44 protein-coding genes (1 of these 44 running past the window's edge) are annotated in these 57,671 nt (G+C 65.8%); 18 read left to right on the plus strand and 26 right to left on the minus strand.

The window, feature by feature from the left end:
* From CAG46_RS21330 to CAG46_RS21360, 7 genes are all read right to left on the minus strand, one after another.
* Positions 1–261: toxin VasX (locus CAG46_RS21330; RefSeq protein ID WP_143493567.1), on the minus strand; the 261-nt coding region annotated here is incomplete at its 3' end.
* On the minus strand, positions 258–1,181 hold the full coding sequence (locus tag CAG46_RS21335; RefSeq protein WP_085618580.1) for a hypothetical protein: 924 nt from the start codon (positions 1,179–1,181) through the stop codon (positions 258–260). The genes CAG46_RS21335 and CAG46_RS21330, both read right to left, overlap by 4 nt.
* Positions 1,181–3,259: a type VI secretion system Vgr family protein gene (locus CAG46_RS21340; protein ID WP_085618578.1), complete on the minus strand. Its 2,079-nt coding sequence runs from the start codon at positions 3,257–3,259 to the stop codon at positions 1,181–1,183. The genes CAG46_RS21335 and CAG46_RS21340 overlap by 1 nt, the downstream gene beginning before the upstream one ends.
* 13 nt (positions 3,260–3,272) lie before the next feature.
* Positions 3,273–4,145 (minus strand): type IVB secretion system protein IcmH/DotU, encoded by an 873-nt coding sequence (gene icmH / locus CAG46_RS21345; RefSeq protein WP_085618576.1) that lies wholly within the window; start codon positions 4,143–4,145, stop codon positions 3,273–3,275.
* 232 nt (positions 4,146–4,377) lie between these two features.
* Complete coding sequence (locus tag CAG46_RS21350) at positions 4,378–5,349, minus strand: biotin-dependent carboxyltransferase family protein (protein WP_085618574.1); 972 nt, start codon at positions 5,347–5,349, stop codon at positions 4,378–4,380.
* Positions 5,346–6,233 carry an allophanate hydrolase subunit 1 gene (locus CAG46_RS21355; protein ID WP_084785213.1) on the minus strand — a complete coding sequence of 296 codons (888 nt, stop codon included), beginning with the start codon at positions 6,231–6,233 and terminating at the stop codon, positions 5,346–5,348. Before CAG46_RS21355 ends, CAG46_RS21350 begins: the two co-directional genes overlap by 4 nt.
* Before the next feature lie 90 nt (positions 6,234–6,323).
* Positions 6,324–7,082 (minus strand): 5-oxoprolinase subunit PxpA, encoded by a 759-nt coding sequence (locus tag CAG46_RS21360; RefSeq protein ID WP_085588015.1) that lies wholly within the window; start codon positions 7,080–7,082, stop codon positions 6,324–6,326.
* Positions 7,083–7,202: 120 nt separating this feature from the next.
* On the opposite strand from CAG46_RS21360, the gene CAG46_RS21365 reads away from it, so the two are divergent.
* A complete protein-coding gene (locus CAG46_RS21365; RefSeq protein ID WP_025339602.1) occupies positions 7,203–8,120 on the plus strand; it encodes a LysR family transcriptional regulator in 918 nt (305 codons plus the stop codon).
* A 60-nt stretch (positions 8,121–8,180) separates the two neighbouring features.
* Here the strand turns inward: CAG46_RS21365 and bcsC are convergent, their stop codons facing one another.
* From bcsC to CAG46_RS21410, 9 genes are read right to left on the minus strand one after another with little or no spacing between them, the layout of a single operon-like run.
* Positions 8,181–11,699, minus strand: coding sequence for a cellulose synthase complex outer membrane protein BcsC (gene bcsC / locus CAG46_RS21370; protein ID WP_085618572.1), 3,519 nt, complete (start codon positions 11,697–11,699; stop codon positions 8,181–8,183).
* Positions 11,687–12,802 (minus strand): cellulose synthase complex periplasmic endoglucanase BcsZ, encoded by a 1,116-nt coding sequence (bcsZ, locus tag CAG46_RS21375; RefSeq protein ID WP_085618570.1) that lies wholly within the window; start codon positions 12,800–12,802, stop codon positions 11,687–11,689. The genes bcsC and bcsZ overlap by 13 nt, the downstream gene beginning before the upstream one ends.
* Positions 12,802–15,081, minus strand: a complete 2,280-nt coding sequence (bcsB, locus tag CAG46_RS21380; RefSeq protein WP_371917561.1) for a cellulose biosynthesis cyclic di-GMP-binding regulatory protein BcsB — start codon at positions 15,079–15,081, stop codon at positions 12,802–12,804. Before bcsB ends, bcsZ begins: the two co-directional genes overlap by 1 nt.
* Entirely contained in the window at positions 15,081–17,690 is a 2,610-nt protein-coding gene (gene bcsA, locus CAG46_RS21385) for a UDP-forming cellulose synthase catalytic subunit (protein WP_085618566.1), read from the minus strand. Before bcsA ends, bcsB begins: the two co-directional genes overlap by 1 nt.
* Entirely contained in the window at positions 17,687–18,394 is a 708-nt protein-coding gene (gene bcsQ / locus CAG46_RS21390) for a cellulose biosynthesis protein BcsQ (protein WP_085618564.1), read from the minus strand. Before bcsQ ends, bcsA begins: the two co-directional genes overlap by 4 nt.
* Positions 18,391–18,609: a cellulose biosynthesis protein BcsR gene (gene bcsR / locus CAG46_RS21395; RefSeq protein ID WP_025339608.1), complete on the minus strand. Its 219-nt coding sequence runs from the start codon at positions 18,607–18,609 to the stop codon at positions 18,391–18,393. Before bcsR ends, bcsQ begins: the two co-directional genes overlap by 4 nt.
* Positions 18,606–20,225: a cellulose biosynthesis protein BcsG gene (bcsG, locus tag CAG46_RS21400; protein ID WP_085618562.1), complete on the minus strand. Its 1,620-nt coding sequence runs from the start codon at positions 20,223–20,225 to the stop codon at positions 18,606–18,608. Before bcsG ends, bcsR begins: the two co-directional genes overlap by 4 nt.
* Positions 20,218–20,403 (minus strand): cellulose biosynthesis protein BcsF, encoded by a 186-nt coding sequence (gene bcsF / locus CAG46_RS21405; RefSeq protein ID WP_039613316.1) that lies wholly within the window; start codon positions 20,401–20,403, stop codon positions 20,218–20,220. The genes bcsG and bcsF overlap by 8 nt, the downstream gene beginning before the upstream one ends.
* A complete protein-coding gene (locus CAG46_RS21410; RefSeq protein ID WP_085618559.1) occupies positions 20,400–21,890 on the minus strand; it encodes a BcsE family c-di-GMP-binding protein in 1,491 nt (496 codons plus the stop codon). Before CAG46_RS21410 ends, bcsF begins: the two co-directional genes overlap by 4 nt.
* 956 nt (positions 21,891–22,846) lie before the next feature.
* Here CAG46_RS21410 and CAG46_RS21425 point away from each other — a divergent pair.
* Complete coding sequence (locus tag CAG46_RS21425; RefSeq protein ID WP_085618553.1) at positions 22,847–24,700, plus strand: ABC transporter ATP-binding protein; 1,854 nt, start codon at positions 22,847–22,849, stop codon at positions 24,698–24,700.
* Between the two features lie 84 nt (positions 24,701–24,784).
* Here CAG46_RS21425 and CAG46_RS21430 read toward each other — a convergent pair whose 3' ends face one another.
* The gene (locus CAG46_RS21430) at positions 24,785–25,612 is read right to left on the minus strand and encodes an IclR family transcriptional regulator (protein ID WP_085618551.1); all 828 of its coding nucleotides are present in this window, start codon (positions 25,610–25,612) and stop codon (positions 24,785–24,787) included.
* Between the two features lie 249 nt (positions 25,613–25,861).
* Between CAG46_RS21430 and CAG46_RS21435 the strand changes: the two genes are divergently transcribed.
* From CAG46_RS21435 to CAG46_RS21465, 7 genes are read left to right on the plus strand one after another with little or no spacing between them, the layout of a single operon-like run.
* Positions 25,862–26,881: an ABC transporter ATP-binding protein gene (locus CAG46_RS21435; protein WP_085618549.1), complete on the plus strand. Its 1,020-nt coding sequence runs from the start codon at positions 25,862–25,864 to the stop codon at positions 26,879–26,881.
* The gene (locus CAG46_RS21440) at positions 26,878–27,747 is read left to right on the plus strand and encodes an ABC transporter permease (protein WP_013972117.1); all 870 of its coding nucleotides are present in this window, start codon (positions 26,878–26,880) and stop codon (positions 27,745–27,747) included. Before CAG46_RS21435 ends, CAG46_RS21440 begins: the two co-directional genes overlap by 4 nt.
* Before the next feature lie 4 nt (positions 27,748–27,751).
* Entirely contained in the window at positions 27,752–28,546 is a 795-nt protein-coding gene (locus CAG46_RS21445) for an ABC transporter permease (RefSeq protein WP_025339622.1), read from the plus strand.
* A gap of 14 nt (positions 28,547–28,560) precedes the next feature.
* Complete coding sequence (locus CAG46_RS21450) at positions 28,561–28,851, plus strand: (2Fe-2S)-binding protein (RefSeq protein ID WP_025339623.1); 291 nt, start codon at positions 28,561–28,563, stop codon at positions 28,849–28,851.
* Positions 28,848–30,206, plus strand: coding sequence for an NAD(P)/FAD-dependent oxidoreductase (locus CAG46_RS21455; RefSeq protein WP_085618546.1), 1,359 nt, complete (start codon positions 28,848–28,850; stop codon positions 30,204–30,206). Before CAG46_RS21450 ends, CAG46_RS21455 begins: the two co-directional genes overlap by 4 nt.
* A complete protein-coding gene (locus CAG46_RS21460) occupies positions 30,203–31,336 on the plus strand; it encodes an FAD-binding oxidoreductase (protein WP_075045584.1) in 1,134 nt (377 codons plus the stop codon). The genes CAG46_RS21455 and CAG46_RS21460 overlap by 4 nt, the downstream gene beginning before the upstream one ends.
* Positions 31,333–32,376, plus strand: coding sequence for an ABC transporter substrate-binding protein (locus tag CAG46_RS21465; RefSeq protein WP_085618544.1), 1,044 nt, complete (start codon positions 31,333–31,335; stop codon positions 32,374–32,376). The genes CAG46_RS21460 and CAG46_RS21465 overlap by 4 nt, the downstream gene beginning before the upstream one ends.
* A 229-nt stretch (positions 32,377–32,605) precedes the next feature.
* Here the strand turns inward: CAG46_RS21465 and CAG46_RS21470 are convergent, their stop codons facing one another.
* Positions 32,606–33,376, minus strand: coding sequence for an IclR family transcriptional regulator (locus tag CAG46_RS21470; RefSeq protein WP_025339626.1), 771 nt, complete (start codon positions 33,374–33,376; stop codon positions 32,606–32,608).
* Between the two features lie 154 nt (positions 33,377–33,530).
* On the opposite strand from CAG46_RS21470, the gene CAG46_RS21475 reads away from it, so the two are divergent.
* The 5 genes from CAG46_RS21475 to CAG46_RS21495 all read left to right on the plus strand — a co-directional run bounded on the left by CAG46_RS21475 (position 33,531) and on the right by CAG46_RS21495 (position 39,613).
* The gene (locus tag CAG46_RS21475) at positions 33,531–34,340 is read left to right on the plus strand and encodes a shikimate dehydrogenase (RefSeq protein WP_085618542.1); all 810 of its coding nucleotides are present in this window, start codon (positions 33,531–33,533) and stop codon (positions 34,338–34,340) included.
* A 4-nt stretch (positions 34,341–34,344) separates the two neighbouring features.
* Complete coding sequence (locus tag CAG46_RS21480) at positions 34,345–36,078, plus strand: FAD-dependent oxidoreductase (RefSeq protein WP_085618540.1); 1,734 nt, start codon at positions 34,345–34,347, stop codon at positions 36,076–36,078.
* Complete coding sequence (locus tag CAG46_RS21485) at positions 36,063–36,383, plus strand: NIPSNAP family protein (protein ID WP_025339629.1); 321 nt, start codon at positions 36,063–36,065, stop codon at positions 36,381–36,383. The genes CAG46_RS21480 and CAG46_RS21485 overlap by 16 nt, the downstream gene beginning before the upstream one ends.
* Positions 36,384–36,416: 33 nt before the next feature.
* Positions 36,417–38,096, plus strand: a complete 1,680-nt coding sequence (locus CAG46_RS21490) for an FAD-dependent oxidoreductase (protein ID WP_085618538.1) — start codon at positions 36,417–36,419, stop codon at positions 38,094–38,096.
* Positions 38,097–38,287: 191 nt separating this feature from the next.
* Complete coding sequence (locus CAG46_RS21495; RefSeq protein WP_085618536.1) at positions 38,288–39,613, plus strand: MFS transporter; 1,326 nt, start codon at positions 38,288–38,290, stop codon at positions 39,611–39,613.
* Between the two features lie 288 nt (positions 39,614–39,901).
* Here CAG46_RS21495 and CAG46_RS21505 read toward each other — a convergent pair whose 3' ends face one another.
* The 3 genes from CAG46_RS21505 to CAG46_RS21515 all read right to left on the minus strand — a co-directional run bounded on the left by CAG46_RS21505 (position 39,902) and on the right by CAG46_RS21515 (position 42,704).
* The gene (locus CAG46_RS21505; protein WP_085618532.1) at positions 39,902–40,717 is read right to left on the minus strand and encodes a sugar phosphate isomerase/epimerase; all 816 of its coding nucleotides are present in this window, start codon (positions 40,715–40,717) and stop codon (positions 39,902–39,904) included.
* A 17-nt stretch (positions 40,718–40,734) separates the two neighbouring features.
* Positions 40,735–41,787 (minus strand): Gfo/Idh/MocA family protein, encoded by a 1,053-nt coding sequence (locus CAG46_RS21510; RefSeq protein ID WP_085618530.1) that lies wholly within the window; start codon positions 41,785–41,787, stop codon positions 40,735–40,737.
* Between the two features lie 140 nt (positions 41,788–41,927).
* Positions 41,928–42,704, minus strand: a complete 777-nt coding sequence (locus CAG46_RS21515; protein WP_085618528.1) for an IclR family transcriptional regulator — start codon at positions 42,702–42,704, stop codon at positions 41,928–41,930.
* Positions 42,705–42,898: 194 nt separating this feature from the next.
* Between CAG46_RS21515 and CAG46_RS21520 the strand changes: the two genes are divergently transcribed.
* Positions 42,899–44,611 (plus strand): FAD-dependent oxidoreductase, encoded by a 1,713-nt coding sequence (locus tag CAG46_RS21520; RefSeq protein ID WP_085618526.1) that lies wholly within the window; start codon positions 42,899–42,901, stop codon positions 44,609–44,611.
* Between the two features lie 194 nt (positions 44,612–44,805).
* On the opposite strand, the gene CAG46_RS21525 is transcribed toward CAG46_RS21520, so the two are convergent.
* From CAG46_RS21525 to CAG46_RS21545, 5 genes are all read right to left on the minus strand, one after another.
* Positions 44,806–45,069, minus strand: a complete 264-nt coding sequence (locus CAG46_RS21525; protein WP_023660664.1) for a DUF3077 domain-containing protein — start codon at positions 45,067–45,069, stop codon at positions 44,806–44,808.
* 558 nt (positions 45,070–45,627) lie between these two features.
* Positions 45,628–48,513 carry an HD domain-containing phosphohydrolase gene (locus CAG46_RS21530; protein WP_085618524.1) on the minus strand — a complete coding sequence of 962 codons (2,886 nt, stop codon included), beginning with the start codon at positions 48,511–48,513 and terminating at the stop codon, positions 45,628–45,630.
* Between the two features lie 268 nt (positions 48,514–48,781).
* On the minus strand, positions 48,782–50,275 hold the full coding sequence (locus CAG46_RS21535; protein ID WP_085618522.1) for an aldehyde dehydrogenase: 1,494 nt from the start codon (positions 50,273–50,275) through the stop codon (positions 48,782–48,784).
* A 189-nt stretch (positions 50,276–50,464) separates the two neighbouring features.
* Positions 50,465–51,847, minus strand: coding sequence for an aspartate aminotransferase family protein (locus CAG46_RS21540; protein ID WP_025338659.1), 1,383 nt, complete (start codon positions 51,845–51,847; stop codon positions 50,465–50,467).
* Between the two features lie 42 nt (positions 51,848–51,889).
* On the minus strand, positions 51,890–52,732 hold the full coding sequence (locus CAG46_RS21545; RefSeq protein WP_075044859.1) for a helix-turn-helix transcriptional regulator: 843 nt from the start codon (positions 52,730–52,732) through the stop codon (positions 51,890–51,892).
* Between the two features lie 281 nt (positions 52,733–53,013).
* On the opposite strand from CAG46_RS21545, the gene CAG46_RS21550 reads away from it, so the two are divergent.
* The 3 genes from CAG46_RS21550 to CAG46_RS21565 form a co-directional block, all read left to right on the plus strand.
* The gene (locus tag CAG46_RS21550; protein WP_085618520.1) at positions 53,014–54,393 is read left to right on the plus strand and encodes an APC family permease; all 1,380 of its coding nucleotides are present in this window, start codon (positions 53,014–53,016) and stop codon (positions 54,391–54,393) included.
* Positions 54,394–54,656: 263 nt separating this feature from the next.
* Positions 54,657–56,237 (plus strand): aldehyde dehydrogenase (NADP(+)), encoded by a 1,581-nt coding sequence (locus CAG46_RS21560; protein ID WP_085618518.1) that lies wholly within the window; start codon positions 54,657–54,659, stop codon positions 56,235–56,237.
* A gap of 224 nt (positions 56,238–56,461) precedes the next feature.
* Positions 56,462–57,671, plus strand: the 5' portion of a protein-coding gene (locus CAG46_RS21565; RefSeq protein WP_085618516.1) for an 8-oxoguanine deaminase. Its footprint extends 164 nt past the window's final position; only the first 1,210 of its 1,374 coding nucleotides appear in the window; its start codon is at positions 56,462–56,464; its stop codon lies beyond the right edge, outside the window.

A 57,671-nucleotide genomic window follows, 5' to 3' on the forward strand; every position in this document is an offset into this window, starting at 1 on the left:
CTGCTCGCTGACGGCATAGGCATGCCAGACCTGCTGATCGAGCAGCACATACAGGAAGCCCCTGCGCAAGGTGCGCAAGCCGATCTTTGTCGAGATATGTCGGTTATCCGCTACGCTGGAGACACACTCGGGGCGGGTATCGGGCACCAGGGCGCGGCGCAGCGGCAGGATTGGCAGGCCCTGGCGCTCGCAGAACATGCACTGGTCATGCGGGAGCCCGGCTTCGGCGATCGCGAGGGCAATACGTTGGCTGATGGTCATAAGGGGCTCTCGGATTTCGGCAGGCATTCGATCAGTTGGCGCCATTGCGCCTCGGAGTAGCGGGCGAGCAATGCGGCAAGAGGCGCCTGACCTCTGGCCGCTGTGTCGATCATTTCGCCCACCGCAGGTACGGTGTGCAGCCTGGGGTGAATGCACAGGTGATGGAGAGCGAAGGCCACGATGTCCTCCATCTCGCTCAGGCCCAACCTGCGTGCATCATCGACATGGTTCGAAGCACGCACCGCAGCAAACGGTGGAATCTGACACTGATTGATGTGCTGCGAACCCGCTCGCAACACTCTCCAGGTAGCCAGCACACGTTCGATCAGCCCCACGTCATCCTGAATTCGCCGCGCAGGGGTCGGTAAAGGGTGTCGCTGCCCGCTCTGCCCTTTCAGGCTTGCCAACCTCCCACCGCTACTCAGGAACAACCAGTCACTGATCGGCCACCATGGGCCTTGTTCAAGCCGCTCGAACGTCGCCGCAAGCAACTCCAGACGGACGGGTTCGTAGACCGGGTAGCAGCCAAATTCCCGATTGGAATCGGGCAGCCGACACAAGGCCGTTAGATGGGACGCGACAGCGGCCGAAGGCGCCTCACTGAACAGCCAGCCACACAGGTAACGCCGTTGCTGAAACAACGCCCTCTGCGCTGCCCGGGCGGTCAGTTCCAGCAGACGGCGACTGGGAACCGTGCCGGGCGAAGCCAGGCAGACCAGTACGGGATGCAGTTGGGGGGCATGGGCCAGGTCGGCCCGGTGCACACGGGTCAATGCCTGCTCACCCAGGGCATTGCGCAGCGGGGCAAGCACGGCGTGGTCGCCATCGTGAGCAGTCGCAAGCGGATCTATCAGCACATGGCAGTACAAGTGCGCCCCATGATGGCTTTCGATGAGCCTGGCCAGGTTATCGGTGCGCATCAGACCTTCGCCTCGCACTTTTTGCTGGCGTCAGGCGTAAGCGAGAGTGGCTGGCTGTTTCCAGCCCCTGACGCAGCCGCGCTGGTTTGCCCCAGCAGGTCGAGTTTCAGCCCGTTGATGGTGATGCCCTGCCCATCCAGCACAATGCTGCCGCCCGCGGTTCTGAACTCGATGCGTTCACTGGCGCGCAGCTGATAGATCGTCGTATGTTGCTCCATGCCCTGCCCGACGGTGACCTTTTGCGCACCTTTGACGACAAGCTCGGCGTCCTTTCCGACAAAGGCCTGGTGATTGGCCCCTGTTGATTCGCTACGGTCGTTGCCTACTTTCTCGAACAGGTCATGCTTGATATCTACACGGCAGTTTTGCCCAATGAGCTGGGTATGGTCGCCCCCGGTTTCCTGGCGGAAGTCATGGCCGATATTCAAGTGCTCATCATTACCGACCTGCTCGACACGATTACGCCCCACACGCGTGGTCTCGTCATTGCCGACTACATTGTTCTGGTCCCGCTGGGCATGGATGAACACTTCTTCCTTGCCGAGTTCGTCCTCGAAGCGCAGCTCGTTGAAGCCATCGCCCTTGTGGGTCTGGCTCTTGATGGTCATGCGCGTCTTGTGTTCGGGCAGGTCGTACGGCGGCAGCTGGTCGCCGCAATAGGTACGCCCGGTGATCATCGGCTGGTCGGGGTCGGCGTTGACGTACTGGATGATCACGTCCTGGCCGATGCGCGGGATGGCCATCGAACCCCAGCTACCACCGGCCCAGCCTTGCGACACGCGCACCCAGCAGGAGCTGAACTCGTTGTTCTCGCTCTCCCGGTCCCAGGGGAAGCTCACCTTGACCCGGCCCCACTCGTCGCAATAGATCTCTTCCCCGGCTGGCCCGACGACCGTGGCCATGTGCGGGCCGTCGATGCGTGGCTTGGGCAGTGGCGCCGGACGCCATTCGATCCGGCCGGGCACAAGGACGGCTTCCTGCGAGTAGCGTGTCCCTTGTTCGGCCCCGGCAGCTTCTTCTTGCAGGCTGGTGAACTGGCTGCCCTCGTGATGTACACGCATCACACGCCAATGGGCGTTGAGGTCTTTGCGCGGATGTTCGATGAGGGTGAAGCTCAGCCCCGGTTGCAGTCGTACATCGTCACCCTCGACTTCGGCAATACGGGCGTCATGGCGCAGGGCCGTAAGTCGCGTGGCGGTGAAGGGCACTCCGACCGCATCACGCTTGTAGCGACCGGGGTAGTCGAAGCGCTCATAGTCCCGGGACTGATGGGTGATGCTACTGTCACCAGCGCGGTGTTCCTGCCGGTACTGCGGGTTGGTGAAGGTGTAGTCCCGCTGCACCTGGCGGGCGGTGCGCACCTGTTCGCTGTAACGCAGGCGGCGCAGGCAAGGCCTGGCCTGGTCGCCACCGCTGTTGGCGCGGTACAGCACCTGGTCGGGACCGATGTCGTCTTCGTCAAAGAAGTCATCATCCTCGTCGTCGGCCTTGAGCGCGCTTCGGCTGATCTGCCCCAACGCCAGCAGTCGGTCGGTGATGACCAGCTGGTGGTGTTTCGGCGTGTGTTCGAAGCGATAGACGAAACCCTCTTCACCCGCCAGGCGGGCGATGAAGTCGAGGTCCGTTTCACCGGCCTGTACGCAGAACTCGCGCACCTGATGCTCGCCCATGCTCTTGATTTCGAAACGGGCAATGCCCTGGCGCTTGAGCATCAATTCGAGAATCTGCGGCACGGTCTTCTGCTGGAACATGCGCCAGTTCGAACGCAAGCCGGCACGGGCCAGCACGGGCTCGACCAATGCGCGGTAACGGGTGCGATAGAACCCCGTCTCACCCTGGCTGAAACTGCTGACCAGGCCGTGCACATAGCGCAAGGGGCGCTCACCGCGCCAGATCGTGAACAGCACTGGTTTGTCGAGCAACTGGCCGAAGTCGACCTCGTCTTCAAAACTGATCAGTTCCAGTTTCAGCTGGAACGGTGAGCTGATCATTTCGTCGAGTTCGAACGAAACCACTTCGAAGTCAATCTGGCCAGCCAGCGGCTGGAAGGTGAAACGCAAGTCGGATTGGCTAGGCATGCGGATCCCCCTGCTACTGCTGCAAGATGCCGTTGAGCGATTCCAGCACCTCGGCGGTGATCAAGCTCAGGCGGTAGCTGTAGTAGCAGTAGGCGCAGACCATGGCGATGGCAGAGATCACCAACGGGCTCCACCAGGGCCATTCCCGGCGCAGCCTGCGGTGGGGGCGATGGACCACGTTGGTATAGGGGTCGCCCACGAATTCCGGCGTGGGGCCGCGCAGTTCACGAATGACCTTGTGCATCCGCGAAATCAGGGCGTTGATGATTTCATCGCACTTCGGGTCCAGGGCGTACTTGCCCTTCAGGCCCAGGCAAAAGCAGAAGTACAGGAACTCCAGCACATCCTGGAACTCCTTGGGCGACTGCATCAACCGCTCCAGCAACACGAAGATCTTCTCGCCACCCTGGGTTTCGTCATGAAAGATGCTGAGCAGCGGTTCGTGGCTCCAGCACGAATTGTTCCCCCAGGGGCGGCTCATCACGGCCTCGTCCAGGTAAAGGCACAAGGCATAGGAATAGACTTCGAGGTGCACGGCGGAATAACCGTGCTGCTGTATTTCCTCGCGGATGGCGCTGACCTGGGTCTGCAGGGCCTTGTGCACCTGTTCGATGTTGGGCAGGTCATCCAGCGTACGCAGGCGTATGACCAGGCCGAACAGCGGGTTGGCCGCGTCGAGCATCAGGTTGGCGAAGCCACCGCGTAGCCGGAAGTCCGGGTCGGCCGGATAACCCTGATGATCTGCGCGCCTGCCCTGGCCGGGTGGATAGGGTGAATCGGTGCCCCCCGGGACATCGAGCATGGCATGCAGGCTGCTTTCGGTTACGTCATGAGCAGCGTTGGCGGCCTGGGATTTTCCAGGACGAACAGCAGATGGGCCGGGCATGAAGAGGTCCTTGTCTTCCAGTAGGCTGAAGACATGAACACTATCGGGGAATCAATTCTTCGAGGAGCGTAGGGCTTCCCAAAACGCTGTAGGAATTTTCGCCTTTTGGCTTGTCTGGACGCTGCAATGCCGGAATTCCGGGGCCGCTCTGCGGCCCCTTTGCGACACAAGGCCGCTCCTGCAACGACTGCGCCAGCCCTTGTGTGGGCGGCGCAGCGCCGCAACCGATCAATCAGCCAAACAACCTGGCCAGGCAACCCAGCTTCTTCTTGTACGAGCGCCGAGCCTCCAGTGCGTCCTCCAGGCTGACTTCCAGGAACCGCGCCTGCTGGTTGGGCTGCATCTGCCCGATCAGGTCCAGGTCGGCGCTGATCACCGTGCCGATCATGGCGTAGCCGCCACCCGACACCGCATCACGGTGCAGGATGATCGGCTCCAGCCCTGCAGGTACCTGGATCGAACCGATCGGGTAGCAGCTGTCAACGATGTTCGATGGATCCGAGCCGGCCCCGAACGGCTGCTCCCGTGGCTGGAAGCTCAAGGCACTGCCGCCCTTGTAGCGGTAGCCGATACGGTCTGCCTCGGAGCCTACCGTCCAGGCTTCGGTGAAAAAGCTTTGCGCCGCAGCCTTGGTCAGGCGATGAAAATACAGCCCCGGCACCACCCGAAGCACCACCTCGCCACCCAAGGCCTGGCGCAAGGCCATTGGCAGGCTCGCACCGGCGCGGGTCTTGCCACTGGGTACGCCGACCGGCAACAGGTCACCCGCCATCAGCTTGCGCCCATGGAAACCACCCAATGCACCCAACGCATAGGTGGAGCGGCTGCCGAGCACCTCGGGTACAGCGATACCGCCGGCCACCGCCAGGTAGGCCCGGGCGCCTGCGGTAGGGAAGCCGAAACGCAACACCTGCCCGGCACGTACGGCAAACGCCGTGTCCGGGCGTTGCTCGCGGCCATCGAGCAAGGCCGGCATCTGCGCACCACAAACCGCCACCAGGGCATCCTGCTGGAACTCCAGCTCCGGCCCCACCAGCGCACACTCGAGGCCCGCGGCGCCGGCCGGGTTGCCCACCAGGTGGTTGGCCGCCCTCAGGGCGTACTGATCGAGGGCGCCGGACGGCGGGATGCCCAGGTGGTAGTAGCCTTCGCGGCCCAGGTCCTGCACCGAGGTAGCCAGCCCGGGTTTGAGTACCTTGATCATGCCAGCACCTCCTGCAGGGTCCGTGGATAGCCGACCGGGTCGGCGAGGAACGCGTCCAGGGAGAACTCCACCGGGCGAATGCGCAGGTCGAAGCGGCCTTCTTCGACATCCGCCACCGCCTGGTCGTAGGTGCGGCGGTCGATGGGTTTGAACTGCACGATGTCTCCCGGGCGGAAGAACACCATGTGCTCCTTCAGGTAGTTCAGTGTCTGCTGCGGGTCATAGATCGGCGCCGGGGTGACGCCGAACATCTGGTAGCCGCCTGCCCCGCGCACCGAATAGATGCAGCCGAAGCAGCCGCCATGGCCAAGGGTGAGTTTGGGGGTGTCCGTACGCGGGCGCAGGTACTTGGGCACCTGCAGTTGCCGCTCGCGCTCGACCATCTGGAACATGAACGGCAGGCCGGCAACGAACCCGACCATCGACACGAACCACGGCGCGCCGCTGTGCGCGGCAATGAACGCCTCGACATCGGCCAGGCCGTTGATCCGCGCGGCATACTCCAGGTCGGTGCTGCCCGGGTCCTGGTGGCGGTCACGAAAACGCATCAGCGTTTCATGGGTCCAAGGGTCGTTGTACAGCACTGGAATCTCGATGATCCGCGTCTGCAACGAGCGCTCGGCCACCGCCTGCGCTTCGGCGCCGCGCACCGCCTCCAGCAGTGCCTGCGGCGCGATACGGTCCGGGTCGAAGCGGATCTGGAACGAGGCGTTGGCCAGGCATACATCCAGCACGCCATCCAGGGCCAGCCGCTCCACCGCACGGGTGACGGCCATGCCCTTGAAAAAAGCCTCCAGCGACATGCTCTCGCTGACTTCGGCAAACAGGTGCTCGTCGGCGCCAAAGCTGTAGCGGATCGGGGTTGTAGCAAGCGGTTCGGCCATGACTGTTCCTTTTCTTGGAATCTTTATAGAAAGGCAGGCGAAAGCAAATTGCACGGGCTCCGGCGTATACCCGCCAGATGCCCCACGGATTCAGCGTGGCGCGCGCACCACGATACCGGCAGCGTCCAGCGCCTGGCGCGTGGCCTCGACCAGGTCGAGCGCACCCGGGGTGTCACTGTGCAAGCAGATGGAATCGAATTCGATGGCCAGGTCCTGCCCCTCGACCGTGCGCACCACGCCTTGCTGACAAGCCCGCAACACCCGTTCGGCGACCGCCCCGGGCTCATGGCCCCGCACGTTGCGGGTGAACACGATCGAGCCGCTCAGGTCGTACTCGCGGTCGGCGTAGAACTCGCGAATGACCGGCTGGCCAAGTTCCTGGGCAATGCGGCAGATCACCGAACCGGGCATGCAGTACAGCAGCAGCTCCGGCTCGATCACCCGCAGGTTTTCCACCAGCAGCCGCGCAGCTTCTTCGTCACGTGCCAGATGCATGTACAGCGCACCGTGCGGCTTGATGTGCTGCAGGCGCACGCCCTGGGCGCGGGCAATTTCACGCAGGGCGCCGAGCTGGTAGAGCATGTCGTCGACCAGTTCCTGGGCCGGGGCATTGATGTGTCTGCGGCCGAAGCCGACCAGGTCACGGAACCCAGGGTGCGCCCCCACTGCGACGCCCAGGGCCTTGGCCCGCTCGACGGTACGGCGCATGGTGCCGGGGTCACCGGCATGGAAGCCGGTGGCGATGTTGGCCGTGCTGATGTAGCCCATCAGCTCGTTGTCGACGCCGTCGCCAATGGTCCACGGGCCAAAGCCCTCACCCATGTCCGAGTTGAAATCCACCACCTGCATGACTGTCTCTCCTGGCGCTTGTGACTGCATGCAAGCCACGTTAGATTCTCCGCACCCCCTTGGGAAGATCTATAAACAGATAGGGTGTCTTCTGAAAATCAGATACCCCGGGAGCCTACCGTGTCACTGACCCTGCGCCAGGTCCGCTATTTCGTCGCCACCGCCGAGATCGGCCAGATTTCCCAGGCGGCAATCCACCTGAACATTTCCCAGTCTGCAGTCACCACGGCGATCAAGGAGCTGGAGGCGATGCTTGGCGTGCTGCTGTTCCAGCGCTCGGCCCAGGGCATGAGCCTGACCGAGGCCGGCCGGCACTTCCTGAACCGCGCCTACGTGATCCTGCGCAGCGTGGACGATGCGCTGAACAGCCCGCTGCCGGACGTGCGCGCCAGCGGCCTGCTGCGCCTGGCGGCAAGTTATACGGTGATCGGCTACTTCCTGCCGCATCACCTGCAGCGGCTGGAGCACTGGCACCCGGACGTGACCCTGGAGCTGTACGAGCAGGAGCGCAGCGCCATCGAACAAGGATTGCTGGAGGGGCGTTTCGACATGGCAGTGGTGCTCACCGCCAACCTCACCCACCCGGACATCGTCTCGGAAACCCTGTTCAACTCCGAACGCCGCCTGTGGCTGCCCGGCCATCATCCGCTGTGCGAGCGCTCGGCGGTAAGCCTGGCCGATGTGGCCTGCGAGCCGTTCATCCTGCTGACCGTGGATGAGGCCGAGCAAAGCGCCATGCGCTATTGGGAACAGGCCGGGCAGCGGCCGCAAGTGCGGGTGCGGACCAGTTCGGTGGAGGCCGTGCGCAGCATGGTCGCCAATGGCAGCGGTGTGGCGATCCTGTCGGACCTGGTGCACCGGCCCTGGTCGCTGGAGGGCAAGCGAATCGAGACGGTGACCATCAGCGACCCGGTGACACCGATGAGCGTCGGGTTGGCCTGGCACCGGGAACGGGCGTTCAGCCCGGCGATGCAGGCTGTGCGCAATTACTTCCATGATGCATTCCTGGCGCCGCAGCAGTTGTCGGCACGGCGCTGACCGTTCCCTGCAGGCCCGACTCTTCACGGGTAAATCCGCACACAGCGTCTGCATTCGGAGTCAACGCCACTCGCTATAGGGCTCCAGCGGTGTCACCGGCAGCGCCAGGTTGCCCCGCCACGGCTCGAACAGGTAGCGCAGGTAAAGCATGCCATGGCTAGGCGCATAGTCATCGCTGTGCTGCCAGTCGAAGCCGCCGCCCAACACCCAATGGTCGCTCAGGCGCCGCTCGAACAGCCCGCGCAGGCGGTAGCCCAGCCCGCTGCTGTCGCTGGCGTCGTTCATGGCGTCGATGTTGGAGCCAACGTCATACTGTGCCAGCACCTTGCGGTTGACGTGCGCGTCCGGGTACAGGCGGCTGCGACCGCTGTGGGCCTGGGACCAACTGACAGAGCCTTCCAGCAGCACCGACCAGTCGTAGTTACGCCAGGCATAACTGACCGGTACGCCAACCGATGTGTAGCGCTGCGGGCTGTAGTAGCCGCCCTGCCCCAGGCTGTAGCCGCCCAGGTCCTTGTCGTGACGCCAGTGCATCAGCGTAAGGCCCACGCGCACACGCTCATCGGCTTTTTCCACCACGCGGTGGTACCAGCCGGCCATGGCCCGGGTGCGCTGGTTGTCGGCGACGTTTTCGCCATACAGCCAGTGGTGCCCGAGGCTGGCCCAGACGCCATTGTCACCGCCCTGGTCCCAGCTCAGGCCGAGCGTGGCGCCATTGGCCGTGACCCCACCCCAGCGCAAGCCGGTCCGCGGGTCACGTGCCCCGGCAAACGATAACAGCGAGTTGCTCATCGGCCGCCGCGAAGCGGTCAGCGACCAGCCAAGCTGGCCAAGGTCACCGTTGACCGTGGCGCCACCCAACCAGTTGTTGATCGCGTAGCCCTGGGTAGTGCCCAGGTCGAAGGCCCAGCGGCTGCCCTGCCAGCCCAGCGCCAGCACGCTGCCGTCCGCCGTTTGCGAACCGCCCTCACACGCGGGGAGCGACCTCCCGTCAGCGGTGCTGCCAACAAACTGGCAACTGCCGAAATCCGGGGTATAGCGCCCCTGGTCGTTCTGCTCGAACGACCCCGCATCCATGCCGATGCGCTCCAGCCGCGCAAAGGCGGTGCCGTCCTGCCAAGGGGTATCGACATGCAGCAAGGTCGACTGGGTACTCAGTTCGGACGTGCCCGGCGTACCGTCGTCCTCGCGCCAACCGTAGTCGTGCATCAACGTCACATGGGTATTGCGCTGGCGATACAGCGCATCGACGTCGCTGCGCAGGCTGCGTGCCAGCCAGTCGTCGTCATCCTGCTCACGGCTGGCCAGCGTCAGTGCACGGTCATCCCGTGGCGACACGGCAGCACGCTCGAGCAACTGCGCATCGGCCATCGCTGCAGCGTAAAGGTCCAGCGCCCGTTGCGGGTCATCCTGCGCCACCAGGCGGGCAGCGTCGCGCCGCAACAAGGGGTCGGGGCGAGGCTGCTGCGCTGCGATCTGGTCGAGCATTGCGGCCGCCTGGTCGTGTTCGCCCAAGGCGACCCAGACAGCCGCCAGGCGCCGCTGGGCGTTGCTGTCATCGGCAGCCAGTTGCGGTACCTGCACAGCCAGCATGTGCCGGGCCTGTGCCAGGTTGCCTTCGGCCACCGCGCTTTCGATCACGCCAAGGCGTGCCTGGGGTTGCCCAGGCTGCACGGCAAGCACGCGCTGGTAATAACCGCGCGCCTTGCCAGGCTCACCATTGGCCGCCGCCCAGTCAGCCAGCAGCATCAGGTCGTCGGTGCTGCCTTCGCCACGCGCCAGGCTGGCCTCGAGCAGGCGGGTCGCTTCAGCCGTGCGGCCTTGCGCCTGCAGCTGCTGCGCCGAGGCCAGGGTCATGCGGCGGCGGATACGCTGCTCCAGTGCATGCATGTCCGCGCTCCAGGCCCCCTGCGGCACCGCGCCCAGGCTGTCCAGGGCCAGCGCATCGCGGTCGCTGGACTCCAGGAACAGGCCATGGGCATAGCGGGTAGATGGGTCGCCCGGCTGGCGCTGCACGATGCTGGCGAATGCCGCGTCGGCTTCGGCGGTGCGCCCCAGGTGGCGCAGGCTGCTGGCCAGCTGGTAGACCAGCCAGGGCTCATCGGGGGCCAAGGCCGTGGCCTGGCCCAGCGCCTGGCTGGCCGCCGCCCAGTCCTCACGCTGCATGGCCTGCTCACCTTGCTGGCGCAGGCGTGCGAGCTCCAGGCTGCGGCGCAGGCTGGCGAACTGCGCTTGCTGCCGAGGCGACAGGCTGTCGAGGTACGCCCGCGCCTTGTCGGGCGATTGCGCCTGGTACACACGCACCAGGCCGCGCACGGCACTTTCGTTATCCGCTGCCATGCGCCGAACCTGCAGGAATTGCCGCTCGGCTGCGGCTGTATCGCCCTCGGCCAGCGAGACATCCGCCAGGCCCAGCAAGGCGTATTCCTCCTTCGGGCGCTGCTGGCGTGCCTGCTGGTAGAAGGCACGGGCAGCGCGCAGGTCTTTCGCCCGCAGTGCCCGCTCGCCTTTGCTGAGCAGGGCCCAATACTGGCTGGACGACTCCAGGTCTTTCCACTGGCTGATCCAGTAGGTGTCCTGCTCCTTGGCGCTCGCCGCCCGGAACGCCGCATTGGCGTCTTCGTAGCGGCTCTGGCGCATCAGTGCATAGCCCAGTGCACCCTGCAGGCTGGCATCATCCGGATACTGGCGCAGCGCCCGGCGCAGTTGTGCTTCGGCTTCAGCGTTGCGGCCCTTGTCGAGCAATGCCAAGCCCCGTCGGCCAGCCTGCCAGGACGGGTCGGCCAGCAGTTTGCGCTGCTGTTGCAGGGTCTCGCTGGCCTGCGCCTGCAACGGTGAGGCCGGGTAACGCTGGAGAAACGCTTGCCAGGCCGCCGCGCTGGCGGCGCTCACCGCTTGCCCGGACAGGTAGTCGAACTCACGCTGGGCAGCGGCATCCCGTGCGCCAGAGTCGCGCGACAGCTGGTCGAGCAAGGCCAAGGCTTCGCGGTCGCGATTTTCGGCGAACAGCCAACCGGCCAAGGTCTGGCGCAGCCCGGCACTGCCCGGGTACTGCTGGTCCAGTTGCTGCAGCTGCCTGATCGCTTCTGGGCGCTGGCCTGGGAGGTTGCCGCGCACGCGCCAGTAGTCCAGGGCCAATTCCAGGCTTGGCGGTTCACCAGCGAACAACTGTTCATAGGCCGCCAGCGCCTCTTCATTGCGCCCGGTGACCGCCAGCAGGCGGGCCTGCTGCAATTGCCGCACGCGCTCCGGCTGCTGCAGCTCGAGCAGCCGCCTGGCCTGCCGTGCCTGCAAGCTGCCAGGCGCGATGGCACTGATCCGCGCACTCAACTGCTCGGCCTCGGTGCTGTTCTTTTCGCGCAATGCCAGGCTCAGGGCCGCCAGCAACACATCCGGGTTGCGCGGCTCGAGCAATTGCAGCCGCCCCAGTGCATCGCGCACCAGGTCGTCACGATGCAGCGCCTCGCCGCGACGCACCTGGTCCAGCAGCCATTGGCGCTGTTCGCCGGCATCCTTGGGTTGTGCCGTGGCCTGGCAGGTCACTGCCGCCAGCATCAGCACGCCGATCATTCGCTGCATGGCGCGCTCCAGGCCGGCAACAGGCGGCCGTGCGGGTCAAAACGGTAACGGCCTTGGTCCCAGCCCTGGCCAAACAGCGCCAGCACCTGGCTGTAATAGGCCTTGGCTTCGACTGGCTGCTCGCGCAGGCGCTGACGCTGGGCCGCCAGGCCCGCGACGTGCTCCGGCGATGCTGCCAGCAACGGCAGCAACGCCGCAGAGAAACCCGCCGGGCCATGGCCACTGGCAACACCGCTGTGCGCATCCACATGCTCTGGCGGCAACCCCTGGCGCGTGGTCAATGCCGCCATCGGGGCATAGTGGGCCACCAGTTCGGCACGCTGCGCCGCGTCCTTGGCCAGCATGCCGACCCACAGGTAGACGCGGATGGCGTCGTAGTCACCTTCACTGCCATGTTGCGGGTCCGCTGCCAGTTCACCGGCTGGCGTCCACAGCAGCCAGTCCGGGGCAAAGCCCTTTGGCGACGAAGCCAGCCACAAACGCCGCGTGTTGGCCGCCAGCTCGCCCCACAACGGGTCGACCAGGCTGAAGCGATCGAACAACTGCAGCGGCAAATAGCTGGGGTTCAAGCGGGCGCCGCGGGCATCCTCGAAGCCGTAGTCCCCCGGCAGCAGCATCACCCCCAGGCGCGGCAGCTTGCGCACGGTCTGCGCGGCGATACGCCACAGCAGGCGCTGCCCCAACTGCGTGTAGGCCGGCTCGTCCCACAGCCGCCCGGCTTCCAGCAGGCTGTAGGCAATCCACAGGTCGGCATCGCTGGCGTTGTTGGCATCCAGCACCTGCCACTGCGCCTGGCCGTTACGGCCCCACAGCCAGGCGGGCAGATGCCGGGCCAGGTCGCCCTCCGCCAGGTTGTTGCCGGTCCAGCGCAGCAACTGCGCGAAGGCTTGCCGGTCATTGCCCACCAGGGCGAAGAACAGCGCGTAGCTCTGCCCTTCCGAGGTGGTGATCAGGCGCTCGTCGCTCGGGTCGATGACCCGCCCGTCGACACTCACCAGTTCGGCCTTGAAGCGGTCCCAGGCCGGCCATTTGCAAGCCGGTGCGGCACTCGTGACGACGGGCAGGCCCAAGGCGACCAGCCCCACCAGCAACTGACGCATCATCACCCCGCCTCACCCAGGCGGCGCTTGCCTGCCCAGCGCAGTGCCCGCCACAACAGGAAGGCAAACAGCACCACGCAAATGGCCGCGATCGCCGCCAGCAGCACCGGGTGTTCGGACAGGTGGAACCACAGCAGCAGCCACCACGGCAGCGCGCCAACGAAGTAGTGCTCGCCGACGAACTGGCTGGTGACGCCGCTGCTGCGCACCAGCGTCACCGAACCGGCCACCGCATCGAGCTTGCCCACATCGCCGAGCACATCGCGCAGCAACGCTTGGTCGCTATCGCTGTTGGCCAGCAGGGCGACGACACTGCGCTGCTCATGGAAGGGCGACTTCAGCCCGGTGATGGCCGCAATCGGCGCCTGCGCGCTGACTGCCACTCGGCTGCTCGCGGCCACCGGCGCGGTATCGAAGCGCTGGCTGCCCGGCAGCCCTGTGTTACGGCCCTGCAGCAGCCAGTCCCGCTGGGCACTGAGCAGCAGGCCAAGGTTGGGCGCATCCCCCAGCGCCTCAGGCAGGCTGCCGAGCAGCAGCAAGTCGGCATCGGCCGCTGCGGCCTGCTTCCAGTCATCGACCAGCCGCAGGCCAAGCGCCGGGTAGCCGATCTGCCCGGCCAACCCGCCGACCGCATCGAGCAAGGTGCCCACCTGCATCGCCGTGGGCTTGGCCGGCATGACGACCAGCGTTTCGGAAAGGTCGGCCATGCGGCTGAACGGGAAGCCGCTGCGGGCGAATGCGCGCAGGTCGGGCATGGCGATGTAGTGGTGGTAACCGGACAGGTCGATGGTCGAGTTGTCGTCGATCGCCGCGCGCACATCCACCGGCAACGAGGTCTGGCAGCGGTCGCGCTGGGCGCTGCCCAGGGTGCTGGCAAAGCTGAAATCGAAGCGCAGGCGGTTGCGGTCGCCGATCTTCAACGCCGGTACCAGCGACTTCTCGGTCAATGCGCTGTTGTCGCCGGACAACACTGCCAGGCGCATTTCCTCGAGCGTACCGCCGCGCCGGTCATTGCCCACCAGCGGCATGCTGGTGATGTACTGGTCGTTGACGCTGATGCTCAGGCGCGATTCGTCGCTCACTGCCGGGGCCGTGTAGCGGTACAGCGTACGCAGCGGAATGCCCTGGTTGCGCCAGACGAACAAGTCCGGCGGCAGGTTCAGCTCCAGCGTCACCGGTCGCGGTTGCAGGCCGCTGACCTGCAGCTGCTCGGGGTAATCGAGCAGCTCGGCGAAGCGTACCGGGCGGTCGGTGCGTGTCCAGTTCGGCGCATCGTAAGGCTGGCGCGGCTGCAGTGCCGTCATCTGCTCGACCTTCACCCGGGCACCGCGGAACAGGTTGTTGCCAACCGCCAGCGCCGAGGCGGCCTTGACCAGGTCATCGTCGTTGCGGCCCAGCACCAGCAGCACCTTGCTGAAACGGTCGTCCGGGTGGTCGATCATCTGCAGTACCGGGCCGTCGACCGGCGGGAATTGCTGCAGGTCGGCAAGGAAGGCCGGGCGACGGTCGTTGCTGGCAAACACGATACTCGGCGTGGGTTTGTCGCCACGGGCCGGCAGGCTGTCGTACAGCACCGGGAAAGTCGCCTTGCGCCAACCGGCCTGGCTGCCGAAGTAGGACGCCAGGATCGCCGCCGCACGCTGCTCGCCCAGGCTCGGCACGCCGCTGAACACCACCGGCAGCGTTACCTTGCCGGTGTCGCGCACATCAAAGAACGGCAGCGGGAAGTACGCCAGGTCGTTGTCCAGGGCCAGGGCCTGTTCGTGCAGCTGCACCTGGCTCTTGCGGTTCAGGTTCAGCCACAGGCCGCTGTGCGCAGGGTCTTCGCAGATGTCGGTGTAATGCCCGACGAACTCCAGGCGTACCCGGTTGAAATCGCTGAGCAGCTTCGGGTCCAGCGGCAACTGACGGCGCACGCGCTGGCCAAGCTGGTCCTTTTCCACCGGCACCACGCCCATCAGTTCGTCGTTGAGGTACACGCGGAGGTGCGACAGGTTCGGCAACAGTGCGGGCGATGGCGTGTAGTCCAGCTGCAGGCTGGCGTCGGTGGCCAGGCGGTCGCGCCGCAGGCCGAATTCGATATGCTCGCTGTTGCGCACCCCCAGCAACAGGCTGTCGGAGGCATGCCCGAGCTGCTCGAAGGTTTTCGCAACCGGCCAGTTCGGTACCGTGGTTACGGCTGGCTCGGCAAGCGGGGCTACGGAGGCGGCAACGGCGCTTTGCGACAAGGCAGCAAGCAGCGCCATCGCCAGGCCCCAGGTACGCGCGGGATAACCAGTCATCATGCGTCTCGATCAACAGGGTTCAAGGAAGGGACAGGCTGCGGTGTGCGGGGCCTGTAGCTGGCCAGCCAGTTCGCCAGCGCGTGCAGTGGGCGCAGCCACGCCCGCACCCATGGCGGCAAGTGTTCGACCAGCCGCAGGTAACCGACACCGCCCAGCTTCAGCACGTCGACCAGGCTGCGCAGCGGGCGATCGACCTCGTGCTGCTCGTTCCAGCCAAGCCAGGCATCGGCACGGGCAAAGGTGCAGTGGACCAGGTCGATACGCTGTTGCTGGCCGAGGTCATGGAACACCAGGCCCACGTGTTGCCCGATGGTGCGGGTGACACAGGCCTGGAAGGCGAACTCGCGCTGGCCGCGGTTGAGCAGCAGGCGCACCCGCTCCCCCGCTTGCAACTCGAGGCCCCGGTGCAATTGCAGGCCGACACCGCCGTCGGAGTAGTCGACCAGGGTACAGGGGTAGGCGTGACCGCTGGCCAGCACCAGCCCCGCCGGCAAGCGCATCTGCACCCGGTGGGCGCGGCGCACCTGGCGCACTTCGGCAGCCACGGCGACGGCGGCGCCGATGATCAGCAGGTTGTAGATCACCCACAGCGAGCTGACGATCACCGTGCCGATTTCCGCCGCCGGGCCGGTGAACAGGCGCCACACGGCGAAGCCCAGGCCGGCCACGTTGAGCGCCGCCAGCCACAGGTAGGGTTGGGCGATGCGCCAGTCGAACTGCTCCTGCTCCATCAGGCCGCCCTTGGCGGTGACGTTGAACTTGCCCTTCTTCGGCGCGAACAGCGCGACCGTGGTCGGGCGGGCGATGTACCAGGCCAGCACGGTCTCATAGACCTCGCCCCAGAAGGTCTGCCGGTACTTGCCCTGCATGCGCGAGTTGGTCAGGCTGGCGTGGATCATGTGCGGCAGCACGTACAGCAGGATCATCAGCGCAGGGGCGTAGATGATGTAGGCATGCAGCAACAGGAACGCCAGCGGCGCGGTCAGGAACACCAGCCGTGGCAGGCCGGCCAGGAAGTGCAGCATGGCGTTGGCATAGCACACCCGCTGGAACAGGCTCAGCCCACGGCCGAACAGCGGGTTGTCGGTACGGAAGATCTGCACCATGCCCCTGGCCCAGCGAATGCGCTGGCCGATGTGCGCCGACAGGCTCTCGGTGGCCAGGCCGGCCGCCTGCGGAATGCTCAGGTAGGCCGATGACCAACCCTGGCGGTGCATGCGCAAGGCGGTATGGGCATCTTCGGTCACGGTTTCGACGGCGAAACCGCCGATGCTCTCCAGCGCGGTACGGCGCAGCACGGCACACGAGCCGCAGAAGAACGCCGCGTTCCACATGTCATTGCCATCCTGGATCAGGCCGTAGAACAGCTCGCCTTCATTGGGGCGACGGCGGAACGAGCCCAGGTTGCGCTCGAACGGGTCGGGCGAGAAGAAATGGTGCGGCGTCTGCACCAATGCCAGCTTCGGGTCCTTGAGGAACCAGCCCACTGTCATTTGCAGGAAGGAGCGCACCGGCACGTGGTCGCAGTCGAAAATGGCGATCAGCTCGCTGTCGGTCACGCCCAGCGCATGGTTGAGGTTGCCGGCCTTGGCGTGCTTGTTGTCCGGCCGCACGATGTAGCCCACCCCCACTTCGTCGGCGAACGCACGGAACGCCTCGCGCCGGCCGTCGTCGAGGATATAGATGCGCAGGCACTCGCGCGGCCAGTCCAGGCCCAGGGCGGCCAGCACCGTGGTGCGCACCACCGACAAGTCTTCGTTGTAGGTGGGGATCATCAGGTCGACGGTCGGCCAGTGCGCCGGATTTGCCGGCAGGTTCGCCGGCTTGCGCTGCAACGGCCAGCAGGTCTGGATGTAGCCCAGGATCAGCACGAACCACGAATAGGTTTCTGCCGCCAGCAGGATCACCCCGCACACCAGGCCCGTGGTGTCGTTCCAGTTCAGGGTCGAGGTGTAGCGCCACCACAGGTAGCGGCAGGAGATGAGCGTCGACAGCACGATCAGCATCAGGGTCGGGAAGCGGCCCGGCATGTGCCGCACCAGCAGGGCAATGCCCAGCAGCAGGCAGATGAACACCAGCTGCGCCAGGTAGCCGAACGGTTCGGTCACGCACAGCACGGCCAGGCCGATGGCGCCCAGGGTCAGCACGCTGTAGAAAACCCACCGGGCGAACACGCTCAAGCCGCGCAGGCGTGCCGAGGCTTGCTGCTTGAAAGCGCTGGCGCGGTAGCGCGCAGGCAGCTGCTGCAGGCGGTCGATCAGCAGGCCATGGTAACGGCGCAGCACCTGGCGCATACCGCGCAGCTGCGCACGCACTGCCCCCCAGGCACGCCGGGCAAACCCCGGTTCGCGAGGCAGCGGTTGACGCCGGACCAGCAGCCACAGGCTCTGGATCAGCAGGCGCAGCGGGTCGCCCAGGCTTGGGCGCTTGCCCGCCAGTTGCGGGTACAGCCGCTGCCGCTCGGCCAACAGGGCTTGCCAGGCAGGCGACTCCAGGCGCAGGAACAGGAAGGCCAGCCACACGCCAAGGGTAAACAGCCAGGCGACCGGCTGCCGCGCGCCACGTGTGCGGAACCAGGCGTAGGCCGACAGAGGGGTCAGGGTCACGACTGGCGCCTCGTCAGGCAGCGCACCGCCAGGCTCTGCACGTCCCGGCAAGCCAGGCTCTGCGGCGCGTAGTGGCCAAGCGGTGCCTTGCACGCCAGGGCCTCTAGGAAGGCCTCGTCGCGGTGCACCACCTGGATCGGCAGGCGATCACGGAACAGGTCGCGCCACACCATCAGCAGGTCGCTCTGCAAGCGGCTGGCGGGGTCGTAGCGGTTGACCAGCAACAGGTCGTAGTGCTCGACCTGCCGGCGCCCGAGCAGCAGGTGGCTGGCCATTTCGGCCTCGGCCACCAACACCCGCACGTCAGTCTCGACGCTTTGGCCAGCGGCATCGGCCGGCAGTTGCGGCAGGTCGAACAGCAACCAGTCGAAGTGTTCGGCCAGCTCGGCCTGGCGCGCGCGCCATGCTTCAGCGTCGGGCAACGGCGGCCGCGTGCCGGCAGGCAGATTGCCGAACGGCATCAGGCACAGGCCATCGAGCACCTCGTACATGGCATCGCTGTATGGCCGCCCTTCCCGCTCGGCAAGCGCCCAGCCCTCGCGCGTGTCGAGGGGCAGATTGAAGTGCAGGCCGAGCAGGTTGCTTGGGCACAGGTCGACCAGCAGCACCCGCTCACCTACGCCCTGCAACGCATGCCCCAGCGCGGCCAGCAAGGCACTGCGCCCCAGGCCACCGCGAACGCCGTGCAACGCCAGGCTGGTCATGGCGACAGCACCTGGCGGCGCGGTGCCGCCGTGTACAAGGTGCCCTGGGCGCTGCTCCGGCAGCTTTCACCCAGCAGTGGCCAGCGCTGCAAGGCCTGCTGGACACCCACCAGCAATGAGATGTCCTGGTAGTTCAGGTCCGGCATGTCCAGGTGCTGGCGCAACTGGGCGATATCGTCGCTGCGGTCGGCAGGGTCTGCCTTGCCAGTGATCATGGGCGCTCCTTCGGGACAGGCTGCCAGTCGGGCTGGCCTTGCAGGCGCATGTAGGCGCGCCCCTGGTAGTTCAGTACTTGCGCACCTGCGGTTTCCGCGACCTGTTCGGTGGTCGGCAGGTCGCTCAGCAGGCTGGGCACATCCAGCACCTGCTGCTGGCCCAGGCCCGCATACACGCGCGAGATCAGCTCGGACAGCGCCAGGTAGCTGGTGGGTGCCGAGACATGCAGCGGCTCGCTGCGGGCAGGCTGGCCCATGCCGATGAACTTCAGGCCGACCGGCACATGGGTAATCGATGGGGTGGGGATTTCACGCATGCCCGACAGCTGCATGCGGTCGCCATGCAGCGCGGCGCCATGTTCCGGGACAATGGCCACGACCACGCGGCGGCCGCTGCGCTCCAGTTCATCGAGGAAGCTGCCAAGCTCGCCGAACAGCCGGGTGGCGCGGGTGGCGTAATCGGCCACGCGGGTACCGCCGTCGGCGGTGACGATACGGTTGCCGTCATGCAGGCTGATGCTGTTGTAGAACAGCGACACATGCTCGGCCGGCGCGCCTTTGCGCTGCCCCCACCAGCGGCGCAGCACCTCCAGGTCGCTGGCGATCGGCGAGCCGTCGAAGCCGACCAGTGCCCGCGGGAAGTCGGTGTTGCGCAGGCCGGGTTGCGGCATGTGCTGCTGGGTGATATCGCCGATGAAGTTGTCGAAGCGGCCGCTGTGGTTGAGCAAGGTGTTGCTCTGGAAGCCAAGCCTGGCCAGGTTCTGGAACAACAGGCACTGCTCCGGGGCGGGCTGATACAGCCCGGCGTGGGACGACTGCCCGCAGCTGGCACGCAGCACGCGGATGGCGGCCGGCCCGCTGTAGGACGTGGCCGAGTTGAACTGGTCAAAGATCACGTCCAGGCGCGAGAACAGCGGGTTGTCACGCAGTCCAACGGCAGACAGGTCATCCCAGGCCAGCGAGCAGATGTTGATCACCAGCAGGTCGAACGGCTGCTCATCGGCCTTCATGGCCGGGAATGCTGTTACCCGTTCACGCTCACTGGCGAAGAACCGATCGAGCCAGCTGTCGAGCGTGGCATTGTCGGCAACTGCGGTGGCCTGCGCCTGCTCGGTGGGGCTGACAGCCGCGGCGCCAGGCGCCTGGCCCGCATTGAACCCCAGCGCTGGCAGGCCGCCGACCGCCAGCCACGCCAGCCCCAGCAGGCTCAAGGTACTCAGCCGCAGCCAATGGCGCAGGTACAGGTAACCCACCAGCAACAGCGCCAGCGCGCCCAGCAGGTTCCAGTTGATGAAGCGACCGAGCAGTTCGAGCAGGTAGTCCCACGAGAAATCGAACACCCCCGGCTGCGCCAGCAGGCGGCTGAAGGGCGGCAACCAGGTGTCCTGGTAGAACAACGCGATGCCGACCGGTACGGCCACCAGCTGCCGCGCGATTCGCAGCCACTTGCCCGGCAACGGCAGCAGCAGAAACGCAGCGAACAACAGGTTCGGCAGCGCCTGGAAGTCGAGCATGCCAAGGGCTACCAGCAGGAACTTGGCCAGGAAGTAAAGGTTCCACCCTCCCAGTCCAGGCCAGCGGGCCGGTACCGGGAGGGTGGCGGATGTATTAGTCATTACGGGGTTCCTGGCGTGCAGCGCGGTGGCGCACGCCCAGCGGTTTCAGGTAACGGGGTGGAAGGCGGCGGCGCAACCAGCCGCGCAGCGTGGCGCGCAGGCGCAACAGCAGCAGGGCCAGCGCCAAGGTGACCAGCGCCGTGATGCCGACCACTTGCAGCAGTTGCACGAAGTTCATGCCGTACCCCGCTTGCCCAGGGCCACCCGGCGCGGTGCCAGGGCCGGCCTGGCCTGAGCGGGCAGCTGCGCCGCCGCGTCGAGCCGGGGTGGCTGTGGCACGCTGTCGTCGAGGAAAGCCGGGGTGGCCAGGCTGTCGACACCGGCAAGCACCTCCTGGCTGATGAACAACTCTTTCCACGACAACTGGAAGATGTGGTCAAGGGCTTGCTCGACGCCTTCGGAGCGACAGGCGAACAGGAACAGGAACAGCACATCGCCCACCACGCAGGCGATATCGCCGTCGCGGCGGAACACCGTGCGCGAACAGGCTTGCAGCGGGGTCAGCCCTGGGGCCGGGCGCAACACCAGCAACTGGTGGGCGATTTCGCCGTTGCGCACCCCGTGCCACATGGTCTGCACCGCTTCGGCGAACGCGCGCGGCGCCACCAGCCCGCAGATGGCCAGCGGCCGCAGGCGTGCGAGCAAGGCATCGAAATCGCTTGGCAGGCGCCGGCGCCAGAGGTAACCCTGGATGCTCTCGACCATGGTCAGGAAGCGCGACAGGCTGGCACCGAACGGCACGATCTGGCTGGCCCCGCAGGCCAGCAGCAGTTGTTCGTCCTGGTAGCGCAGGGTCGGTGCCATCTCGCGTACCACCAGCTTCAGGGCACTGCCACGCAACTGGCGCAAGCGGTGCAACTGGCGCGCCAGGCTATCCAGGCGCTGCCCGCCGTCCATGGCAAAGATGACCGTGGCGGAAACCGCCCTGCCAGCTTTGGCACCCAGTTCCTCGAGGCTCTCGCAGACCTGCCAATGCTCGGAGAAGGCTGGTGCACCTTCCAGTACCGGGCGCTGGGCCAGATACAACAGCTCGTCGCCACCGGTGTCGCTGGGGGCCTGCGGCGCGCCGGCGGCGGCGAAGCCCGCTTCAAGCCGCGCCAGTTCCACATCGCGCGTACCGGTCTTGCCGAGCGGGTTGCTCCAGAAATGCTGCAGGTAGCGCACCCCGCCTTTGCCGCGGTACACCTGGGCCAGGCCATCGACGCCCTGATTGAACGCACGCAGGCGCTCTACCAGCCCGGCACTCTGGCCGCTGCTGATGACCAGCAATAGCGTGGCCTCGGCCAACAGGACCGGGCGCAGCGCGTTGCACCAGCTTTCGACGTTGCCGGCACCCCAGACGTCGGCGGGCGCCAACAGCACCAGCACCCGCCCGGCGGCGTCGATACGCGGCAGGTCATCGACCAGGTGCCGGGCGGCTTGCAGGTCGGCTTCGTACAGCGCCAGTTCGGCGGGGCCCTGCGCGGCATCGAGCGCACCCAGCACATCACCGATGGCTTGCGCATCGGCGACCAGGGCTGCGCGAACGTGCTCGGGCAGCCCCCCGACCACCTGGCGGCATAGCACGGTGGCGTCTTCTGCGTTGTCACAGGCCAACCAATACAGTCCTTGTACATGAAGCTGGCTGCTTTCGGCGCCTAAGCCGGAAATAGCCAACCACGGCATTCCATTCGTCAAAACACTGGCTCTGAAAAGTAGATTGAAACGGCTATGAGAGGTGGCTGCGGGCACATGCGCCGCTGAGGCTCGATGAATAGCGTCAAAAAAACAACAAAATGACTGACGAGCAACCGAACCCGTCAATTCTACAGCAGGGAGGCAAAATGAAATCAAGCGGAAATGTAATGAATTGCAAAAAATTGTTAGCAGCAGGTATAGGTCTGGGATGTTTGGCGCCTGTGAGATCGAGCGCCGCCCGCGCGGCGCGGCGCAGCACAAGGTTGCCTCAGGTACAACATGAGCCCGAAGCCTGCGCCGGACCTGTGGGAGTGGGCATGTCCGCGAAGCAGGCGACGCGGTGGATGGCACCGGCTCTGCCGGTGTTCGCGGCCACGGCCGCTCCCACAGGTACAGCGTGAGCCCGAAGCCCGCGCCGGACCTGTGGGAGTGGGCATGCCCGCGAAGCAGGCGACGCGGTGGATGGCACCGGCTCTGCCGGTGTTCGCGGCCACGGCCGCTCCCACAGGTACAGCGTGAGCCCGAAGCCCGCGCAGTACCTGTGGGAGCGGGCATGCCCGCGAAGCAGGCGACGCGGTGGATGGCACCGGCTACGCCGGTGTTCGCGGCCACGGCCGCTCCCACTGGTACAGCGTGAGCCCGAAGCCCGCGCCGTACCGGTGGGAGCGGGTACACCCGCGAAGCAGACGATGCGGTGGATGGCACCGGCTGCGCCGGTGTTCGCGGCTAAAGCCGCTCCCACAGGTACAGCGCGAGCCCGAAGCCAGCGCAGTACCTGTGGGAGCGGGTTCACCCGCGAAGCAGGCGACGCGGTGGACCGTGCTGGAAGCGCTGGACAGCGGCAAGCCGGTCAGCGAGTGCCAGAACGACACTGCACGAACCCTCGCACGCCTGAGTGATCTGTATGGTTAGCGCCAGGCACAAGCTGATTTTCGGAGACAAGCATGCTGCGTATTTTTGAACGATGGCTCGACCCCTTCCCCCCTGACGAGATACCACCGCCACCAGTTGGCCTGTTGCGCTTCATGTGGGCCTGCACCCGGGGCGCGCGCGGCTACATCCTGGCGCTTGCACTGCTCAGTGCCGGGGTATCGATCTACGAAGCCTGGCTGTTCGCCTTCCTCGGTCAGGTCGTGGACCTGCTTTCGGCCTGGCAGGCCGGCGGTGCCGTCGGCCCCGAAGAAACCCGGGTGCTGTGGGGTATCGGCATCGTCCTGCTGGTCAGCATCGAGTTGGTGGCGCTGCGCACCATGCTTCAGCACCAGGTACTGGCGATCAATCTGCCGCTGCGCCTGCGTTGGGACTTTCACCGGCTGATGCTGCGCCAGAGCCTGTCGTTCTTTTCTGACGAGTTTTCCGGCCGGGTCACCACCAAGGTGATGCAGACGGCGCTGGCGGTACGCGATGTGTTGTTCACCCTCATCGAGATCCTGCCCGGGATCGGTGTGTACTTCATCGCGATCATTGCCCTGGCCGGTGGCTTTGCCCTGAAACTGATGCTGCCCTTCATTGCCTGGGTCGTGCTGTTCGGCCTGGCCATGCTGTATTTCGTGCCACGCCTGGGCAAGGTCGGCCAGGAGCAGGCCAACGCCCGATCATCGATGACCGGGCGGGTTTCTGACGCCTACACCAACATCACCACGGTGAAACTGTTCTCGCACGCCAACCGCGAAGCGCACTTCGCGCGCGCAGCCATGGAGGACTTCAAGCAGACCGGTTTTCGCCAGATGCGTCTGGTCAGCCAGTTCGAAATCGTCAACCAGGCACTGGTGGTGGGCCTGATCATGGCTGCCGGTGGCTATGCGCTGTGGCTGTGGCACCAGGGCCAGGTCGGCACCGGCGCGGTGGCGGCGATCACCGCCATGGCCTTGCGTATCAACGGCATGTCGCACTGGATCATGTGGGAGATAACCTCGCTGTTCGAAAACATCGGCACCGTGCAGGACGGCATGGCCACCCTCACCCGCGGCCCCAAGGTAACGGATGAGCCGGGCGCTGCAGAGCTGGTAACCAAGGGGGGCGCGGTGAGTTTCGACAAGGTCGGCTTCAACTACAACGGCGAGCGTCAGGTACTCGACGACCTGAGCCTGCACATCCGCCCGGGCGAAAAAGTCGGTTTGGTCGGCCGCTCCGGCGCTGGCAAGTCCACCTTGATCAACCTGCTGCTGCGCTTCTACGACGTGGACCGTGGAGAAATCCGCATCGACGGGCAGAACGTGGCCAAGGTCACCCAGGACAGCCTGCGCAGCGCCATCGGCATGGTCACCCAGGACACCTCGCTGCTGCACCGCTCGATTCGCGACAACATCGCCTATGGCCGCCCCGATGCGACCGAAGCGCAGATCCGCGCCGCTGCGGCCAATGCCCAGGCCGATGGTTTCATCAGCCAGCTCAGCGACCGCCAGGGCAACACCGGTTACGACACCTTGGTGGGAGAGCGCGGCATCAAGCTGTCTGGTGGCCAGCGCCAGCGCATCGCCATTGCCCGGGTGATGCTGAAGAACGCGCCGATCCTGCTGCTGGACGAAGCCACCAGTGCGCTGGACTCGGAAGTGGAAGTGGCCATTCAGGAAAGCCTGGATGAAATGATGAAAGGCAAGACCGTCATCGCCATCGCCCACCGGTTGTCGACGATTGCCGCCATGGACCGGCTGATCGTGATGGATGAAGGGCGCATCATCGAGCAAGGCACCCATGCGCAACTGCTGGCGAAGAATGGTACTTATGCACGGTTGTGGCAGCACCAGAGCGGCGGGTTCCTGGGTGAGGACCAGGGCGTGGCCGAGGCGATGGAGTAGGCAGGAGGTGGGATCAGGTACCGCGTCGCCCGCTCCCACACGGTACGCGGACCGCTTGCGTACTGAGTTCTCCGGGCCTGCAGCTCAACCAAACACATGCGAAGGCCGGCGCAGCACCGGGTCGAACGGGTTGACCCGCTCGCCAATCGCCGCCGCCTCGCGCTTGAGCAGCGCCACCACGGTTGGCATGCGGTTGGGCCCCAGGCGGTCGCTGATGGTCGCCACGCTCAGGGCCGCCACCGCATGGCCGTTACGATCGAGGATCGGCACCGCCAGGCCGGCCATGCCATCGAGCACTCCGGTATTGCGCCCGGCATAGCCGAGGCTGCGCACATTGTCGATTTCGGCGCGCAGCATGACTTCGTCGTAATGGTGGAAATCCTTCAGCCGCGGCAGGTTGTAGCGGATCACCTCGTCGCGCTCCTCCTCCGGCAGGAAGGCCAGGATTGCCAGGCTGCCCTGCCCCACCCCCAAGGCCACACGGCCGCCAATATCGCCGGTGAAGGTACGGATCGGGTATGGCCCTTCGCTGCGGTCCAGGCACACCGCATCGAACCCCGAGCGCGCCAGCAGGAACAGCGAATCGCCCAGCGAGGCCGACAACCGCAGCAGGCTGGGGCGCACCACATCGCGCAGGTTGCCGGCTTGCCCGGCCTTGGCCGCCAAGGCAAAAAAATCCAGGCTCAGCCGGTAGCGCTTGCTGGTCGCGCACTGATCGACCATGCCTTCTTCAATCAGGCTGCGCAGCAGGCGGTGGGTTGTGGGTTGCGCCAGGCCAACCCGCTGCGCCAGCTGGCTGACCTTCTCACCCTCGCCGCCGCATTCTCCCAGCGCACGCAACACGGCGAACAAACGCGACACCGCACTGACACCTACTTCCTTGGCCTGCTCATTTCGTTTATCGGAATCCATTTTTCGTCAAACCCTTAAAAATTCCATTCAATGGAATAATTTCAAAATAGCTGTCACCCAGTGAAATTACCCTTTGTCGCCATCCTAATCATTGCCCTACTCTCCGGTCCATAGGGCGATATCACAACATCGGCCGCCGCCACAGAAGCGAGCGCCAACGTCCGTAAAAGCATTGCTTTTCGCCGCTGGCGCTCTGCCCACCCTGAAACTGCCGGTTGACCCCGGTTCCGTTTGCGATGGAGCACAGCCATGACCTTTCTGTTGATCGACAAGCTTTGCAAGCGCTATGGCGCCACGGAGGCAGTGGCCAGCTCGTCACTGGCCATCGAGAAAGGCGAGTTCGTCTCCCTGCTTGGCCCTTCGGGCTGCGGCAAGACCACCACCCTGCAAATGATTGCCGGCTTCGTCGAGGTCACCAGCGGCCGCATTGTCCTCGACGGCCGCGACATCACCCACGCCAAGCCGGCCAGCCGAGGCCTGGGCGTGGTGTTCCAGAGCTACGCGCTGTTCCCGCACATGACCGTGCGCGACAACGTCGCCTTTGGCCTGCGCATGCGCAGGGTGGCCAACGCCGACATCGCCCGCCGGGTCGACCAGGCCCTGGCGCTGGTGCGTCTGGACAAGCATGCCGAGCGCTACCCGCGCGAACTCTCCGGCGGCCAGCGTCAGCGGGTGGCCCTGGCCCGCGCACTGGTGATCGAACCGCCGGTACTGCTACTGGACGAACCGCTGTCCAACCTGGACGCCCACCTGCGTGAAGAAATGCAGTTCGAGATCTGTCGCATCCAGAACGAGGTCGGCATTACCACCTTGATGGTCACCCACGACCAGGCCGAGGCCTTGTCGATCAGCGACCGGGTGGTGGTGATGGAGGCCGGGCGCATCACCCAGGTAGATGACCCCTACCGCCTCTACGAACACCCGGGTACGCCCTTCATTTCCGACTTTGTCGGCAAGGCCAACCGCCTGCGCGGCGTAACCGGCCCCGGCGGGCAACCGCAGGCGAATGCCCAGGGCCCGCTGACCCTCAGCCTGCGCCCGGAAAAAATCAGCCTCGGCCCGGCCGGCAGCGGCAAGCTCGCAGGCCGCATCAGCTGCCGCTACTTCCTCGGCAGCCAGTGGCTGTATCGGGTCGACACCGCTCTGGGCAACCTGGCCGTGGTACGTGCCAACGACGGCAACACACCGCTGGATGAAGGCACACAGGTCGGCCTGGACTGGAACGATGCCCTGCTACGGGTACTGAACGCTGGCGAGGTGGCGGCATGAGCGCGGCAAAGCTGCGCAGCAGCGCCTGGGGCTACGGCCTCAGCAGCCCGGCGCTGCTGTTGTTCCTGGCCTTGCTGGTGGTGCCACTGGGGCTGACCGTGCTGCTGTCGTTCAACGCGTTCGACTACAGCAGCGGCATCCAGGCCGGCCAGTACACCCTCGGCCATTACCTGAGCCTGGTGACCGACACCTACTACTACGAGATCTTCTTCCGCACCTTCTGGATCAGCGCCCTGGTCACCCTGCTTTGCGTGCTGATCGGCATCCCCGAGGCCTTGGTGCTCAGCCGCATGGGCGCGCCGTGGCGCTCGATCTTCCTGATCCTGGTGCTGACCCCGCTGCTGATTTCGGTGGTAGTGCGGGCCTTCGGCTGGAGCCTGCTGCTGGGCGCCGACGGCCTGGTCAACCAGGGCATCACTGCCCTCGGCGGGCAGCCGGTGAAGCTGCTGTATACGCCCTTTGCGGTAATCATCGGCCTGGTCCACGTGATGCTGCCGTTCATGATCATCCCGGTGTGGACCTCGCTGCAGAAGCTCGACCCGGCTGCCGAGCAAGCCGCGCTGTCACTGGGTGCCAGCCAGTGGACGGTGTTCCGCCGCATCGTGCTGCCACAGATCATGCCCGGCGTGCTGTCGGGCACGCTGATCGTGTTCGGCCTGGCCGCCAGTTCGTTCGCCATTCCCGGCCTGCTGGGCGGGCGCCGGCTGAAGATGGTCGCCACCATGATCTACGACCAGTACCTAGCTGAACTGAACTGGCCGATGGGTGCCACCATCGCCGTGGCCCTGCTGCTGATCAACCTGCTGGTGATGCTCAGTTGGAACCGGCTGGTCGAACGCCGCTACAAACGCGCACTTGGAGTCTGAACCGATGACCCGTAACGGCCCGCTGGCCCTTTCCTTTCACGCCCTGGTGATGCTGTTCATGCTCGCCCCGCTGGTGGTGGTGTGCCTGGTGGCATTCACCCCGGAAAACACCCTGAGCCTGCCCACCGCCGGCTTCTCGCTACGCTGGTTCAGCGCCGTGTTCGAGCGTGCCGATTTCCTCGATGCGTTCTACAACAGCCTGAAACTCGCGGCCCTGGCTGCCTCGCTGGCCACTTTGATCGCCGTGCCGGCGGGCCTGGCGATCACCCGCTACAGCTTCCCCGGCCAAGGCTTTCTCAACGGCCTGCTGCTGTCGCCGATCATCATCCCGCACCTGGTGCTGGGTGTGGCCTTGCTGCGGCTGTTCGCCTTGCTGGGGGTCAATGGCAGCTTCGCCTGGCTGGTGTTCGCCCATGTCGTGGTGATCACCCCTTACGTGCTGCGCCTGGTACTGGCTGCAGCCATCGGTATCGATCGCAGCGCCGAGCAGGCCGCGCAAAGCCTGGGTGCTGGCCGGGTCACGCTGTTCTGCAAGGTCACCCTGCCGATGATCCTGCCCGGTGTGGCCGGCGGCTGGCTGCTGGCGTTCATCAACAGCTTCGACGAAGTGACCCTGTCGATCTTCGTCACCTCGCCTGCCACCCAGACCCTGCCAGTGCGCATGTACGTATACGCCACCGAATCCATCGACCCGATGATGGCCGCCGTCTCGGCACTGGTGATCGCCGTCACCGCCCTGACCATGGTCGCCCTGGACCGCGTATATGGCCTGGACCGCGTGCTGGTGGGCAAGCAATGACAAGGAATGCCCCCATGCCTCTGTTCAAGCGCGTGGCCGAACACGACCGCGAGCCAGTGCCCTTCCTGCTCGACGGCCAACCGGCCAGAGGCATGAGCGGCGATACCCTGCTGACTGCCATCCTGACCAATGCCGGGCACCTGCGCGGCAGCGACTTCAGCGCCGAACCACGCGCCGGCTTCTGCCTGATGGGCGCCTGCCAGGACTGCTGGGTACGCCTGCAGGATGGCCGCCGGGTACGCGCCTGCTCGACCTTTCTGGAACCGGGCCAGTGCGTGACCCGCGACCCGGGACGTCAGCCATGAGTGCGATCGTGATCATCGGCGCCGGCCCGGCCGGCATCCGCGCCGCGCAAACCCTGGTAGCCCACGGCCTGCGCCCGGTGCTGCTGGACGAAGCCAGCCGCGGCGGCGGGCAGATCTACCGCCAGCAGCCGGCCAACTTTCGCCGCTCGGCCAAAGCGTTGTACGGCTTCGAGGCAGGAAAGGCGCAAGCCGTGCACGCCACCCTCGAGCAACTGCGCGGGCAGGTCGACTACCGCCCGGACACCCTGGTATGGAACGCCGAGCAGCAAGTGCTGGACACCTTGCAACAGGGCCAACTGGCCGACCGCCTGGCGTTCGACCGGGTGATCGTCGCCACCGGTGCCACCGACCGGGTGTTGCCGATACCCGGCTGGACCCTGCCTGGGGTCTATACCTTGGGCGCTGCGCAAATCGCCCTGAAGTTCCAGGGCTGCGCGATCGGTGAACGGGTGGTGCTGGCCGGCAGCGGGCCGCTGCTGTACCTAGTGGCCTACCAGTACGCCAAGGCCGGTGCCACGGTCAGCGCGGTGCTCGACACCTCACCGTTCAGCGCCCAGGTGCGTGCCCTGCCACGCCTGCTTCTGCAACCGGGCACCTTTGCCAAGGGCCTGTACTACCGAGCCTGGCTGGCCCGCAAGGGTGTGCCGGTGCACCAGGGCGTGACCCTGCTGGGTATCGACGGCGAGCAACGCGCCAGCGCTGTGCGCTGGCTGCACAATGGCCAGCAACACGACCTGCCGTGCGACGCCGTGGCATTCGCCCACGCCCTGCGCAGTGAAACCCAACTGGCCGACCTGCTGGGTTGCCAGTTCGCCTGGAGCGCGCTCAACCGCGCCTGGCTACCGGTACGTGACGCCCAGGGCCGGGCCACCAGCCCCGGCGTGTACCTGGCAGGCGACGGTGCCGGCATCCTCGGTGCCGACGGTGCCGAGATGAGCGGTGAACTGGCCGCCCTGACACTGCTGGCCGACCTCGGCAAGCCCGGCAACCCGCAGCGCCAGCAGCAACTGGAAAGGCGCCTGGCCACCTTGCAGCGCTTCCGCCAAGGGCTGGAGCAGGCCTTTCCATTTCCCGAGCAGTGGGCCCGTCAAGCCCCGGACCATCTCACCGTGTGCCGCTGCGAACAGATCAGCGCCGGGGAAATCCGCGCCACCGTGCGTGCCGGGCACTGGGAAATCAACCGGGTCAAGGCCATGTGCCGAGTCGGCATGGGCCGCTGCCAGGGCCGCGTGTGCGGTGCCGCTGCCGCCGAGTTGATCGCCTGCGAAAGCGGTCGGGCCATTGACCAGGTAGGGCGCCTGCGTGGCCAGGCACCGGTCAAGCCCCTGCCCTTTGGCCTGGAGATAAAACCATGAAGTTGATCGAAGTGGACGCCATCATCGTCGGCGGCGGCATCATCGGCAGCAGCGCGGCCTTGACCCTGGCCCGCGCTGGTCGGCAAGTGGCATTGCTGGAACGCGACTTCTGCGGCTCGCACTCCAGCGGGGTGAACTACGGCGGTGTGCGCCGCCAGGGCCGCTCGTTGGCCCAGCTGCCGTTGTCGATGCGCGCCCATGCCATCTGGGGGAATCTGCGCGATTGGATCGGCATCGATGGCGAATACGCCCGCAGCGGCCACCTGAAGCTGGCCCGCAGCGAAACCGACTTCGATGCCTTGAAGGCCTATGCCCGGCGCACCCAGGCTTTTGACCTTCGCCTGCAACTGCTTGAACGACGCGAACTGCGCCAGCGCTTCCCCTGGGTGGGCGATATCGCTGTCGGCGCCTCGTACTGCCCCGAGGACGGCCATGCCAACCCACGGCTGGTGTCACCGGCCTTCGCCCAGGCGGCCAGACGCAGCGGCGCCCAGGTGCATGAGCAGTGCAAGGTGCTGGAGGTGGGGCACGACGGCCACCGTTTCAGCGTAAGCACCAGCAGCGGCCAAGGCTTCAAGGCGCCCTGGCTGTTGAATTGCGCCGGCGCCTGGTCGGCGCAACTGGCCGAGCAGTTCGGCGAGCCGGTGCCGCTGACCGCGGCCCACCCCGCCATGCTGGTGACCGAGCCGCTGCCGCTGTTCATGACCGCCAGCACCGGGGTCGAAGGCGGCGGCATCTACGCCCGCCAGGTGGCGCGTGGCAACTGCGTGCTGGGCGGCGGGCGCGGTTTTGCCCTTACCCCGACCACCGCACGCCCGGGCCAGGCCGCAGTGCTCGACATTCTGCGCAATGCCACCGAGCTGTACCCGGCACTGGCCGGCGCCCAGGCCATTCGCACCTGGAGCGGCACCGAAGGCTACCTGCCCGATGACGAACCGGTGCTCGGCCCCAGCCTGCACCAGCCCGGCCTGCTGCATGGTTTCGGCTTTGCCGGTGCCGGCTTCCAGATAGGCCCGGCTGCCGGTGAAGCGTTGGCGCAATGCATCCTGCACGGCGCGCCGGCACTCAGCCTTGCGGCTTTTTCCATCAACCGCTTTCAGCCCAACCACCACAAGGAAAACCTGTCATGACGCACAAGCAACGTTTGCTCGCCCTGTTCTGCACCGTGCCCGGCCTGTTCGCCTGCCTGCCCGCCATGGCCCAACCCACGCTTTACCTGGGCATGAACGGCGGCACCATGGAACGGCTGTTCAGCGACAATATCCTGCCAAAGTTCGAGCAGGCCAACGGCGTGAAGGTGGTGATTGTCCCCGGCACCTCGGCCGACATCCTCGCCAAGGTCCAGGCCACGCCGAACAAGCCGTCGATCCATGTGATGGTGCTGGATGACGGCATCATGTACCGCGCCATCGGCATGGGCCTGTGCAGCACGCTCAAACCCAACCCGACCTTGGCCCAGTTGCCGGAAAAGGCCCTGATCAAGGACAAGGCCGCCGCAGTCAGCCTGGGCGTGACCGGGCTTGCCTACAACAGCCGCCTGTTCAAGGCCAATGACTGGGCAGCGCCCACCTCCTGGAACGACCTGGCCGACCCGCGCTTCAAGGACAAGGTGGTGTTCCAGTCGATGGCATCGTCCACCTTCGGCCTGCATGGTTTCCTGATGTACAACCGCCTGCACGGCGGCAGCGATACCGATGTCAACCCGGGCTTCACGGCCTGGCAGAAGAACGTGGGCCCGAACGTGCTGGAGTACATCCCCAATTCGGCCAAGCTCTCGGAAATGGTGCAAACCGACGAAGCCGCGCTGTTCCCGCTCACCCCCACCCAGGTGACGGCGCTGAAGCTCAAAGGCATCCCGGTGGAGTACGCCGCGCCCAAGGAAGGTGCCGTGGTGCTCAACCAGGCCGAATGCGTCACGGCCAACAACGACCAGCCGGAGCTTGCGCAGAAGCTCGCCGAGTTCCTGCTCAGCCCCGAGGCGCAGTCGCCGGCCCTGGAGCTGGGTGACCAGATCCCGTCCAACCCCAACACACCTACCAGTGACAAGACCCGTGGCCAGGTCGAAGCCATGCAGACCTACCTGCAGACTGCCGTGACCATCGACTGGGACCAGGTCAACACCCAGCGCCCCGAATGGAACGCGCGCTGGAACCGCCAGATCGAGCGATAAGCCGAGGGCCTGGGCCGCTCCCGCCCCTTTGGGCTGCGCTGTCGGTCCGCGTACCCTGTGGGAGCGGCTTTAGCCGCGAAGAATCCAGCGCGGTGCATGGCACCGGCTGCGCCGGTGTTCGCGGCTGAAGCCGCTCCCACAGGGTCCCGGCTAGCTCAATGAATCATGTTCAGTTCTATGAGATCGAGTTTCCCGCGAAGAAGGCAACACACCTCCAAACCCTGACACCTCAATCCAGCACCGGCCGCAACAACGCCTGGGCCTCGTACAGGGTCGGCAGATACCGCAAGCGTATTTCATCCACACTCAACCGCGAAGCATGGGTGGTGATGGTCAACGTCGCTTTCAGCCGGCCAGCCCGGTCCAGCAGTGGCACACCCAGCACGCGCATGCCGATTTCATACTCCTGGTCCACGATACAGAATCCCTGCTCCTTCACCCGCAGCAACTCCGCCTCCAGCTGTAACCGGTCCGTCTGCGTATAAGGCGTCAACCCTCGCAGCGGGTTACGCGCAAAGTAGGCATCCCGCTCCCCCTCATCCAGCCAGGCCAGCCAGACGCGCCCGCCGGCGGTGCAATACATCGGCACCCGCGAACCCGGCCGGATCGACAACGAGGCCACATGGCTGTAGCGGCTACGTACCAGGTGGATGATCTCGTCACCATCACGGGTACCTACCGACACATGCTCCTGGGTCTGCCGCGCCACCTGCTCGACGATCGGCCGCAGCATGCGCGGCAGTTGTGCCGAGTCCACATACGCCTGGCCAAGGCGCAGCGCCTTGGGCGTAAGCCAGTACTCACGGCTGTCGGTTTCGGCAAACCCTTCGTGCACCAAGGTCAACAGAAACCGCCGCGCGGCACTGGGGGTAAGGCCGGACAACCTGGCCGCCTGGGGCACGCTAAGGCGCGGCTGCTCGGCGCTGAACAGCTGCATGAGCGCCAGGCCCTTCTGCAAGCCGGCGATCAGGTCACGGGGGTGGATAGCAGGGGTGTTCATCTATTCGACTCGCAAGCAGGGCAAATACAGCCGATTACCGCGATAACCGGATCAATGATGCGATTATCGCATCAAACGCCCGATCAGCGCATTGTTGCCCACGCCCCCTTGCCTCACCCTTGGCCTGCATAACAACGCCAATAAGGAGGTCAGCATGATTCGTGGTTCCACTGAACTGGTCGCCATCGTCGGTTCGCCCATTGCCCAGGTGAAGTCCCCCGAAAACTTCAACACCTGGTTCGCCAACAACAACTGCAACCTCGCCATGCTGCCCATCGATCTGCATGAGGCCGCGCTGGATACCTTCGCCGGCACCCTGCGCGGCTGGCAGAACCTGCGCGGTTGCGTGGTCACCGTGCCGTACAAGCAGGCCCTGGCCAGCCGCCTTGACGGCCTGAGCGAGCGCGCAGCCGCGCTGGGCTCGGTCAATGTCGTGCGCCGTGAGCGTGACGGTCGCCTGCTGGGCGACAACGTGGACGGCGCCGGCTTCCTCGGTGCTGCGCGCAAACATGGCTTCGAGCCGGCGGGCAAGCGTGCGTTGGTGATCGGTTGTGGCGGGGTCGGCAGTGCCGTTGCCTATGCGCTGGGCGAGGCCGGCATCGCCAGCATCACCCTCAGCGACCCCAGCACTGCGCGCATGGGCGCTGTGTGCGAGCTGCTCGGCAATGCCTTCCCCGCGGTCGAACTTGCCACCCGGGTCGACGGGCTGGAAGGCTTCGACCTGCTGGTCAACGCCTCCCCTGTCGGCATGGGCGGCAGCGCGGAGCTGCCGCTGCCTGCCGCCCTGCTCGCCACCTTGCAAGCCGAAACCCTGGTCGCCGACGTGGTCACCTCGCCCGAGATCACCCCGCTGCTGAACCGGGCACGCCAGGTTGGCTGCGCGGTCCAGACCGGCCCGGAAATGGCCTTCGCCCAGCTCGGCCACCTGGGCGCCTTCATGGGCGTCACGCCGCTGGAGATCTGAAGCCATGCCGACGCATGAACACGCGCAACACAACTTTGACCTGGTCGTGCTGGGCAGCGGCGCCGGTGGCTTTACCGCTGCCGCCACGGCCGCGCGCCATGGGCTGAAAGTGCTGGTGGTGGAAAAGGCCGAACACTTTGGCGGCACCTCGGCGATTTCCGGCGGGGCGGTGTGGCTCTACGGTACCGATCAAGCCCGCGCCGCCGGTGCGGTAGACTCCCCCGAGGCCATTCGCACCTACCTCAGGCAGGTCATCGGCGACGGCTACGACCCCGCCCTGGTCGACGCCTTCATCGAGCATGGCCACCAGGCGCTGCGCTGGCTGGAGCAGAACACCGAACTGCGCTACGCCCTGCGCCCGCACTCGCCGGACTACTACCCGGATGCCCCCGGTGCCACCCAGTTTGGCCGGGCGCTGGAGATGGTCGAGTACGATGGCAAGCAGCTCGGCCCGTACTTCAAGGACCTGCAGATGCCGCCGCCCGGCATGTTGCTGTTCGGCGGCATGATGGTCAACCGCGTGGATATCCAGCATTTCCTCAGTATCCGCCGCTCGCCCCGGTCGCTGTGGCATTGCTTCAAGCTGATGGCGCGTTATGCGCGGGACCGTCTGCATCACCCGCGCGGCACGCGGCTTACCACCGGCAACGCCTTGATCGCCCGCCTGGCCAGCAGCGCCTTCGCCCATGGCACGCAGCTGTGGTTACGCAGCGAAGCCCTGGAGCTGATCGTCGAACGCGGCGTGGTCACCGGCGTGGTGGTGCAACGCGAAGGGCGCCGTGAACGGGTGCTGGCCCGGGGCGGTGTGGTGTGCGCCATGGGCGGGTTCGCTGCAGGCGCGCTGGCCGACAGCTACCGGCCGGCCCGGCAAGCGCCGCACCTGACCATGTCACCGCCCAGCAATGACGGCGCTGCCCTGCGCCTTGGCCAAGCCGTGGCCGCAGCTCAGGGTGAGGGCCTGGTGGCCAACTTCTTCTGGGCACCGGTTTCTGAACTGCGCCATGCCAGTGGCGAGCATGAGCGCTTCCCGCACCTGGTCACCGACCGCGCCAAGCCGGGCGTGATCGCGGTGAGCCAGGACGGGCGACGCTTCGTCAACGAGTCCGATTCCTACCACCACTTCGTGCAGACCATGTTCGCCAAAGGCATTGCCAGCTGCTGGCTGGTCTGCGATGCCGAGGCGATGAACCGCTACGGCCTGGGCCTGGCGCGGCCAAAGCCGGTGGACAACCAGGCATTGATCGACGCCGGCTACCTGCACCGCGCCGCAACAGCGCAGGCCCTGGCCGAGGCCATTGGCGTCGACCCACAGGTATTCATGCAGACCCTGGAGCAGTTCAACGCCGACGCCCGCAACGGCATCGACCGCGCGTTCGGCAAAGGCGGCAACAGCTACAACCGCTACATGGGCGACCCGCAACACACGCCCAACCCATGCCTGGCGCCACTGACCAGCGGCCCGTTCTACGCCATCCGCATCCACACCGGCGACCTCGGCTCGGCCCGCGGCCTGGTGACCGACGCCCGGGCCAACGTGCTGAACCGCGATGGCCAGCCGATTGCCGGGCTGTATGCAGTCGGCAACGACATGAACTCGCTGATGAAAGGCTCCTACCCCGGCCCCGGTATCACCCTGGGCCCTGCCCTCACCTTCGGCTGGCTCGCTGCCAACCACATCGCCGCGCGCCTGCAGGCGCCAACCACCCCCATGGAGACTCCAGCATGTACTACGAACTGAGAACCTACACCCTCGACCCACTGAAAATGGCCGACTGGCTGAGCCTGTACCAAAGCCACGCGCTGGAGGTGCAAAGCGAGCATCTCGGTAACCTGGTCGGCTTTTTCACCAGCGAGTTCGGTGAGGTCAACCAAGTGGTGCATATCTGGGGTTATGCCAGCCTCGACGAGCGAATGGCACGCCGCGCAGCCATGGCAGCGGACCCGCGTTGGGCCGAGTTCTCACGGCGCAACCGCGAGCTGGGCGCGGTACTGCACTTGCAGTCGCGAATGCTGCGGCCCACCGGTTTTTCGCCGCTGCAGTAAAACCTTCCTCCAACGCCTGAGCGGAACCCCACCATGCAACCCCTCGAATGTGACGTACTCGTCATCGGCTCCGGTGCCTCTGGCCTGGCTGCCGCCGTTACTGCCGCCCATCACGGCCTGCAGGTGATCGTCGCGGAAAAAGCCAGCCAACTGGGCGGCACCAGCGCCTGGTCGGGGGGCTGGCTGTGGATACCGCGCAACCCGCTGGCCATTGCCGAAGGCATCGTCGAGACCGACGATGCGCCGGAGCGCTACCTGCGCGCGCAAACCCATGTCAGCGAACTGGACCCGCGCCAGCGCGCCTTCCTGCACCATGGCCCGGAGATGGTGGCGTTCTTCCAGCAACACACCGCCGTACAGTTCCAGAGCGGCAGCCGCATGCCCGACATGCGCGAAGGCGACGGCAGCACGCACGGTGGCCGTTCGCTGTGCGCGCTGCCATACGACGGGCGCCTGCTCGGGCCCTGGCTGCACAAGCTGCGCCCACCGCTGGACATCGTCAGCCTGGCCGGCATGGGCATTGCCGGCGGTGCCGACATGGCCGCCTTCTTCAACGCCACACGCTCGTCCACGGCCGCGCTGCATGTGGGCAAGCGCCTGCTGCGCCATGGCCGCGACCTGCTGCTGCACCGGCGCGGCCTGCAACTGGTCAATGGCAACGCCCTGGTGGCACGGCTGCTGCGCAGCGCCCTGAACCTTGGCGTGACGCTGCTGACCGACAAGCCGGCCAATCGCCTGCTGGGCGAAGGCCGGGTCAGCGGCGCACAGTTTGCCGACGGCCAGCTGATCCATGCCCGCCGCGGTGTGGTTTTGGCCTGCGGTGGCTTTGCGCATGATCGCCAGCGCATCGCGCAACTGATGCCGCATGCGCCGGACGGTGACCAGCACTACTCCGCCGCGCCATGGGAAAACAGCGGCGACGGCCTGCGCCTGGGCGAACAGGCCGGTGGCCTGGTCCAGACGACTGCGACCCATGCGGGGGCCTGGGCACCTGTGTCGCGGGTGCCGCGCAGCGATGGCAGTTTCGGCCATTTCCCGCACTTGATCGATCGCGCCAAGCCCGGTTTCATCGCCGTGCGCCGCGATGGCCGGCGCTTCGTCAACGAGGCCGATTGCTACCACGACTTCATGAACGCGCTGTTCGCCGCCACGCCGCAGGGTGAAGCGCCGGAAGCCTGGTTGATCTGCGACCATGCTGCGCAACGGCGCTATGGCATCGGCTGGGCCAAGCCCTTCCCTTTCCCCACCCGCCACTATCAACGCTGCGGTTACCTGCACAGCGGTCGCACGCTGGCGCAACTGGCACAGCGCTGCGGGATCGACGCCGCGCAGTTGCAGCGCACGGTGGACGGTTTCAACCAACATGCAGCCCAGGGTGAAGATCCGGTTTTTCAGCGCGGTGCATCAGCCTACAACCGGGCGCAGGGCGAGCCGTTGCAAGCCCCCAATCCGTCGCTACGGCCACTGCTGCACGGGCCGTTCCACGCAGTGAAACTGTTGCCAGGCAGCCTGGGTACCTTCGCCGGCCTGGGCACGGATGCCTCGGCCAGGGTACTGAACCGCGAGGCGCGGCCGATCCCCGGGTTGTATGCGGTGGGCAACGACATGGACAGTGTGATGGGCGGATATTACCCGAGTGGCGGTATTACCCTGGGGCCGGGGATGACATTCGGTTATCTGGCCGGTAGAGCGTTGAGTACCTTGACCTCCTGAACTACGCTGCCCTTGGCTGCGCCCAAGGGCCCGACGCAACCGTTCGGTAACCGAACACTAGCCCTTCCCTTCAATTGACGCTGCCGCCTTCACTGCTCACCATGCACCGGCCTTGCGTGCCCCCCTGCCTGGGAACCGGTCACGTACTCGTAGCACCGCAGCTGAATACAATTTCAAGAATCGAGCAGTTTATGAACCACTCCAAGATCACCCCCGCCGCCCCCCGGATGCCCCAGGGTTCGATCGGCGACAAGCTTCGCGGCGCCTTCGGCGTCGGCAAGACCCGTTGGGGCATGCTCGCCCTGGTGTTCTTCGCCACCACCCTGAACTACATCGACCGTGCTGCGCTCGGCATCATGCAGCCCGTCCTGGCCAAGGAAATGAGCTGGACGGCGATGGACTACGCCAACATCAACTTCTGGTTCCAGGTCGGCTATGCGATCGGCTTCCTGCTGCAGGGCCGGCTGATCGACAAGGTCGGGGTAAAACGCGCGTTCTTCTTCGCCGTGCTGCTGTGGAGCCTGGCTACCGGCGCTCACGGCCTGGCCACCTCGGCCGCCGGCTTCATGGTCTGCCGCTTCATCCTCGGCCTGACCGAGGCCGCCAACTACCCGGCCTGCGTGAAGACCGTGCGCCTGTGGTTCCCGGCTGGCGAACGGGCCATCGCCACCGGCCTGTTCAACGCCGGCACCAACGTCGGCGCCATGGTCACGCCGGCCCTGCTGCCGCTGATTCTGGCCGTGTGGGGCTGGCAGGCCGCGTTCATCGCCATGGGCAGCCTGGGCCTGGTGTGGGTGGTGCTGTGGGTGCTGAAGTACTACAACCCTGAAGATCACCCGCGCGTGCGCCAGAGCGAGGTGGAGTACATCCAGCAGGATGACGAGCCCGAGCCGACCCGCGTGCCGTTCAGCCGCATCCTGCGCCTGCGTGGCACCTGGGCTTTTGCGGTGGCCTACGCGATTACCGCACCGGTGTTCTGGTTCTACCTGTACTGGCTGCCACCGTTCCTCAACCAGCAATACAGCCTGGGCATCAACGTGACCCAGATGGGTATCCCGCTGATCATCATCTGGCTGACGGCAGACTTCGGCAGCATCGGCGGCGGCATCCTGTCTTCCTGGCTGATCGGCCGTGGCGTGCGCGCTACCACGGCGCGGCTGGTGTCGATGCTGATCTTCGCCTGCACCATGGTCAGCGTCATCTTTGCCGCCAACGCCAGTGGCCTGTGGGTCGCGGTGGCGGCCATCTCGCTGGCGGTGGGCGCCCACCAGGCATGGACGGCGAATATCTGGAGCCTGGTGATGGACTACACGCCCAAGCACCTGGTGAGCACGGTGTTCGGTTTCGGCAGCATGTGCGCTGCGATTGGCGGGATGTTCATGACGCAGATCGTCGGTAGCGTGCTGACCGCTACCAACAACAACTATGCCGTGTTGTTCACCATGATCCCGGCGATGTACTTCCTGGCGCTGGTGTGGATGTACTTCATGGCGCCACGCAAGATCGAGAGCGCCTGAACGCGCTAGCCACTTACCTCTACGGGGCCCTTGCGGGCCCTTTTTTTGATCAATCCGATGAACGCACTGTGTGGGGTCGCGCCTGAGTCAAGACATGCGCTGTACCTGTGGGAGCGGCTTCAGCCGCGAAGAATCCAACGCGGTGCCTGGCACCGGCTGCGCCGGTGTTCGCGGCTAAAGCCGCTCCCACAAGGGCTCCACAGGGCTCAAGCCATGCGCTGTACGTGTGGGAGCGGGCATGCCCGCGAACACGGGCGATAGCCCGTGCCATACGCCGCGTTCTATCAATCAGATTCTGGCCAGCACTGCCATGGCCTTCTCCAGCGCCATGCGCGCACGCTGTTCGCCGCTCATGCCCTGTTCCAGCAACTGCCGCGTGGGGATCTCCAGGCTCAACGGCACACTTGGCGGCAAGCCGCGCAGCAGGCCGACCAGATCGGCATCGCCCTCGCCCGGGAAGCGCCGCTCGTTGCGAGCCTGGCGCAGGATCTCGTCCATGTCGGCCGGCACCGGGCCGGCAACGTCGCACAGCTGGGCATAACGCATGCGCTGCGGCGCCAGTTGTGCCAGATCGTCCAGCGAAGAGCCGGAGCGGTTGAAGTGGAAGGCATCCACCAGCACACAGCCATTGGCGCGGTCGGCGTTGGCCACCACCCGCATGGCCTGGCGCAGGTCACGCACATCAGTCCAAGGCATGAACTCCAGATGCGGATGAATGCCATACCCCGCCGCCAGGTCACACAACGCAGCAAAGCGCTCGGTCAGCCGCGCTTCATCCGGGTCGTTGCCAGCCACCAGCAGCTCCGTGCCGCCCAGCTCGGCGCCCACCGCCAGGATCGGCTCGAAATCGGCTACACAGGTTTCCGGCTTCAGCCTCAGGATCTCCAGGTCGAGCACCTTGATGCCCGTGTCGCGCAGGCGCGCCTGGGTCTGCCGGCGCAGGTCGGCGTCGGCCACCAGCGGGAAATGCTGTTCCTGCTCGGTGGCGGGCACCAGGCGCAGGCCAACGTGGCTGTAACCGGCGCGGGCTGCTGCCTCGACCATGTCCGGTGGGGACAGCTCGAGTACCGTCAGGGCCGCCAGGGAGAAAATTCGTTCAGTCATTATCGTCACCAGACAAGTCAAGCAATGTGCTCGGGCGCACAGGCCCGGCCAGTTTCCGCGGCCTGGCGGATCGCCTCGATCAGCGCCAGGGTACGGCCACCATCGGCGGCATCGATCAGCGGCGCCTGCTCACCCCGGGCAACCCGCACGAAGTGTTGCAACTGCAAGGTCAATGCCTCGCCTGCGGGGATGCTTTCCTCGCTCTGCAACAACGGCGTGTGCCAGCCCGACCCGACCTCGGCGTAGTGCCAGCGCTTGAGTTGCGGAATGCTCAGCGCCCCCTGGGTGCCGGCCAGCAGGTAGCAAGGCTGGCCATCCTGGCGCGGGTAGACCGGGCTTTCGCCGGAGTCCAGCTCCCAACTCCATGGCGCGGCCACCGCGTCGGAGCCAGTCAGGCTGCCCAATGCCCCATTGGCGAACTGCAGTAGCACCGCGGCGCTGTCTTCGTTGGCAAAACCGCGCACATCGTTGCGGGTGAATGCCTGCACCTGTACCACCTCGCCACACAGGTGGCGCAGCAGGTCGAGGTCATGGATCAGGTTGGTCAGCAAGAAGCCAGCGCCCGGCTCGCGGCGCCAGGGGGTTTCGAAATAGCTGTCGGGCTTTTGCAATTGCCACAGTGCGGTGACGTTGATCAGCCGGCCCAGCTTGCCGTAGGCAATCACCTGGTGAGCCTTGGCGATCAGCGGGTTGTGCCGGCGGTGATGGCCGACCAGCACCGGCACATTGTGGCGGCGCGAGGCTTCCACCAGCGCGCGGACTTCATCCAGGTGCACGCCCACCGGTTTTTCGACCAGCACCGGTACACCGGCCTCGACGCAGTCCAGGGCGGTGGCGACATGCAGGTTGTTCGGGTTGGCGACGATCACTGCCTGGGGGCGCGCGTGCTCCAGCATCTGGCGGTGGTCGGCAAAACAGGGCACGCCGCATTCGGCAGCAAAGGCCTCGGCCTGCGGGCCCGGGTCGGCCACAGCGCACAGCTGGGCCTGCGGCACATTCAGCAAATGCTGGTAATGCTGGCGGCCCATGCTGCCGGCGCCGATCAAGGCAATACGAAGGGGTGCGTTCAACAGCCTGTCCTCTTGTCATTGTTGTCATGCAGATTCCGGAATCTTATTCCACAATCCACATTCAACAATTTAGAACCAGGTTCAGCTTTTCAGAAGAAGCTGTAGAACAGAGTGTGCGGTAATCGACCGGAAATGCACCTTCAGGCGAACAACTCACTGGCCCGGCTGGCCGCCGACAGTTCCTCCGCCGCCGCCAGCAACAGCGGCGCCAGTTCTACCAGGCGGCTTTGTGCCAGGCGCGCACTGGGCCCGGCGATGCTCAGTACACCGATCACCTCGTCACTTTGCGGGCGGCGCACCACCGCAGCCAGGGCCGAGGTGCCAATGGCCGAGGTTTCCTCGACCCAGGCATAACCGCGCTCGCGGGCGCGGCGCAGGTAGGTGAGCAACTCGTCGGTGGAGCGCGGCGCATTCGGGCCGAACTGCGCCGGGTCGGCAATGCCCTGGCGCAATACCATCTGCAGCGCCTGCTCATCGTCCAGGCTGGCCAGCCAGGCATGCCCGGACGCGGTATAGAACAGCGGTGCGTCGCGGCCCATGTCCGGGTCGTAGCGCAGCCCGGAACGAGCGCCCTGGGACTTGGCGATCCAGGTCTGGCGGGCACCGTCGATCACGCCAAGGCGCACCAGTTCGCCGCTGTCCTGGGCCAGGCGGTCAAGAATCGGCTGAATGATGTCGGCACCGCTGCTGGCAAGGTAACGGAAGCCCAGCGCCACCAGCTTGGCCGACAGCTGGTAGCGGCTGTTGTCCCGGTTCTGCCGCACATAGCCCAGCCGCACCAGCTCGGTGAGCATGCGATGGGTGGCGCTCTTGGGGATGTCCAGGCGCTCGGCCAGGGTTTGCAACGGCAGCCCTTGCGGTTCACCGGTAAGGCTTTCTACAAGACTGAAGGCGCGTTCGATCTGACTACCAGCCATGACACAGGTCCCTGAAATTTTTGCGAATTCTAGAAGATGATTCCATACCGCCGATAGCCGCTGCAGCCAGAGCGACACGAACTGTCCGGTTATCGCCCATTACTTGCCCGGCAGGGCCGCCACACCCTTGCAGGCCGATTCGCTGCCAATAAGAATGTGGAACCTTGTTCCAATAACAATACAGGAATCCCGCAATGCCTTCCGCTCCCTACGAAACCGAATGCGATGTACTGGTCATAGGTTCTGGTGCCGCCGGGCTGGCTGCGGCCGTGACGGCTGCCTGGCACGGGCAGAAGGTGATCGTGGTGGAAAAGGAGCCAGTGTTCGGCGGCGCCACCGCCTGGTCCGGCGGCTGGGCCTGGGTGCCGCGCAACCCGCTGGCACGCCGGGCCGGTATCGAGGAAGACATCGAGCAGCCGCGTACCTACCTGCGCAATGAACTGGGGGCGTATTACAACGCCGAACGCGTCGACGCCTTCCTCGAAGCCTGCCCGCACATGGTGGCGTTTTTCGAAAAGCACACGGCGCTGCAATTTGCCGACGGCAACGGCATCCCCGACATGCATGGCGACACACCGGGCGCGGCCCAGGGCGGGCACCAGGTGATTGCCGCGCCCTATGACGCCCGCGAGGTGGGTGCGCTGCTGCCACGCCTGCGCAAGACCATGCGCGAAACCTCATTCATGGGCATGCCGATAATGGCGGGGGCCGACCTTGCCGCGTTCCTCAACATGACCCGCTCGCCCAAGGCCTTGCTGCACGTGTGCAAACGCTTTGGCCGCCACCTGTACCACCTGGCCCGGTATGGCCGGGCGATGCACCTGGTCAACGGCGTGGCGCTGGTGGCCCGCCTGGCCAGGTCGGCGCAGGACCTGAGCGTGCGCCTGCAGGAGTCGGCACCGGCCAAACGCCTGCTGGTCGAGGATGGCCAGGTGCGGGGGGCGCTGGTGGCTACACCGCAGGGCGAGCAACTGATCCGTGCCAAGGCCGTGGTACTCGCGGCGGGTGGTTTCCCCAACGACAATGCCCGCCGTCGGCAACTGTTCCCGCGCGATGCCAGCGGCCACGACAACCTGGCCCTGCCCCCCAAGGGTTGTTCGGGCGACGGCCTGCGCCTGGGCGAATCGGCCGGCGGTGTGGTCGCCACCGACCTGAAGTCGCCGGTGGCCTGGGCGCCGGTTTCGCGAGTGCCGCACCGCGACGGCAGTGTCGGCCACTTCCCGCACATCATCGAACGCGGCAAACCGGGCATCATCGGCGTGCTGGCCGACGGCAAGCGTTTCGTCAACGAAGCGCATGGCTACTACGACTATGTGTCAGCGATGGTCGCGGCGGTGCCGCAGGGCGAAGAGGTGTGTTCGTGGCTGGTCTGCGACCACCGCTTCCTGCGTCGCTACGGCCTGGGCCACGCCCGCCCGGCGCCGCTGCCGGTGTGGCCGCACGTGCGCAGCGGCTATCTCAAGCAGGGTGCCACCCTCGAGCAGCTGGCCGAGGCATGCGGCATCGACCCGGTAGGGTTGCGCGCCACGGTCAGCGACTTCAACAACCATGCCCGCAACGGCCAGGACCCGGCGTTCGGCCGTGGTTCCACACCGTTCAACCGCAAGCAGGGTGACCCGCGGCACAAGGGGCCAAACCCTTGCGTGGCGCCCATCGAGCAGGGGCCGTTCTATGCGGTGAAGGTGCAGCCCGGCTGCTTTGGCACCTTCGCCGGGTTGCGCACCGACGGGAATGCCCGGGTGCTGGATGCAGCTGGGCAGCCGATTGCTGGCCTGTATGCGGCGGGTACCGACATGGCCAGCGTGTTTGGCGGCTGGTATCCGTCGGGTGGCATCAACCTGGGCCCGGCGCTGACCTTTGGCTATGTGGCCGGGCGGCATATTGCCGGGGCGCAGGAGTATGAATGAGGTGAGCGATCACTGATGGCCGTGCCCTGTTCCTCATGGACGGCGCGATTCCTGTAGGAGCGGCCTTGTGTCGCGAAAGGGCCGCAAAGCGGCCCCGGCGTTTTTGCGGTGATGCACAGATCGTTGGGGGCGCTTCGCACCCCTTTCGCGACACAAGGCCGCTCCTACAGGAAACCGCGCCTGCCTGCGATACCTCAGTGCTTCATGCCCAGCTCGGCATCATCCATCAGCGCCTTGGCCATTGCGCTCAGGTAATGGGCGGCCCAGATCATCATCGGTTTCTCATCCATCAGGCCGGTGATGGTCAGTTCGCGGACATAGCCCATCAATTCCGAGGACTGCTCGCGGGCATCGCGGCATGGGATGCCGGGCTCGATGCGGAACAGTGGATGGGTGCCGTTTTCACCTTGGTAGAAGGTGGTCTTGCCGACGGTGAATTGGGTGTCTTCTGTGGTCATTATTCAATCCCCCTGAAATATCTCGAGTGCCTGAGCCGGCCCTTTCGCGGGTAAACCCGCTCCCACAGGTACTGTGCAAGTCTTGAAGTCTGTGGTGATCCTGTGGGAGCGGGTTCACCCGCGAAGAGGCCAGCCCTGGCGACACATCAATAAAGCCTTAATGCAAAGTGCTGCGCCCATCGGGCATCTGCATCTGGATCAAGGTGTCTTCGCAGGAATGGGGGGATGTGTGGTGGATCGGGGACAACTTTCAGCATGAATCAACTCCTTGATGGAGCTACCACACACCTGCTGTCAAACGGGAGGGCGGCAACTGTACGTAGGTTGACAGACCGGCGGAGTTGATTAGTTACCGGCGCACGCGAACGTGCCCTACGCACAGCTGCCATTGAAACCTCAGCCATGCGATCAACCCGAAGCGGCCTGTCAAAGCCGATCGCTGATGTGCAGCGACCCGCCGAGACTAGAGCGCTGCCAATGCGGCCGCAACGGGAAACAGGCGGCGTGAGTATCTTTGGGAAATGGCCTACAAGGAAGGGGCTAAATCTGATTTTTCGTTCAGGCCGGGCAACGCATCTGCCCCAGCCAGTACGCCACATCCACCTCGTCGATCTGCTCGGCACGCAGGAACCGCTCGGCATACTGGCGGTACACCCCGCTGCTGAGGAACAGCTCCAGCAGCTGGCCGTCGATGTGCCCGCCACGGGCCATACCCACCAGGATCTTCACCGACTCGGACAAGGTCTTTGGCGCCTTGTAAGGCCGGTCGGCCGCGGTCAGCGCCTCGAAGATGTCGGCAATCGCCATCACCCGCTCGGCAATGCCCAGGTCCTGCTCGCCCAGCCGGCGCGGGTAGCCGCTGCCGTCCATTTTCTCGTGGTGGTTGCCGGCGATGTCCGGCACCCGCTTGAGCTGGCGGGGGAACGGCAAGGAACTGAGCATGATGATGGTCTGCACGATGTGTTCGTTGATCTTGAAGCGTTCCTCATCATTCAGCGTGCCGCGCCGGATCGCCAGGTTGTACAACTCGCCATGATTGCTGGCGTAGGCCGGCAAGCGCATGTCGAAGCCCCAGCGGTTGCGCGGGTCGCCCTTGGCCACCGGGGGCTTGCGCGGGCCCCAGGGCACGCAATGCTCAGGGCGGTCGGCCAGCAGTGGTTCGTCAACCGGTAGCGCAGGCGCAGGCACATCGGCAAAGCGCTCCACCTCATCACGGGAGATGCCCAGGCGGTTGTCGAAATGGCGCTGCCAGCGGCGCTGGCCAATCTGCTGCAGGCGCTCGATGTCGGCGTCCTGCATGAACTCGCCGCCGATGTTGGCCTGGGCGACGAAGGCGAAGTCGTCCTGCAGCTGCGCCTGGCTGCGCGCCAGGGTGGCTTGCAGCGCCTGCTGGTCGCCACCGCTGGCCAGGCCTTGCCAATAGGCCAGCTCGGCATCCCGCCAGAGCACCTCGAAACGCATGCGTACCTCGTGGATACGGTTGTACAAGGTTTCCAGCTTGGTCGCCTTGTCCACCACATACTCGGGGCTGGTGACCTTGCCGCAGTCGTGCAGCCAGGCCGCCACGTGGAATTCGTAGCGTTCAGCCGCGGTCATGCTGAAGCTGGCGTACGGGCCGGTTTCGGCCGCCACCGCCTGGTCCAGCAGCATCTGCGCCAGTTGTGGCACCCGCTCGCAATGGCCGCCGGTATAGGGGCTCTTGGCATCGATGGCATCGGCCAGCAGCTTGATCATGGCATCCAGCAGGCGTTGCTGGGCTTCGACCAGCTGACGCGTCTCGATGGCCACCGCCACCACCCCGGACAGTTCGGCAACAAAGCTGCGGAACGGCTGGCCTGTCTGCTCGTGTACAAACCCATCGCCCAGTTGCAGGACCAGGATGCCCAGCAACGCCTGGCTACGGTCATTCAACACCAAGGCCATGCTGCCCTCATGCAGGCCGAGGGCCTGGGTCAACGCCGTGGCCAGGTGCTGCTGGGCAGTCTCATCCACGGCCAGCTCGCCAGGGTACTGCTCGCCACGGCAGGCGGCGGCCAGGCGCAGCAAGGCATGTTCGGCATCGAACAGGTACACCACGCCGGCATTGACCCCGGCGGCTTCCACCAGATGGGTCAACACACCGTCGAGCATGCGCTCCAGGTCGCGCTCGCGGCTGAGCGTGAGGGTAATCGCCTGGAAGCTGCGGATGGTGCCGGACATGCGGCTGAGCACGCGGCTCAGCTCACGCACCTCGGACACCCGCGAGCGCACCCCGACTTCGCGGCTGAAATCAAAACCCGCCACGCCTTGCAGCTGTTCGGCCAGCAACCGCAACGGGCGGCCGATGCGCCGGCCGAGCACACCACCGAGCACCAGCAGCACGGTTATCAGGGCGGCGGTCCAGAGCAACTGTTCGAGCAGTACCTTGCGCGCACCGGCCAGCAACTCATGGCCTGGCACGGCAATCAGCACCTGCAGGTCCTGCCCGGCCAGGTTGGTCAGTTGCACGCGCATGCCATACCAGGTCTGGCCGTCCACCTGATAAGGCTGCGGCCGGGTGCCTTGCGGCAGGTCGGCGTAAAGGTGCTCCAGGCTGGGAATGCCCAGTTCGCCGATGCGCGACAAGCGCACGGCCTGCCCTTCGTGCACGATTACCCGCTGCAGGTCCGGGTAGGCCACCACGCTGCCCTGGTCGTCGACCACGACGATCTCGGTGCCGGGGGTCATGCGCAGGCCCTGGGTCTCGCTGGCCAGGTCATCGACCGAAACGTCCATGCCGATCACCGCCCCGCCGTCGACGCTGCGCTGGGCCATGGTCAGGCCGATCTCGCGGGTGGTGAAGAACACATAGGGGTGGGTCAGCACGGTGGTGGGTTGGGCGCTGGCTTCGACAAACCACGGGCGCGTGCGCGGGTCGTAGCGGTATTCGGGCTTGGCCTGGGCCTGCAGCAGGTTCAGCGCGTGGTCGTAGAAGCGCCATTCACCCTGCACCGCCCCGCCCTCACGGCTGACACTCTGCACCAGGAACACGGTGCCCGGCGGCGCGGCGAAACGCTGCAGCAACTGCGGGTCGCGCAAGCGGCGCACCAGCAGGAACTCACCACTGGGGTAACCCATGTAGGCAGCACTGAGCATGCGGTTGGCGTCCAGCGTCTCGACCAGTTGCGGCAAGCGTTCCAGGCGCTGCGCCGGGGTTTGCGCGGCCGGGTTGTGGGCGAGCAGGCGGATACTGCTGTGCACCGGGTCGATCAGGCGACGGGCGCGCTCGTCGATGGTCTTGCCTATTTGCTGGGCAGAATCACCTGCTGCGGCCACCAAGGTCTGGCGAATGCCGTGATAGCCCTGCCAGGCCAGGGCGGCGCCGAGCAGCAACATGCCCAGCACGATGGCGAGCGCCACCAGCCACTGCAGTGAAATGCCACGTCCGGCGTTGCCAGCAGCACGACCATTCGACACGCAGCCCATCTCAGGTACTCCATGTATGGCACATTGCCTTGGCTGATACCCGCAGCAGTGTAGAGGGCGGACGGGCTTTTTGCCGGGCTAGAGAAGAAATTTAGTCTTGCATGGCCTCTCTAGCCAGCACCGGCCCTTGTAGGAGCGGCCTTGTGTCGCGACAGGGCTGCAAAGCAGCCCCGGCAATTTGTGCATCCGTGCTGAAACCCTGGGGCTGCTTTGCAGCCCTATCGCGACACAAGGCCGCTCCTACAGGTCCTGGGTATGCCTTCAGGGATCAGGCGCGCAACTGGTACCAGGTGGTCTTGAGCTGCGAATACTTGTCGAACGAGTGCAGCGACAGGTCGCGGCCAAACCCGGACTGCTTGCCGCCGCCGAACGGCACCGTCACGTCCAGCGCATCGACCGTGTTCACCGACACGGTGCCGGCCTTCAACGCCCGCGCCACGCGGTGCACCTGGTTGAAGTCATCGCTCCACACCGACGCCGCCAGCCCATAGATGCTGTCGTTGGCCAGGCGCACGGCCTGCTCTTCACTGTCGAAGGCACTGACCGCCAGCACCGGCCCGAATACCTCTTCCCGCGCCAGGCTCATACGGCCATCGACACCGGCAAAAATGGTCGGCTCGATGTAATTGTCCGAGCCGTCGATAGTCAGGCGCCGGCCACCATACACCAACCGCGCCCCGTCCTGCCCGGCACGGGCGATGGCGGTTTCGATCCGGCCGGTCTGCCCGGCATCGACAATCGCACCGGCACGGCTCGCCGGGTCCAGCGGGTTGCCTGGCAGCCACTGGCGGGCCTTGGCCTGCAGGCGCTCGATGAACTCGTCATGGATGGAGCGCTGCACGTACAGCCGCGAGTTGGCCGAGCACACCTCACCCTGGTTGAAGAAGATACCGAATGCCGCCTTGTCCGCAGCCAGGTCCAGGTCCTGGCAGTTTTCGAACACCAGGTTGGGGCTCTTGCCGCCGCACTCCAGCCATACCTGCTTGAGGTTGGACTGTGCCGAGTACTGCATGAAGTACTTGCCCACCTGGGTGGAGCCGGTAAACACCAGGCAATCCACGTCCGGGTGCAGGCCCAGCGCCCGCCCGGCCTGCTCGCCCAGGCCCGGCACCACGTTCAGCACGCCTTCCGGCACACCGGCCTGCAGCGCCAGCTGGGCCAGGCGCAGGGCCGAGAATGGTGATTGCTCGGCGGGCTTGAGCACCACGCTGTTACCGGCAGCCAGCGCCGGGGCGAGCTTCCAGGCGGCCATGTCGAGCGGGAAGTTCCACGGCACCACGGCGGCGACCACGCCGAGGGCTTCGCGGGTGATGGTGGCCAGCGCGTTGGGCGCGGTGGGTGCCACCTGGTCGTACAGCTTGTCCAGCGCCTCGCCGTACCAGGCAAACACCTGCGCCGAGCCCGGCACGTCAATGTTGTAGGCGTCCATGACTGGCTTGCCCATGTTCAGCGAGTCGAGCAGGGCCAGTTCTTCGCGATGGGCCATGATCAGCTCGGCCAGGCGCAGCAGCACTTTCTTGCGCTCGCCCGGGGCCATGCGCGGCCATGGACCTTGTTCGAAAGCCCTGCGGGCGCTGGCGACGGCCAGGTCGACCTCGGCCTGGCCGCAGGCGGTGACCTGGGCCAGCACCTTGTTGGTAGCGGGGTTGACGGCAGCGAAGGTGGCGCCGTCCTGTGCGCTGACGGGCTTGCCGTCGATCAGTGCATTGGCCGGGAGGTAGAGGTCCGAGGCACGTTGTTGCCAGAATTCGAGGGTGTACATTTGTACTCCAGGCGACCGTCGTGGCGGTCTCTGTTGCTCGTAAGGTGCAGTGTCGATACAGCCCCGGGGGAGCGGGTTCATCGAGGCGTCGAACCGCCGCGAACACCGGCGAAGCCGGTGCCATGCACCGCGTCGCATTCTTCGCGGGTGAACCCGCTCCCACAGGGGCTGCGGAGCGCTCGCAGGTTTTTAGAGCTTGCCGACCAGGCGCGCCGTGCGGTCCACGGCAATGCGGGTCTTCTCCACCAGCTCATCCAGCTCGCTGTGGTTGGCGATCAGCGCCGGCGCCATGATCATCCGGCCCAGGGTGGAGCGAATGATCACCCCTTCCTCGAAACCGAAAGTGCGGCACTGCCAGGCCAGGTCATTCTCGTTGGCGAAGCGCTTGCGCGTCGGCTTGTGCTCGGCGAACTGCAGCGCCGCCACCAACCCGGCGCCCTGCACCTGGCCGATCAACGGGTGGTCGGCAAACACCTCGCGCAGGATGCGTTGCAGGTACGGCCCGGTGTCGTCCTTCACCTGGCGCACGATGCCTTCGTCACGCAGCGCCTTCAAGTTGGCGATGGCCACCGCCGCCGCCACCGGGTGGCCGGAATAGGTCAGGCCGTGGGCGAACACCCCGCCCCGCTCCACCAGCGCCTCGGCAATACGCTTGCTCAGCACCAGGCCGCCCATGGGCACGTAGCCGCTGGTCAGGCCCTTGGCGATCGACAGGGTGTCGGGCTCGAAGCCGAAGTACTCGTGGGCGAACCATTCGCCAGTGCGGCCAAAGCCGCCGATCACTTCATCGGCGCACAGCAGCACGTCGTACTGGCGGCAGATGCGCTGGATCTCGGGCCAGTAGCTTTCCGGCGGGAAGATCATGCCGCCCGCGCCCTGGAACGGCTCGGCGATAAAGCCGGCGACGTTCTCGGCACCCAGTTCGAGGATCTTCTCCTCCAGTTGCAGGGCGCAGCGGCGGCCGAACTCGGCAGGGGTCAGCTCGCCGCCCTCGGCGTACCAGTACGGTTCGTCGATGTGCGCCACATCCGGAATCAACCCGCCCATTTCGTGCATGAACTTCATGCCACCCAGCGCCGTGGCGGCCAGGGTCGAGCCGTGGTAACCGTTCCAGCGGCCGATCATGATCTTCTTGTTCGGCTGGCCAACCACCTGCCAGTAGCGGCGCACGGTACGGATCAGCACCTCGTTGGCCTCGGAGCCGGAGTTGGTGTAGATCGCGTGGCTGTAGTGCCCCGGCAACAGGCTGAACAGCAGCTCGGACAGTTCGATCACCGCCGGGTGGGTGGTGTGGAAGAACATGTTGTAGTAGGCCAGCTGGTCCATCTGCGTGGCCGCGGCGGCGGTCAGGTCGCGGCGGCCGTAGCCGAGCTGGGTGCACCACAGGCCGGACATGCCGTCCAGGTAGCGCTTGCCCTCGCTGTCCCACAGGTGCAGGCGTTCGCCACCGACGATCACTCGCGGCCCTTCGGCGTTCAGCGCCTTCTGGTCGAGGAAGGCATGGATGTGGTGCGCGGCATCGGCTGCCTGGTAGTCACGGGTCTGGCGTTGCGGGGCGAAAGGCGCATTCATTGTTGGTTTTCCTTTGCGGTGGGGTTGCAGGGTGGCTTGCGCTCAGCGCAGCTTGCCCATGTAGCTTTCCAGCGGGTCCTTGCCCAGCACGCCCTGGGCATTGGCCAGCGCGTCGATGAACAGGGAGAACAGCTCGGACTGGGTACCGATGTCGAGCTTGGCGTAGACGTTCTTGCGGTGTGACTTGATGGTGTCCTCCGACACCCCCAGGCGCTCGGCCAGCGACTTGGTCGAGTGGCCACGCAGGATCAGCTGGGCGATACGGCACTCACGCTCGGTCAGCAGCGAGCTGCCGAAGTTGTTCAGCGCCGCGTGGATGCGCTGCTCGAGGATGTTCTCGAAGCGCCCGGTGCGGCTGTCCAGCCCGGCGAAGTGCTTGCCGAGCACCGCCAGTACCCAGGGCGTGATACGCGCGAACAGCGCACGGGTTTGCCCATCGAGCTTGTCGGTGAACGCCAGCGATACCGCCAGGCTCTGCCCGGGCGCGACCTGCAGGATGTAGTTGAGCTCATCCTCCAGGTGCGAGTGCCGGTAGAACGACTGGTAGTACTCGCTGACCTCGAAGTGGTCGGGCGCCACTTCGAACAGGCCGTAGCAACCGGACTCGACCTGCTCCACACAGGCCCCGTAGAACGGGTCGAGCAGATAGAAGCCGGACAGGTAGCGGCTGACATTGCCCTCGGGCTGCCAAGGCGCCTTGTCGTCCTGCTCGAACAGCGCGCAGGGCATGCCGTCGTGCGGGTACAGGTACACCGTGGTCGCCTGGATCGGCCGAATCACGCCAAGCGCAGCAAACAGGGTGGCGGCAAAGCCCGGTCGGCCGATCGCCTCGGTGACCTTGGCCAGGTGCTCGAACCACTGTTGCGAAAGCAATTGATCAGTCACTTTGGGCCTGCCGTCTCAAGTAAAGGCACCGCCGCCAGTGCGGTGCGTCGTTGGCCAGATACTCCCATGGCACTGCAAACACCGAAATCACCCTTTGGGGTGAGCAGGCAAAGCCCCCTGCCGGCTCACCCCAAAGGGTGATTCCGGGTACCGGCGGGGTGTGGGAGCATCAACCCGCCCCAGCGCTGCGAGCCACCCGCTCGACCTCCTTGCACAACACCCACCGGTATCGAGCCCGCTCGCATACCGCGGCGTCCTGCATCCCTTTCCAGGAGTTAGCAATGCATACAACAACAAGTACAGCCCATAGCCCTGCACATAACCCGTCGCAACCCACCGCCAGCAACGGCCGTTTCCGCAAGTCCATGGGGCTGCCCGCCCTGGTACTGTTCGGCCTGGCCTACATGGTCCCCCTTGCAGTATTCACCACCTACGGGCTGGTCACCCAGATGACCAAGGGCCACCTGCCCACCGCCTACCTGCTGACCCTCGCCGCCATGCTGCTGACCGCCTACAGCTATGGCCGCATGGTCCAGGCCCACCCCTATTCCGGCTCGGTCTACACCTACACCCGCAAGGCCTTCGGCAGCCACATCGGCTTCATCGCCGGCTGGACCCTGCTGCTCGACTACATCTTCCTGCCGCTGCTCAGCTACCTGCTGATCGGCATCTACATGTCGGAGTACTTCCCGGCCATCCACGCCTGGGTGTGGGTGGCGGGCTCCATTGCCCTGGTCACCTTCCTCAACCTGATCGGCATCGAGTCGATCACCCGGGTGAACTGGATCCTGGTGGTGGTGCAACTGGTGTTCATCGTCGTGTTCGTCGCCCTGTCCATCCACAACCTCAGCGGGCAGGCGCAGCCAGTGTCGCTGCTGGCGCCGTTCCACCACGAAGGCTTCAGCGTGCCGTTAATCATGACCGGCGCCGCCGTGCTGTGCCTGTCGTTCCTGGGCTTCGATGCGGTCTCGACCATGGCCGAGGAAACCAGCAACCCCACCTACCGCATTCCCGTGGCGATCCTCGCCGTGTCGCTGATCGGCGGCATGTTGTTCCTGGTGGTGTCGTACTGCGCACAGATGGTGTTCCCTGACTGGGGCAGCTTCGCCGACCCGGACTCGGCGTCGGTGGACGTGATGCGCCGGGTCGGCGGCGAACTGCTGGTGACCGCCTTCACCGCCACCTACGTGGCCGGCTGCTTCGCCTCGGCCATGGTGTCCCAGGCCAGCGTGTCGCGGGTACTGTTCGCCATGGGCCGCGACGGTGCGTTGCCGCGTGCGTTCGGCCAGCTGGTGACGAAAAAGCGCGTACCGGCCACGGCCATCCTGCTGGTCAGCCTGCTGTCGCTGATTGCCTTGGTGATCAGCCTCGACACGGTGGCCAACATGATCAGCTTTGGCGCGCTGTTCGCCTTCTCGGCGGTGAACCTGGCCGTGGTCAAGCACTACCTGATCGACCACAAGCTGCGTGGTGGCCGCAACTACCTGCTGTATGGCGCCATTCCCGGCCTGGGCTTCCTCAGCACGCTGTGGCTGTGGAGCAGCCTGACCAGCCTGTCGTTCACCATCGGTTTGTGCTGGATGGGCATGGGCCTGGTGGTGCTGCTGGGGCTTACCCGGGCGTTCCGGGTGAAGCTGCCGGAGTTGCAGATGGCCGAGTGACCCACGCGCTTTCGAGCATTTGCGCGGTCCATGTGGGAGCGGGTTTACCCGCGAAGCAGGCGACTCGGTGGATGGCACCGGCTTCGCCGGTGTTCGCGGGTGAACCCGCTCCCACAGGGGGCCTGCGCATACGATGGACACTTTTGGAGAAGGCCGTTGCGATAACAATCTGTTATCACCTGATCCGCATTAATCATTATTCAGCACGCATTTCGCCCCCTACAGTCCCAGCCCAACGACTGTCATTGCCAACGGGAAACGAAATGTCCATCGAACATCGCCTGAACCACATCGCCGGCCAGCTCAGCGGCAACGGTGACGTGCTGCTGAACAGCGTCAACGCCCACACCGGCGAGCCACTGCCATACGCCTTCCACCAGGCGACCAGCGACGAAGTCGAAGCCGCCGTGCAGGCCGCCGAGGCTGCCTACCCGGCCTACCGCAGCACCAGCCCGGCACAGCGCGCCGCCTTCCTCGACGCCATCGCCAACGAACTGGACGCACTGAACGATGACTTCGTCCAGCATGTGATGCGCGAAACCGCGCTGCCCGAGGCACGCATCCGCGGTGAACGCGCCCGCACCAGCAACCAGCTGCGCCTGTTTGCAGATGTGGTGCGCCGCGGCGACTTCCTCGGTGCGCGCATCGACCGTGCGCAGCCCGAGCGCACCCCGCTGCCACGCCCGGACCTGCGCCAGTACCGCATCGGCGTCGGCCCGGTGGCTGTATTCGGTGCCAGCAACTTCCCGCTGGCCTTCTCCACCGCCGGCGGTGATACCGCCTCGGCGCTGGCGGCCGGCTGCCCGGTGGTGTTCAAGGCCCACAGCGGGCACATGCTGACCGCTGCCCACGTGGCCGCGGCCATTGACCGCGCGGTGGCCGGCTGCGGCATGCCTGCAGGCGTGTTCAACATGATCTATGGCGCCGGCGTGGGCGAAGCACTGGTCAAGCACCCGGCCATCCAGGCGGTCGGCTTCACCGGTTCGCTGCGTGGTGGCCGCGCCCTGTGCGACATGGCGGCTGCGCGCCCGCAGCCGATCCCGGTGTTCGCCGAAATGAGCAGCATCAACCCGGTAATTGTCCTGCCCCAGGCCCTGCAGGCCCGTGGCGACCAGGTAGCCGGCGAACTGGCCGCCTCGGTAGTGCTGGGTTGCGGGCAGTTCTGCACCAACCCGGGCCTGGTGGTGGGCATCAAGTCGCCGCAGTTCGAACGCTTCGTGCACACGCTGGTGGCGCGCATGGCCGACCAGGCACCGCAGACCATGCTCAACGCCGGCACCCTGCGCAGCTACCAGGGCGGTGTACAGCACCTGCTGGCGCACCCTGGCATCCAGCACCTGGCCGGGCAGCCACAAGCCGGCAAGCAGGCCCAGCCGCAGCTGTTCAAGGCGGACGTGAGCCTGCTGCTGGACAGCGACCCTCTGCTGCAGGAAGAAGTGTTCGGCCCGACCACCGTGGTGGTGGAAGTGGCCGATGCCCAGCAACTGGCCGAAGCGCTGCGCCACCTGCAAGGCCAGCTGACTGCCACGCTGATTGCCGAACCGGACGACCTGAGTGCCTTTGCCACGCTGGTGCCGCTGCTGGAGCGCAAGGCCGGGCGCCTGCTGCTGAACGGCTACCCGACCGGCGTAGAGGTATCGGACGCGATGGTGCATGGCGGGCCATACCCGGCCACCTCCGATGCCCGAGGCACTTCGGTCGGCACCTTGGCCATCGACCGCTTCCTGCGCCCGGTGTGCTTCCAGAACTACCCGGATGCGCTGCTGCCGGATGCGCTGAAAAGTGCCAACCCGCTGGGGATTGCGAGGTTGGTGGATGGGGTCGCCAGCCGTGGCGCGGTTTGATCTGACATTGAGGTAGCCTGTACTGGCCTCTTCGCGGGTAAACCCGCTCCCACAGGTACTACACAACTCATGAATTCTGTGCAGTACCTGTGGGAGCGGGTTTACCCGCGAAGAGGCCGGCACAGGATTACCAGCCCTGTATACAATCCGCAAAAACCTTGCTTACAATGCCATGCGCCTATGACATCGGTAATCGCCGATGCGTATTGCGACAGGCTTAAGCCATGTCATCTACAAATGCTCCAAGAACGCTACTGGTCAAAAACGCCGAACTTCTGGTCACCATGGACGGCGAACGCCGCGAGATCAAGAGCGGCGGAATGTTCATCGAAGGCAACCTGATCCGCCAGGTCGGCCCCAGCGATACCCTGCCACAGCATGCCGACGTGGTGCTGGACATGGCCGGCAAGGTGGTCATCCCTGGCCTGGTCAACACCCACCACCACATGTACCAGAGCCTCACCCGCGTGGTGCCGGCGGCCCAGGACGGCGAGCTGTTCAACTGGTTGACCAACCTCTACCCGATCTGGGCACGCCTGACCCCCGAGATGATCGCGGTGTCGACCCAGACCGCCATGGCCGAACTGATCCTGTCCGGCTGCACCACCTCCAGCGACCACCTGTACATCTACCCCAACGGCTGCAAGCTCGACGACAGCATCCATGCCGCCGACGAGATCGGCATGCGCTTCCACGCCGCGCGCGGCAGCATGAGCGTGGGCCGCAGCCAGGGCGGCCTGCCGCCTGATTCGGTGGTGGAGAAGGAAGCCGACATCCTCAAGGAATCCCAGCGCCTGATCGAGGACTATCACGACGCCAGGCACGGCTCGATGCGCCGCATCGTGGTGGCGCCCTGCTCACCGTTCTCGGTCAGCCGCGACCTGATGCGCGAAGCAGCCGTGCTGGCGCGCCAGTACGGGGTGTCGTTGCACACCCACCTGGCCGAGAACGTCAACGACATCGCCTACAGCCGCGAGAAGTTCGGCATGACCCCCGCCGAATATGCCGAAGACCTCGGCTGGGTCGGCCACGACGTGTGGCACGCCCACTGTGTGCAACTCGACCAGCATGGCATCGAGCTGTTCGCCCGCACCGGCACGGGTGTCGCCCACTGCCCATGCTCGAACATGCGCCTGGCCTCGGGCATCGCCCCGGTGCGCAAGATGCGCGACCACGGGGTGCCGGTGGGCCTTGGGGTCGACGGTTCTGCATCCAACGACGGCGCCAGCATGATCGGTGAAGTGCGCCAGGCCTTGCTGCTGCAACGGGTGGGCTTCGGCCCCGACGCGATGACTGCACGCGAGGCGCTGGAAATTGCAACGCTCGGCGGTGCCAAGGTGCTCAACCGCAACGACATCGGCGCCCTGGCCCCAGGCATGGTGGCCGACTTCGTCGCCTTCGACCTCGGCCACGTGGCCTATGCCGGCGGCCACC

The organism is Pseudomonas sp. B23(2017) (genome assembly GCF_002113725.1).
GTDB classification, from domain to species: Bacteria; Pseudomonadota; Gammaproteobacteria; order Pseudomonadales; family Pseudomonadaceae; genus Aquipseudomonas; species Aquipseudomonas putida_Z.

What these genes read in the sequence shown, in the direction of transcription:
- CAG46_RS21335 (WP_085618580.1), bottom strand. Translation starts at nt 1,181, where the DNA reads ATGCGCACCGATAACCTGGCCAGGCTCATCGAAAGCCATCATGGGGCG.
- CAG46_RS21340 (WP_085618578.1), bottom strand. Translation starts at nt 3,259, where the DNA reads ATGCCTAGCCAATCCGACTTGCGTTTCACCTTCCAGCCGCTGGCTGGC.
- icmH (WP_085618576.1), bottom strand. Translation starts at nt 4,145, where the DNA reads ATGCCCGGCCCATCTGCTGTTCGTCCTGGAAAATCCCAGGCCGCCAAC.
- CAG46_RS21350 (WP_085618574.1), bottom strand. Translation starts at nt 5,349, where the DNA reads ATGATCAAGGTACTCAAACCCGGGCTGGCTACCTCGGTGCAGGACCTG.
- CAG46_RS21355 (WP_084785213.1), bottom strand. Translation starts at nt 6,233, where the DNA reads ATGGCCGAACCGCTTGCTACAACCCCGATCCGCTACAGCTTTGGCGCC.
- CAG46_RS21360 (WP_085588015.1), bottom strand. Translation starts at nt 7,082, where the DNA reads ATGCAGGTGGTGGATTTCAACTCGGACATGGGTGAGGGCTTTGGCCCG.
- bcsC (WP_085618572.1), bottom strand. Translation starts at nt 11,699, where the DNA reads ATGCAGCGAATGATCGGCGTGCTGATGCTGGCGGCAGTGACCTGCCAG.
- bcsZ (WP_085618570.1), bottom strand. Translation starts at nt 12,802, where the DNA reads ATGATGCGTCAGTTGCTGGTGGGGCTGGTCGCCTTGGGCCTGCCCGTC.
- bcsB (WP_371917561.1), bottom strand. Translation starts at nt 15,081, where the DNA reads ATGACTGGTTATCCCGCGCGTACCTGGGGCCTGGCGATGGCGCTGCTT.
- bcsQ (WP_085618564.1), bottom strand. Translation starts at nt 18,394, where the DNA reads ATGACCAGCCTGGCGTTGCACGGCGTTCGCGGTGGCCTGGGGCGCAGT.
- bcsR (WP_025339608.1), bottom strand. Translation starts at nt 18,609, where the DNA reads ATGATCACTGGCAAGGCAGACCCTGCCGACCGCAGCGACGATATCGCC.
- bcsG (WP_085618562.1), bottom strand. Translation starts at nt 20,225, where the DNA reads ATGACTAATACATCCGCCACCCTCCCGGTACCGGCCCGCTGGCCTGGA.
- bcsF (WP_039613316.1), bottom strand. Translation starts at nt 20,403, where the DNA reads ATGAACTTCGTGCAACTGCTGCAAGTGGTCGGCATCACGGCGCTGGTC.
- CAG46_RS21410 (WP_085618559.1), bottom strand. Translation starts at nt 21,890, where the DNA reads ATGCCGTGGTTGGCTATTTCCGGCTTAGGCGCCGAAAGCAGCCAGCTT.
- CAG46_RS21425 (WP_085618553.1), top strand. Translation starts at nt 22,847, where the DNA reads ATGCTGCGTATTTTTGAACGATGGCTCGACCCCTTCCCCCCTGACGAG.
- CAG46_RS21430 (WP_085618551.1), bottom strand. Translation starts at nt 25,612, where the DNA reads ATGGATTCCGATAAACGAAATGAGCAGGCCAAGGAAGTAGGTGTCAGT.
- CAG46_RS21435 (WP_085618549.1), top strand. Translation starts at nt 25,862, where the DNA reads ATGACCTTTCTGTTGATCGACAAGCTTTGCAAGCGCTATGGCGCCACG.
- CAG46_RS21440 (WP_013972117.1), top strand. Translation starts at nt 26,878, where the DNA reads ATGAGCGCGGCAAAGCTGCGCAGCAGCGCCTGGGGCTACGGCCTCAGC.
- CAG46_RS21445 (WP_025339622.1), top strand. Translation starts at nt 27,752, where the DNA reads ATGACCCGTAACGGCCCGCTGGCCCTTTCCTTTCACGCCCTGGTGATG.
- CAG46_RS21450 (WP_025339623.1), top strand. Translation starts at nt 28,561, where the DNA reads ATGCCTCTGTTCAAGCGCGTGGCCGAACACGACCGCGAGCCAGTGCCC.
- CAG46_RS21455 (WP_085618546.1), top strand. Translation starts at nt 28,848, where the DNA reads ATGAGTGCGATCGTGATCATCGGCGCCGGCCCGGCCGGCATCCGCGCC.
- CAG46_RS21460 (WP_075045584.1), top strand. Translation starts at nt 30,203, where the DNA reads ATGAAGTTGATCGAAGTGGACGCCATCATCGTCGGCGGCGGCATCATC.
- CAG46_RS21465 (WP_085618544.1), top strand. Translation starts at nt 31,333, where the DNA reads ATGACGCACAAGCAACGTTTGCTCGCCCTGTTCTGCACCGTGCCCGGC.
- CAG46_RS21470 (WP_025339626.1), bottom strand. Translation starts at nt 33,376, where the DNA reads ATGAACACCCCTGCTATCCACCCCCGTGACCTGATCGCCGGCTTGCAG.
- CAG46_RS21475 (WP_085618542.1), top strand. Translation starts at nt 33,531, where the DNA reads ATGATTCGTGGTTCCACTGAACTGGTCGCCATCGTCGGTTCGCCCATT.
- CAG46_RS21480 (WP_085618540.1), top strand. Translation starts at nt 34,345, where the DNA reads ATGCCGACGCATGAACACGCGCAACACAACTTTGACCTGGTCGTGCTG.
- CAG46_RS21485 (WP_025339629.1), top strand. Translation starts at nt 36,063, where the DNA reads ATGTACTACGAACTGAGAACCTACACCCTCGACCCACTGAAAATGGCC.
- CAG46_RS21490 (WP_085618538.1), top strand. Translation starts at nt 36,417, where the DNA reads ATGCAACCCCTCGAATGTGACGTACTCGTCATCGGCTCCGGTGCCTCT.
- CAG46_RS21495 (WP_085618536.1), top strand. Translation starts at nt 38,288, where the DNA reads ATGAACCACTCCAAGATCACCCCCGCCGCCCCCCGGATGCCCCAGGGT.
- CAG46_RS21505 (WP_085618532.1), bottom strand. Translation starts at nt 40,717, where the DNA reads ATGACTGAACGAATTTTCTCCCTGGCGGCCCTGACGGTACTCGAGCTG.
- CAG46_RS21515 (WP_085618528.1), bottom strand. Translation starts at nt 42,704, where the DNA reads ATGGCTGGTAGTCAGATCGAACGCGCCTTCAGTCTTGTAGAAAGCCTT.
- CAG46_RS21520 (WP_085618526.1), top strand. Translation starts at nt 42,899, where the DNA reads ATGCCTTCCGCTCCCTACGAAACCGAATGCGATGTACTGGTCATAGGT.
- CAG46_RS21525 (WP_023660664.1), bottom strand. Translation starts at nt 45,069, where the DNA reads ATGACCACAGAAGACACCCAATTCACCGTCGGCAAGACCACCTTCTAC.
- CAG46_RS21530 (WP_085618524.1), bottom strand. Translation starts at nt 48,513, where the DNA reads ATGGGCTGCGTGTCGAATGGTCGTGCTGCTGGCAACGCCGGACGTGGC.
- CAG46_RS21535 (WP_085618522.1), bottom strand. Translation starts at nt 50,275, where the DNA reads ATGTACACCCTCGAATTCTGGCAACAACGTGCCTCGGACCTCTACCTC.
- CAG46_RS21540 (WP_025338659.1), bottom strand. Translation starts at nt 51,847, where the DNA reads ATGAATGCGCCTTTCGCCCCGCAACGCCAGACCCGTGACTACCAGGCA.
- CAG46_RS21550 (WP_085618520.1), top strand. Translation starts at nt 53,014, where the DNA reads ATGCATACAACAACAAGTACAGCCCATAGCCCTGCACATAACCCGTCG.
- CAG46_RS21560 (WP_085618518.1), top strand. Translation starts at nt 54,657, where the DNA reads ATGTCCATCGAACATCGCCTGAACCACATCGCCGGCCAGCTCAGCGGC.